The 57,671-nt window shown below is 69.7% G+C and carries 44 protein-coding genes, 1 tRNA gene and 1 pseudogene (1 of these 46 running past the window's edge); 21 read left to right on the top strand and 25 right to left on the bottom strand.

All coding sequences use genetic code 11. The features are described 5' to 3' along the window. The 6 genes from ACIBK4_RS40735 to ACIBK4_RS40710 form a co-directional block, all read right to left on the bottom strand. A protein-coding gene (locus ACIBK4_RS40735; RefSeq protein ID WP_399003503.1) for an alginate lyase family protein crosses the window boundary here: on the bottom strand, positions 1-2,140 show its 5' portion. Its footprint begins 1,190 nt before the window's first position; 2,140 of the gene's 3,330 nt are visible here — the first part of the coding sequence; its start codon is at positions 2,138-2,140; the stop codon falls past the left edge of the window. Between the two features lie 116 nt (positions 2,141-2,256). Beyond that, complete coding sequence (locus ACIBK4_RS40730) at positions 2,257-3,792, bottom strand: glycosyl hydrolase family 28 protein (RefSeq protein ID WP_399003502.1); 1,536 nt, start codon at positions 3,790-3,792, stop codon at positions 2,257-2,259. Between the two features lie 59 nt (positions 3,793-3,851). Continuing rightward, the gene (locus tag ACIBK4_RS40725) at positions 3,852-4,709 is read right to left on the bottom strand and encodes a carbohydrate ABC transporter permease (protein WP_399003500.1); all 858 of its coding nucleotides are present in this window, start codon (positions 4,707-4,709) and stop codon (positions 3,852-3,854) included. Further along, positions 4,706-5,704 (bottom strand): carbohydrate ABC transporter permease, encoded by a 999-nt coding sequence (locus ACIBK4_RS40720; RefSeq protein WP_399003498.1) that lies wholly within the window; start codon positions 5,702-5,704, stop codon positions 4,706-4,708. The genes ACIBK4_RS40725 and ACIBK4_RS40720 overlap by 4 nt, the downstream gene beginning before the upstream one ends. Then, on the bottom strand, positions 5,701-7,050 hold the full coding sequence (locus tag ACIBK4_RS40715; protein WP_399003496.1) for an extracellular solute-binding protein: 1,350 nt from the start codon (positions 7,048-7,050) through the stop codon (positions 5,701-5,703). The genes ACIBK4_RS40720 and ACIBK4_RS40715 overlap by 4 nt, the downstream gene beginning before the upstream one ends. A 243-nt stretch (positions 7,051-7,293) precedes the next feature. Next, positions 7,294-9,111, bottom strand: a complete 1,818-nt coding sequence (locus ACIBK4_RS40710; protein WP_399003494.1) for an ABC transporter ATP-binding protein — start codon at positions 9,109-9,111, stop codon at positions 7,294-7,296. Positions 9,112-9,253: 142 nt separating this feature from the next. On the opposite strand from ACIBK4_RS40710, the gene ACIBK4_RS40705 reads away from it, so the two are divergent. Further along, on the top strand, positions 9,254-10,282 hold the full coding sequence (locus ACIBK4_RS40705) for a glycoside hydrolase family 43 protein (protein WP_399003492.1): 1,029 nt from the start codon (positions 9,254-9,256) through the stop codon (positions 10,280-10,282). Between the two features lie 42 nt (positions 10,283-10,324). Here ACIBK4_RS40705 and ACIBK4_RS40700 read toward each other — a convergent pair whose 3' ends face one another. Genes ACIBK4_RS40700 through ACIBK4_RS40690 form a run of 3 tightly spaced genes read right to left on the bottom strand, consistent with a single transcriptional unit; the run spans position 10,325 to position 13,734 of the window. Continuing rightward, positions 10,325-11,194: a carbohydrate ABC transporter permease gene (locus ACIBK4_RS40700; protein WP_399003490.1), complete on the bottom strand. Its 870-nt coding sequence runs from the start codon at positions 11,192-11,194 to the stop codon at positions 10,325-10,327. Between the two features lie 44 nt (positions 11,195-11,238). After that, on the bottom strand, positions 11,239-12,234 hold the full coding sequence (locus ACIBK4_RS40695) for a carbohydrate ABC transporter permease (protein WP_399003488.1): 996 nt from the start codon (positions 12,232-12,234) through the stop codon (positions 11,239-11,241). Positions 12,235-12,243: 9 nt separating this feature from the next. Beyond that, entirely contained in the window at positions 12,244-13,734 is a 1,491-nt protein-coding gene (locus tag ACIBK4_RS40690; protein WP_399003486.1) for an ABC transporter substrate-binding protein, read from the bottom strand. Positions 13,735-14,058: 324 nt separating this feature from the next. Between ACIBK4_RS40690 and ACIBK4_RS40685 the strand changes: the two genes are divergently transcribed. Continuing rightward, complete coding sequence (locus ACIBK4_RS40685) at positions 14,059-15,096, top strand: LacI family DNA-binding transcriptional regulator (protein WP_399003484.1); 1,038 nt, start codon at positions 14,059-14,061, stop codon at positions 15,094-15,096. Beyond that, on the top strand, positions 15,093-17,057 hold the full coding sequence (locus ACIBK4_RS40680) for a DUF2264 domain-containing protein (protein ID WP_399003482.1): 1,965 nt from the start codon (positions 15,093-15,095) through the stop codon (positions 17,055-17,057). Before ACIBK4_RS40685 ends, ACIBK4_RS40680 begins: the two co-directional genes overlap by 4 nt. A gap of 54 nt (positions 17,058-17,111) precedes the next feature. Here the strand turns inward: ACIBK4_RS40680 and ACIBK4_RS40675 are convergent, their stop codons facing one another. Continuing rightward, on the bottom strand, positions 17,112-18,206 hold the full coding sequence (locus tag ACIBK4_RS40675) for a glycoside hydrolase family 6 protein (protein ID WP_399003480.1): 1,095 nt from the start codon (positions 18,204-18,206) through the stop codon (positions 17,112-17,114). 116 nt (positions 18,207-18,322) lie between these two features. Then, positions 18,323-20,599 (bottom strand): glycoside hydrolase family 9 protein, encoded by a 2,277-nt coding sequence (locus ACIBK4_RS40670; RefSeq protein ID WP_399003478.1) that lies wholly within the window; start codon positions 20,597-20,599, stop codon positions 18,323-18,325. Positions 20,600-20,864: 265 nt separating this feature from the next. Between ACIBK4_RS40670 and ACIBK4_RS40665 the strand changes: the two genes are divergently transcribed. The 3 genes from ACIBK4_RS40665 to ACIBK4_RS40655 all read left to right on the top strand — a co-directional run bounded on the left by ACIBK4_RS40665 (position 20,865) and on the right by ACIBK4_RS40655 (position 25,161). Next, positions 20,865-22,253, top strand: a complete 1,389-nt coding sequence (locus tag ACIBK4_RS40665; RefSeq protein WP_399003476.1) for a GH1 family beta-glucosidase — start codon at positions 20,865-20,867, stop codon at positions 22,251-22,253. A 109-nt stretch (positions 22,254-22,362) separates the two neighbouring features. Further along, on the top strand, positions 22,363-23,364 hold the full coding sequence (locus tag ACIBK4_RS40660) for a LacI family DNA-binding transcriptional regulator (RefSeq protein WP_399003474.1): 1,002 nt from the start codon (positions 22,363-22,365) through the stop codon (positions 23,362-23,364). 144 nt (positions 23,365-23,508) lie between these two features. After that, positions 23,509-25,161: a glycosyltransferase gene (locus ACIBK4_RS40655; RefSeq protein ID WP_399003472.1), complete on the top strand. Its 1,653-nt coding sequence runs from the start codon at positions 23,509-23,511 to the stop codon at positions 25,159-25,161. A 770-nt stretch (positions 25,162-25,931) separates the two neighbouring features. On the opposite strand, the gene ACIBK4_RS40650 is transcribed toward ACIBK4_RS40655, so the two are convergent. Then, positions 25,932-26,903, bottom strand: a complete 972-nt coding sequence (locus tag ACIBK4_RS40650) for an aldo/keto reductase (protein WP_399003470.1) — start codon at positions 26,901-26,903, stop codon at positions 25,932-25,934. A 277-nt stretch (positions 26,904-27,180) separates the two neighbouring features. On the opposite strand from ACIBK4_RS40650, the gene ACIBK4_RS40645 reads away from it, so the two are divergent. The 8 genes from ACIBK4_RS40645 to ACIBK4_RS40610 all read left to right on the top strand — a co-directional run bounded on the left by ACIBK4_RS40645 (position 27,181) and on the right by ACIBK4_RS40610 (position 38,514). Beyond that, the gene (locus ACIBK4_RS40645; protein WP_399003468.1) at positions 27,181-27,942 is read left to right on the top strand and encodes a FadR/GntR family transcriptional regulator; all 762 of its coding nucleotides are present in this window, start codon (positions 27,181-27,183) and stop codon (positions 27,940-27,942) included. Positions 27,943-28,196: 254 nt separating this feature from the next. Continuing rightward, complete coding sequence (locus ACIBK4_RS40640) at positions 28,197-31,409, top strand: discoidin domain-containing protein (RefSeq protein ID WP_399003815.1); 3,213 nt, start codon at positions 28,197-28,199, stop codon at positions 31,407-31,409. Between the two features lie 93 nt (positions 31,410-31,502). Further along, positions 31,503-32,600, top strand: coding sequence for an enolase C-terminal domain-like protein (locus tag ACIBK4_RS40635; protein ID WP_399003466.1), 1,098 nt, complete (start codon positions 31,503-31,505; stop codon positions 32,598-32,600). 53 nt (positions 32,601-32,653) lie between these two features. Beyond that, positions 32,654-34,039 (top strand): ABC transporter substrate-binding protein, encoded by a 1,386-nt coding sequence (locus ACIBK4_RS40630; RefSeq protein WP_399003464.1) that lies wholly within the window; start codon positions 32,654-32,656, stop codon positions 34,037-34,039. Beyond that, entirely contained in the window at positions 34,036-34,971 is a 936-nt protein-coding gene (locus ACIBK4_RS40625; protein ID WP_399003462.1) for a carbohydrate ABC transporter permease, read from the top strand. Before ACIBK4_RS40630 ends, ACIBK4_RS40625 begins: the two co-directional genes overlap by 4 nt. Then, the gene (locus ACIBK4_RS40620) at positions 34,968-35,882 is read left to right on the top strand and encodes a carbohydrate ABC transporter permease (protein ID WP_399003460.1); all 915 of its coding nucleotides are present in this window, start codon (positions 34,968-34,970) and stop codon (positions 35,880-35,882) included. Before ACIBK4_RS40625 ends, ACIBK4_RS40620 begins: the two co-directional genes overlap by 4 nt. Positions 35,883-35,911: 29 nt before the next feature. Then, positions 35,912-37,609 (top strand): class I mannose-6-phosphate isomerase, encoded by a 1,698-nt coding sequence (locus tag ACIBK4_RS40615; protein ID WP_399003813.1) that lies wholly within the window; start codon positions 35,912-35,914, stop codon positions 37,607-37,609. Further along, the gene (locus ACIBK4_RS40610) at positions 37,606-38,514 is read left to right on the top strand and encodes an ROK family protein (protein WP_399003458.1); all 909 of its coding nucleotides are present in this window, start codon (positions 37,606-37,608) and stop codon (positions 38,512-38,514) included. The genes ACIBK4_RS40615 and ACIBK4_RS40610 overlap by 4 nt, the downstream gene beginning before the upstream one ends. Before the next feature lie 56 nt (positions 38,515-38,570). Here ACIBK4_RS40610 and ACIBK4_RS40605 read toward each other — a convergent pair. The 4 genes from ACIBK4_RS40605 to ACIBK4_RS40590 form a co-directional block, all read right to left on the bottom strand. Next, positions 38,571-38,644 (bottom strand) — tRNA-Pro (locus tag ACIBK4_RS40605). Between the two features lie 60 nt (positions 38,645-38,704). Next, positions 38,705-39,619 (bottom strand): YceI family protein, encoded by a 915-nt coding sequence (locus tag ACIBK4_RS40600; protein WP_399003456.1) that lies wholly within the window; start codon positions 39,617-39,619, stop codon positions 38,705-38,707. A gap of 87 nt (positions 39,620-39,706) precedes the next feature. Beyond that, entirely contained in the window at positions 39,707-40,453 is a 747-nt protein-coding gene (locus tag ACIBK4_RS40595) for an NUDIX domain-containing protein (protein ID WP_399003454.1), read from the bottom strand. Positions 40,454-40,479: 26 nt separating this feature from the next. Continuing rightward, a complete protein-coding gene (locus tag ACIBK4_RS40590; RefSeq protein ID WP_399003452.1) occupies positions 40,480-41,940 on the bottom strand; it encodes an MFS transporter in 1,461 nt (486 codons plus the stop codon). 148 nt (positions 41,941-42,088) lie between these two features. Between ACIBK4_RS40590 and ACIBK4_RS40585 the strand changes: the two genes are divergently transcribed. Further along, complete coding sequence (locus ACIBK4_RS40585) at positions 42,089-42,667, top strand: TetR/AcrR family transcriptional regulator (protein WP_399003450.1); 579 nt, start codon at positions 42,089-42,091, stop codon at positions 42,665-42,667. Between the two features lie 40 nt (positions 42,668-42,707). Here ACIBK4_RS40585 and ACIBK4_RS40580 read toward each other — a convergent pair whose 3' ends face one another. Genes ACIBK4_RS40580 through ACIBK4_RS40570 form a run of 3 tightly spaced genes read right to left on the bottom strand, consistent with a single transcriptional unit; the run spans position 42,708 to position 46,419 of the window. Continuing rightward, positions 42,708-43,778: a maleylacetate reductase gene (locus ACIBK4_RS40580; protein WP_399003448.1), complete on the bottom strand. Its 1,071-nt coding sequence runs from the start codon at positions 43,776-43,778 to the stop codon at positions 42,708-42,710. Next, on the bottom strand, positions 43,775-44,632 hold the full coding sequence (locus ACIBK4_RS40575) for an intradiol ring-cleavage dioxygenase (RefSeq protein WP_399003446.1): 858 nt from the start codon (positions 44,630-44,632) through the stop codon (positions 43,775-43,777). Before ACIBK4_RS40575 ends, ACIBK4_RS40580 begins: the two co-directional genes overlap by 4 nt. 41 nt (positions 44,633-44,673) lie before the next feature. Continuing rightward, on the bottom strand, positions 44,674-46,419 hold the full coding sequence (locus tag ACIBK4_RS40570; RefSeq protein ID WP_399003444.1) for an FAD-dependent oxidoreductase: 1,746 nt from the start codon (positions 46,417-46,419) through the stop codon (positions 44,674-44,676). Between the two features lie 180 nt (positions 46,420-46,599). Here ACIBK4_RS40570 and ACIBK4_RS40565 point away from each other — a divergent pair, with 180 nt between their 5' ends. Then, positions 46,600-48,336 (top strand): sigma-54-dependent Fis family transcriptional regulator, encoded by a 1,737-nt coding sequence (locus ACIBK4_RS40565; RefSeq protein WP_399003442.1) that lies wholly within the window; start codon positions 46,600-46,602, stop codon positions 48,334-48,336. Between the two features lie 45 nt (positions 48,337-48,381). On the opposite strand, the gene ACIBK4_RS40560 is transcribed toward ACIBK4_RS40565, so the two are convergent. Beyond that, complete coding sequence (locus tag ACIBK4_RS40560) at positions 48,382-48,894, bottom strand: hypothetical protein (RefSeq protein WP_399003811.1); 513 nt, start codon at positions 48,892-48,894, stop codon at positions 48,382-48,384. A gap of 122 nt (positions 48,895-49,016) precedes the next feature. Here ACIBK4_RS40560 and ACIBK4_RS40555 point away from each other — a divergent pair, with 122 nt between their 5' ends. Further along, a complete protein-coding gene (locus tag ACIBK4_RS40555) occupies positions 49,017-49,361 on the top strand; it encodes a cupin domain-containing protein (protein WP_399003440.1) in 345 nt (114 codons plus the stop codon). Positions 49,362-49,367: 6 nt separating this feature from the next. Here the strand turns inward: ACIBK4_RS40555 and ACIBK4_RS40550 are convergent, their stop codons facing one another. Beyond that, on the bottom strand, positions 49,368-50,399 hold the full coding sequence (locus ACIBK4_RS40550) for a LacI family DNA-binding transcriptional regulator (RefSeq protein WP_399003438.1): 1,032 nt from the start codon (positions 50,397-50,399) through the stop codon (positions 49,368-49,370). Positions 50,400-50,506: 107 nt separating this feature from the next. Here ACIBK4_RS40550 and ACIBK4_RS40545 point away from each other — a divergent pair, with 107 nt between their 5' ends. From ACIBK4_RS40545 to ACIBK4_RS40530, 4 genes are all read left to right on the top strand, one after another. Further along, positions 50,507-51,682, top strand: coding sequence for a phytanoyl-CoA dioxygenase family protein (locus ACIBK4_RS40545; protein ID WP_399003436.1), 1,176 nt, complete (start codon positions 50,507-50,509; stop codon positions 51,680-51,682). A gap of 8 nt (positions 51,683-51,690) precedes the next feature. After that, entirely contained in the window at positions 51,691-52,488 is a 798-nt protein-coding gene (locus ACIBK4_RS40540; protein ID WP_399003434.1) for an SDR family oxidoreductase, read from the top strand. A gap of 79 nt (positions 52,489-52,567) precedes the next feature. Further along, complete coding sequence (locus tag ACIBK4_RS40535) at positions 52,568-53,572, top strand: Gfo/Idh/MocA family oxidoreductase (protein WP_399003432.1); 1,005 nt, start codon at positions 52,568-52,570, stop codon at positions 53,570-53,572. Then, complete coding sequence (locus ACIBK4_RS40530; protein WP_399003430.1) at positions 53,569-54,591, top strand: Gfo/Idh/MocA family protein; 1,023 nt, start codon at positions 53,569-53,571, stop codon at positions 54,589-54,591. The genes ACIBK4_RS40535 and ACIBK4_RS40530 overlap by 4 nt, the downstream gene beginning before the upstream one ends. Before the next feature lie 125 nt (positions 54,592-54,716). Here the strand turns inward: ACIBK4_RS40530 and ACIBK4_RS40525 are convergent, their stop codons facing one another. The 4 genes and pseudogenes from ACIBK4_RS40525 to ACIBK4_RS40510 all read right to left on the bottom strand — a co-directional run. Beyond that, positions 54,717-55,742, bottom strand: coding sequence for a Gfo/Idh/MocA family oxidoreductase (locus ACIBK4_RS40525; RefSeq protein WP_366437308.1), 1,026 nt, complete (start codon positions 55,740-55,742; stop codon positions 54,717-54,719). Between the two features lie 19 nt (positions 55,743-55,761). After that, the gene (locus ACIBK4_RS40520) at positions 55,762-56,670 is read right to left on the bottom strand and encodes a sugar phosphate isomerase/epimerase family protein (RefSeq protein WP_399003428.1); all 909 of its coding nucleotides are present in this window, start codon (positions 56,668-56,670) and stop codon (positions 55,762-55,764) included. Between the two features lies 1 nt (position 56,671). Continuing rightward, positions 56,672-57,586 carry an ATP-binding cassette domain-containing protein gene (locus ACIBK4_RS40515; RefSeq protein ID WP_399003426.1) on the bottom strand — a complete coding sequence of 305 codons (915 nt, stop codon included), beginning with the start codon at positions 57,584-57,586 and terminating at the stop codon, positions 56,672-56,674. Positions 57,587-57,594: 8 nt separating this feature from the next. Continuing rightward, positions 57,595-57,671, bottom strand: a pseudogene (locus tag ACIBK4_RS40510) (sugar ABC transporter permease); the annotation flags it as partial.

Raw genomic sequence — 57,671 nt, 5'->3', positions numbered from 1 at the left:
CGGTGACGTTGTCGAAGGCGCCGGTGCCGGTCTCGGCGTAGTCCTCGTCGACACCGAGGCAGGAGGTGAGGGCGAGGCCCGCGTGGGCGGTGCGGCCCAACTCGACCTCGGTGGAGCCGACTTCGGTCCAGTGGATGCCGTCGGGTGAGATGGCGCCGGTGCAGCGCGCGCCCTTCCTGGTCACCCGTACCCAGTAGGGCGCCCGGAGCCGGTATCCGTCGCCCGCACCCTCAACACAAGGCGCCTCCAACGGTGTTGCCGACTCGGGCAGCGCGCCGAGGTTGGAGATCGGGAAGGCGGCGTTCACCGTGATCGCCTGCTGCTGGGAGGGCGGTACGGGGGTGCTGCCGGTCGCGGAGATCGCCGCGCCTGCCGACGGACGTACCGTCCACACCCCGCTCCAGGTGTGCAGCGGCAGCCCCTGGATCAGCATCGAGGCGTGCGCCGCGTCCGCGTCGAGCGAGGACCGGACGGTGACGCCGATCTTGGTGTACTGCGAGCTGAGCGGCCAGACGATCCGCGCGGTGACCGTGCCGTCGCCGCGCAGCGGGAGGTGGACGAGACGGTAGGTGTCGGAGGTGCCGCTCGCCTCCAGGACGAAGCGCTCACCGTCGTAGGCGGTGGCACCGGGGATCTTCACCTCTCCGACATCGCGGGTCGACCAGGGTCCGGGAAGACCGGCGGAGGCGGCGGCCCACGCTGAACTGCCGCTCCTCCCAGGGGTGTTGGAGGCGGCGACCGTGTAGTAGTACGTCCGGCCGGCGTGCACGTTCTTGTCGGTGTACGTCGGCCGGTCGACGCCGGAGGCGATCTGCTCGTAGTGGCCGTCCACGTCGGTGGCCCGCAGGACCGTGTAGGTGTCTGCCCAGGTAGACGGGAGCCAACTCACCGTCACGGAACGGTCGTTGCCGATCGCGGTGACACCGGCCGGTGGTGTCGGGACGGTCGGCGAGGGGGTCGTAGCACCGGCGTAGGCGAAGGTGCCCCAGCTCGGGAGGTCGTCGTTGCTGCCCTCGATGACGCGGGTACCGCCGGCGCCGCGGAAGACGGCGTTCTTCGTGTACGGGGTGTCCAGGCCGCGCACACCGGCGTAATGGGCGTACGCCATCTCGTAGATGGGCGGCAGGGTGCCGCGCGAGGTCGCCGAGACCGCCGTCTTGATGTACTTGCCGGTGCGGTCGAGATCAGGGACGAAGGGAACGTCGCCGCCGAGGTTGTAACGGGCGGCGTATTCGACGTTGGCGAGGATGCGGTTGTCGTCGAACCCCCAGAGGTCGACGCCCTGGTTCCAGGCGACCTGCGCGGCGTCCGCGAGGAGGCCTACGGCGAGCTGTTCGTGGCCCTGGTCCCGGCCGCTCTCCTGACCCTGGCCGGCGTCGGTGACGATGCGGTGGAGGACGCTGCCGTTGCCGGAGCCGGCCGCGGCGAAGCGGAGCGCGTCGTGGAAGAGGGTGGGTTCCTCGCAGAACACGCCTATGGCCAACAGGGATTGAAGGGACGTCAGGTCCCAGTTGCCGTTGGCGTAGAGCATGTAGCAGGACAGCGCCGGGTACCAGACGCGGAGGAAGGACTCCTCGCAGCGGGCGATGTCGGCTGCGGTCCAGCCGTCGTAGCCGGTGTGGCGGAGGAGTTCGGCGGCGTTGACGAACTTGAAGGCCTGGAGGCCGGCGCCGAGGGGGCCGTCGGCTCCGGTGATGGCGGTGAGGGAAGCGGACCAGGCGTTGAGGATGTCGCGGGCCTTGTCGGCGTGTGCCGTGTCTCCGGTGACCGACCAGATGAGGGCGTTCTGGTAGGCGGCGGCCGAGTCGGCGACGGCCTGGTTCTGGTAGTTGGCGGGGCCTCGGCCCCAGGTGGTGATCTGGCCGGTGTTCTGTACGGCATACGACGTCGAGGAGCGGGCGTTGGCGGCGAGCGCCAAGTAGCCGTCGTAGACCGGGGATTGCTTGGCGGCGACCGCTGCCTTCATGCGGGCGAGGTCGTCGGCGGTGTGCAGAAGACCAGGGTGAGTGAAAGCCGTGGTGTGGTTCTCGGCGGCCCGGGCGGTCCCGGGCACGAGCAGCCCGCACGCGCCCGAGGCCAACAGCAGGGCCGCGGTACCGCCGAGGAATCCCCGGCGGCTAAGCGAACCCGATGGAGTCACCCGCGGTTCGGCAACACCCCCCAGGGGCGCGGGGAACTGCGCGCCCAGCCACGACGGCGCAGCAGCCGACCGACAGCCCTTCCCCGCACTTCCAGCGGAGCTGGCTACAGGGATCGTCATGACGCACCGGCCGCCTCGGCCTCGGCGGTCGTGAGGAACTTCAGGTTCGTCACGTGCTCGTTGTAGAACCACTGAATCGCATCCGTGGTGTAGTACCAGCTCGGCTTCTTCATCGAGTCGGCGACGACGACCCCGTTGATGATCAGGTTCTCGAACGTGACGTTGTTGATGGCGTGTTCGGCGTCGTAGCCGAGGAAGAGCGACGGGTTGGCGTGGGTGCCCGTGTAGCTGAGGTTCTTGACGTACACGTCCTCGATGCCGCGCCCGACCGACGTGTTGTACTTCGTGTTGAACATGACCTTCATGTAAATGACCTGGCCCCAGCGGAAGTCCTCGATCCGTACGTCCTCGATGCGGACGTTCTTGATGAGGTTGGAGTCGCCGGGGTTGAGGGCGATGCAGCCCTGGTAGTTCATCTGGGGTTCGCGGTGGTCGAGGACGTCGATGTTCTTGATGACGAGGTTCTCGATCGTCTCGGGGGCGTCGCTGTTGCCGTGCGTGCCGACGTTGATGGGGTGGGCGACGTCTGCCCAGAGCGTGCAGTTCTTGACGGTGATGTCGCGGGTGTCGCCGTAGTAGTCCCAGCGGTGGCAGTAAATGGCGATGCAGTCGTCGGAGTTGCGCATGAAGCAGCCGTCGAAGGTGATCCCGGTGGAGGAGAAGACGTCGAAGCCGTCGCCGTTGCCCTTCGAACTGAACGCGCGTGCCTTGGTGACGTGGACGTTCTCGCTCTCCCCGAACGTGCCCGCGTAACCGGCCGGGTTGAGGATGATGACGTTCTCGATCCGGATGTTCTTGCTGCCCTCGCTGAGGATCGCGCCGCCGGGGTTGTTGTAGAGCACCCCGTGCCCGATGAGGCGGGACTTCTCCACGTTCTTGAAGTAGACCTGCGCGGTCAGGACGGCGCCGCCCGCGAGGTAGACGGTCTTGCCGCTGGGGACGGTGAGGACGTTGCCGGTGACGGTGTGGACGCCGGGGCCGAAGTAGATGACGTTCGGGTCGTCGGGGGACGGTGTGTGGTGCTCGACGCGGTTGGTGATCAGGTGGAGGGCGTCGAAGATCTCGTCGTTGATCTGGACGACGACGTCCTTGGGCTCGTCGAGCGTGAACCGCAGGGTGTCGCCGAGGAGTTCGGGCGTGATGCCCAGCGCGTCGGGTCTCACCCGGGCCTTGGTGGTGCCGCCCTTGAGGTACGTCACCTCGATCTCCACCGAGCCGTCGAAGTCGAAGTACGCCATCGACGAGTTGTAGACCTTGCCCGACCCGGTGTTCGCGTTGATCTCCTCGAACTGCGGCCGGTAGATGTCGAGGGTCTGCCACGTGCCGTCGGGGGTGGTACTGCGGACCCGCACTTGGAAACTGGTGTTGGTCGGCATGGTCGTCGGGCGAGGGTAAGTGACCAGCTTGGGACGGGAGTTGTGGCCGCCTCCGGCGTGGGCCGCCGTGGCGGTCAGGCCGGTCAGACCGGCGGCGAGGGCTGTGGCACCGGCCGCCTGGAGGGCCGTACGACGAGACAGGGGTGAGTTGTTCATGGGGTGCGACTCCTTGCAACAGGTGGAGAAGAGGGCTTACTTGAGGCCGCTTGCCGGGCTTACTTGAGGCCGGTCGTGGACATCCCGGCGACGAACCCCCGCTGGGCGACGAGGAAGACCAGCATGATCGGGACGACGTACATCACGGAGGCGGCGGCCTGGAGGTCGGCCACCGGGGTGCCGGCCGACGTGACGTAGGTGGACATGACGGCGACCGCGAGGGTGGTGCGGTCGGTGGACAGCAGGAGCTGTGGGGCGATGTAGTCGCCCCAGGTCCAGGTGAACGCGATCACGAAGCTCGCGCTGAGGACCGGCCAGGACTGCGGCAGGAAGATCCGCCAGAAGATGGTGGCGTAGCCGCAGCCGTCGACGATCGCGGCCTCCTCCAACTCCCTTGGCAGGCCCGCGAAGAACTGCCGGAAGAGAAAGACGAGATACGGCGCGGCGGCCAGCCCCCACAGCACCCAGGGCCAGTAGGTGTCGACCATGCCGAGCTTCGCGAAGATCAGGTAGGTCGGCAGCAGGGTGATCATCTGGGGCAGCATCATCGAGCCGAGCAGGATGCCGAACAGGGTCTTCTTGCCGGGGGCGGAGAGGCGCGCGAAGCCGAAGCCCACCCAGGCGGAGCTGAGGGTGACAAGGGTGGCGTAAATGGTCGCGATGGTCAGGGAGTTGCGGGCGTAGCCGAGGAAGTCGATGAGTTTGTAGGCGTCGGTGAAGTTGTGCCACTGGATGTGCTGGGGCAGCCAGTGCACCGGTGAAGCGGCGAGTTCGGCCGGGGTCTTCAGACCGGCGAGGACGAGCCAGCCGAAGGGGCCGAGGAACAGGCCCGTGATGGCGACGAGGACGGTGTAGAGGGCCAGTCGGCCCGCCCGCACCCGGACCGGGGACTTCACCAACGGGCTGACGGCGCTCACTTGTTGGCCTCCGGGTCGACGTTGTAGAAGACCACGCCGGACGTGAACCTGAAGATGAGTCCGGTCACGACGAGGATCAGGACGAAGAGCACCCACAGCAGTGCGGAGGCGTAGCCGTAGCGGCCGAGCGCGAAGTACTCCGCGAACACGTGCATCATGTAGAGGTAGTTGGACTGCGGGATCGCCGTGACGCCGCCCGTGGTGCCGTCGGGTGCCAGCAGCAGCGGCATGATGGTCTGCACGGAGGCGATCACGCCGGTCACGGTCTGGAAGAGCAGCACCGGCGAGAGCAGCGGCACGGTGATGCTGCGGAAGGTCCGCCAAGCGCTCGCGCCGTCGATGCGGGCCGCCTCGTGGAGTTCGCGGGGTACGTCCTGGAGCCCGGCCAGCGAGATGATCATGACGTTTCCGGCGCCCCACAGCACGCTCATCAGCAGCACGTAGCGCGCGTAGGGATCGGCAAGCCAGCCAAGGGCGTTGATGCCGAAGATGTTCAACACCCCGTTGGCGGCACCGGAGTTCTGGTCGAAGAGCTGCTTGAAGGCGATGCCCGCGCCGACCGGCGGCACCACGGCGGGCAGATAGAGCAGCGTGCGGAACAACCCGCGTGCTTTCAGCGGCCGGTTGACCAGCACGGCCAGCCCGAGCCCGGCCGCGATCGACAACGGCACGGAGGTCACCGCGAACAGGCCCGTGCGGCCCAGCGCGTGCCAGGTCACCGAGTCGGAGAACAGCTCGCGGTAGTTGCCGAGGCCGACGTAGCGCCAGTGCGGGGAGATGCCGTCGTACGTGGTGAAGCTCAGCCACAGCGCGTACGCCATGGGGACGATGGTCAGCAGCAGGAAGCCGATGATCCAGGGCGAGGTGAACATGTAGAACGCGCGGTGCCTGCGCCCGGTCGCGGTGGTCCGCGACTGCCGTACCGGCCGCGCCCGTTCACCGCTGGCGGCCGCGCCGGGACGGCCCGTGACCGAGGGGATCTGATCGACCGTCATCCCACTTGCTCCCTACCGCGCTTGAGCTGCTCGTTCATGGACGAGTTCAGGCGGCCCGCGAGGGTGTCGACGGAGATCCCGCCCGACATGGCGGCGGGGGCGGCCTGGTTGAAGAGGGCGGCGAGCGCGTCGGCCGAGGCGTAGGGCGTGAACGCGGTCACCGAGAAGTGCTTCAGCTCGGCCTCCTGTACCCGCAACGCCCGCTTCTGGTAAGACTCTTGACTGGGCATCAGGGGACGCAGGGACTTCAGGCTCGGGATGCCCCAGCCGCTCGACGCGCGTGCCTTGGCCGGTGCCTCGCCGAAGAACCACTCGAAGACCCGCCACGCGGCGTCCTTGTTGGGGGCTTTCTTCGGCATCCACAGGCCGGTACCGCCCTGGCAGGGGCTCAGGCGCGGGCCGCCTTCGAAGACCGGGGCGGGGGCGAGCCGGGACACCCGGGCCAGTTTCTTGTCGGTGTCGATCATGCCGCCGAGCCAGTAGCCGTCGCCCGCCATGGCCATCCGGCCGGCCTGATAGGTGGGCCCGTCCCAGGTGTTGGGGTCGGGCTGGATCAGGCTCGGGCCGACCTTGGCCCGGCAGTAGTCGATGTACCAGGCCAGCGCCTTGCGGGCCTCGGGGGTGGTGAAGTCGACGCGGGAGAAGTCCTCGCTGAACAGGCTGCCGCCGGCTGCGGCCGTCAACCCGGCCAGCAGACCAGGGGCGTTGAGGCCGTTGTAGCTGCCGCCGAAGACGGTCGTCTGCCCGTTCTTGCGCTGGGTGAGGCGCTTGGCGTCCTCCAACCACTGTTCATAGGTGACCGGTTGGGTCTCCGGCGGGTAGGCGACGCCCGCCGTGTCGAAGTGCGCGGTGTTGTACCAGTACATGGAGTCCTGGGAGAAGTCCTTCGCCATGCCGTAGCGCGGGCCCTTGCCCTGGCTGTGGCCGTCGTAGCGCCACAGGTCGTTGACCGGATCGAGGTCGTCGGTCTTGAGGACGCCGCTCGCGGCGAAGTACGGGTCGAGGTTCTCGACGACGTCCCGGGCCACGAAGTACGGGGCGTCCACGGCGCCGACGCCGCGCACGAGGTCCGGCGGGGCGCCGGTGGTCATCATCGCGATCAGTTTGGTGAGGTCGTAGCGCACCAGGTGGATCTTGATGCCCAAGTCCTTGTAGGCCTGGGTGACTTGGTCGGTGGTGACGTCGCCGTCCTTGACCATCAGCGTGACGGTCTCGCCCGCTCCGCTCACCCCGGTCGACACCTGGAGCGCGCAGCCACCGAGTGATGTCACGCCAACTGCCGCGCCGGTCGCCGAGAGGGCGAGAAATCGTCGGCGGCTCAGGGGCGCACCAGCACGTGGGTGCATGACCGCACCACCTCCCATAGAAACCGGTCCTCCAATAGAAACCGGTTGTCACGCGTTGGGGCAGAGCTTCTTCCGGCTCGGAAACGGCGTCAAGACCCTGGGCGAACTTTCGAAAAGACTGGGTAACCTCGGCGAGACGACGTTGGAACGTGGTCGGCTAGAAACCGGTTGTCCGACAGGCATGGCCGAAGCCCCGGGAATCCGATGGCCGAACTCCCGGAGCGCCGGCCCCTGTTCTGGCCGTCAGTGCAGGTCGGCGGCCTGCTCGGCGCTGTCGTCGAGGAAGCCGCCCGACTGGTGCTGCCACAGCTTCGCGTAGGCACCCTCGGCTGCCAACAGCTCCTGATGCGTGCCCTGTTCGACGATCCGGCCGCGGTCGAGGACGACGAGCCGGTCCATGCCGGCGACGGTGCTCAGCCGGTGCGCGACGACGAGTGCGGTCCGGCCCTCCATGAGCCGCCACAGCGCTTCCTGTACGAGGATCTCGCTCTCGGAGTCGAGCGCGCTGGTCGCCTCGTCGAGCAACAGGATCGGCGCGTCGCGCAGGATCGCCCGGGCGAGCGCGACGCGTTGGCGCTGGCCGCCGGAGAGCTTGATCCCGCGCTCCCCCACCATCGTCTCGAAGCCGTCCGGCAGCGCGTCGGCGAACTCCGTGACGTGCGCGGCCTCGGCGGCCCGACGGACCTCGGCGTCGGTGGCGTCGGGCCGGGCGAAGGTGAGGTTCTCGCGCAGGGTGCGGTGGAACATCGCCGGGTCCTGCGGGACGTAGGCGATGAGGCTGCGCAGGTCGGCCTGGCGGAGCTTGCTGATGTCCTGGCCGCCGATCAGGATGCGGCCGGCGTCGATGTCCGTCATCCGCAGCAGCAGCCGGCTGAGGGTGGTCTTGCCGCCGCCGGACCGGCCGACGAGGCCGATCTTCGTGCCGCTGGGCACGGTCAGGTCGAGTCCGTCGAAGAGGGTGTCGGCGCCGGCGTGGGCAAAGGTGACGTTCTCGAAGCGGACATCGGCGGCCCGGGACCGCAGCGGCTCGGGCGAGGCCGGGTCGACCACGGTCGGCGGGGCCATCAACAGCTCGGTGAACTGGGCGGCTTCGGTCATCGAGCTTTCCAGACGCCGGTAGATCTGGTTGAACTCGAACATGATCCGGGTCGCGTTCGTGTAGTACGTGAACGCTACGACGACGGCCTCGACGCCGTGTTCGCCGCCGCCGAGGGCCACCGCGAGGAGTAGACCCAGCGCGTTCGTGAGCACGGAGAGCGGTGCGACCAGGGTGTCGATGCGCAGGTTGCCGTAGTCCCAGGAGCGGAGGGTGAGGCGCCTCGACTGGGCGACGCGGGACCGGTGTTCGGCGGCCTCGCGCTCCTCGGCGGCGAACGCGCGGACCGTGTCCATGTTCATCAGGCTGTCGGCGACATGGCCGGACACCCGGGCGATGGCCTCCTCGCGCAGATCGACGAGGGCCTGACGGCGCCGGATGAGGGGCGCGACGACCAGGGCGGTGAGCGCGATCATCGCCAACAGGCCTACGACGAGCAGCGGTTCGTAGCGCCACAGCACGACCGAGCCGAACAGCAGCGGGACCAGGCTGCCCACGACCTGGAACGTCATCGTGTCGACGAACTCCTCGAACCGAGAGGCGAAGCTCAACACCCGCTTGGTGAGCGACCCGGCGAAGTTGTCGTGGAAGAACGCCGCGTCCTTGGCGAAGAGTTCGTCCATGCCGATGACATACAGGTGCTCGATGCCGAGCGCGTCCAGCCGGTTCAGACAGTGCAGTCCGAGGCGCCAGAACACCTCGGCGAGCAGCAGGACTCCGGCGAACCCGAGGACGTACGGCAGTGTCGTGCGGACGCTGATGTCCGCGTCTCCGGCGATTCGGCCGACGAGCTTGGCGACGATCAGCGGGGCGACGTAGTTGATGCCGATGTTGCCCACCGCGGGGAGCAGTGTGGCGGGGGCGGTCCAGCGGCGGAGGCGGGCCAACTCCCGTCCGTAGTAACGCAGTGCGAGTAACACCGAGCCTTTGCGCGGCCCGACGGCGCGCGATTCAGGCGATTCCATCCCCACCCCCTGGTGTCGTCCGGCGCCCGGCAAACGGACTGGCCAGGAAGGGAAGTGTCCCGCGACGGCATGCGCGCAGTCCAAGCGATTTTCCCTCAACAGCCCTGATGCGCACGGGGTTTGCGGGATCTACGGTGACACCATGGCGACTGATCCAGTGAGCGGGCCGATGCGGCTTCCCGACATGCCGTTGCACGATCCGTTCGTCGTGGCCGACGAGGCGACCCGCATGTATTACCTCTATACGTCCAACGACCCTTCCGTGTCAGGCGTGGAAGGCGTCGGCACGATGGTCTACCGGAGCCACGACCTGCGTGACTGGACGCGTCCGGTGGTGGTGTTCCTGGCGGCGGAACAGCCCAACAGCTGGGCGAGCGACGGTGGTTGGGCGCCGGAGGTGCACGCGTGGCAGGGCAGGTACTACCTGTTCACCACGCTGCACGACGAGGACAGTCCGCTTCCCGTGCCCCCAACCGGCCGCTGGGGCACGCCGTTTCAGCTCGCGAACCACCGGCGGGGCACGATCACGGCCGTGTCCGAATCCCTGCTGGGCCCCTTCACGTCGGTCGATCCCGCGCGCCCCACCCCGCCCGAGCACCTCATGACCCTGGACGGCACGCTGTACGTCGCCCCGTCCGGGCAGCCGTGGATGGTGTACGCGCACGAGTGGCTGCAGACCGTCGACGGCACGGTGGAGGCGATCCGGCTCGCCCCGGACCTGACCGGGACGGTCGGCGACCCGGTCTTCCTCTTCAAGGCCTCGGACGCACCCTGGATCGGCGAGGAGATCCCGGCCGGTGTGCCGCACCAACTCCCGCCGTACGTGACGGACGGCCCGCAGTTGTACCGCACCCCCGACGGGGCGCTGCTCATGCTCTGGTCGACGTACGAGAAGAACGTGCTCGGCGCGGACGGCAGCCTCACCGGGGGCTACGTCCAGACCTACGCCGTCTCCAAGTCCGGTGAGATACAAGGGCCTTGGGTGCAGCGGCGGCCATTGGTGCGGGAGGACAGCGGGCACGGGATGCTGTTCCGCACGTTCGAGGGGCAGTTGATGATGATCCTGCACCGGCCGTTCGAGAACGCGCGGGGGAAGGTGTACGAGATGGAACTCGCCGGTGACGAGTTGCGGGTGCTGCGGCAGCGCGTCGACCTCGACGGCGGCGGCTGATCCGGCGGCCGCTGCTCCCAACTCCGCGACAACCGCGCCTCGTTACTGCTTGACCGCGCCCGCCAGCCCATTGATGAAGAAGCGCTGCAACACGATGAAGATCAGGACGATGGGCAGCAGCGTGATGACAGACCCCGCGCACACCAGGGTCCAGGCGGTGGAGTTCTGGCCGATGAAGTTGAACATGCCCACGGACAGGGTGTGGAGTTCGGGGCGGGAGAGGGTGAAGACCAGCGGGATGAAGAAGCTGTTCCAGGCGTTGATGCAGGCGAACAGGCCGACGGTCGCCAGCATCGGGCCGGACAGCGGGAGCATGATCCGCCAGAAGATCTGGTGGAAGTTCGCGCCGTCCACGCGGGCCGCGTCCTCCAGCCCCCGGTCGATCGTCGTGAAGTAGCCCATGAAGAGGAAGGTGCCGAAGACCATCCCGCCCGCCGACTGGACGATGACCACGGACCAGAGGGTGTTGAGGAGATGGAGGCGCTGGATGAGGTCGAAGACCGGGATGATCGTGTAGCCGTGCGGCAGGAAGAGCGTCACGCCGACCAGGCCGAGCCAGATCTTCTTGCCGGGGAAGTCGGTGCGGGCGAGGACGTAGCCGGCCATGGAGGTGGCGAGCAGAGTGACGATGACCGTGCCGGTCGCGAACACGACCGTGTTGACGAAGAACTTGCTGAAGTCCGCCTGCGTCCAGGCCTCGCTGTAGTTGGACCAGTGGAACTCGGACGGGATGGGGTTCAGCCCGCCGGAGAAGAAGCCGTCGGTGCTCTTGAGTGAGCTGCCGAGCGCCCACAGGAACGGGTAGAGCCAGACGAGGCCGCCGCCGAGCAGCGCGAGATAGAGCAGACCGCGTCGGCCTCGGCGCAGGCTCAACCGCGTTCGCGGGCGCGGGCGTTGGGACAGTGTGGACATCGACGGGACCCTTTGCTGGTTGGCGGCCGTTGAGACTGGTCGGCTTATTGGTGGGCGGCCGTGCGCCGTCGGCTGATGCCGCGCAGGGCGAGGACCTGGAGCGCGGAGAACACGATGAGCAGCAGTCCGTAGAGGAACGAGGCGGCGGAGGCCAGGCCGATGTCGGGCTGGGCGGCGGCGCCGGCGGAGCCGCCGAAGGCCAGGTGGTAGATGTACGTGTTGACGACCTCGGTGGCGAAGTACGGGCCGCCGCCGGTGAGGACCTGCACCAGGTCGAAGACCTGGAAGCTGCCGATGAACGCCAACACCACGATGACGACGCCGACTTGGCGCAGCATCGGGATGGTGATGCGGAAGAAGGACTGGACCGGGCCGCAGCCGTCGAGCTTCGCCGCCTCGTACAACTCGGCCGGGATGGTCTGGAGTCCGGCGAGGAAGTAGACGAGGTTGTAGCCGAGGGTGTGCCAGATGCCGATCGCGATGATCACGGCGAGCGCGGTGTGCGGGTCGCCGAGCCAGTCGATGTGTCCGTCCGTCATGCCGGTCTTGGCGAGCAGACTCCCCGCCGAATCACCGAAGTTGGCGAGCATGAGCTGGATGACGACACCGACGACCGCGGCCGAGGTGACGACCGGGATGAAGTAGACGGTCCGGAAGAACAGCGCGAACTTGAGCTTCGGGTTGTTCAGCACCAGCGCGAGCGCCAACGCCAGCAGGAGCTGCACCGGGACGAGGACGAAGGCGTAGACGAAGGTGTGCTCGACCGCGCCCCAGAAGATGCTGTCGCTCAGGATCTGCCGGAAGTTGGCGAGGCCCACGTAGTTGCCGGGTTCGCCGATGCCGTTCCAGCGGTAGAAGGTGTAGCCGAAGGACGCGAAGATCGGGTAGACCACAAAGGCCAGGAGGAGTACGGCCATGGGGGCCAGGTAGAGGTACGACCACTTGGCTGCGCGGATGCGGCGGCCGAGGCCGGGGCGGGCGGCGACCGGGGGTGGAGTCGGGGGCGTTCGGCGACGCTCGCGGGTGTCGAGGAGTGACATGGTGACGGCTCACGCCTTCTTCTTCGTGGTGTACGGCTTGGTGGGGTCCCAGTCCGCGAAGACATAGTCGGACGTGCTGACCTTCTTGCCCTGCTTGGCCACGGCGGCGACCGCGTCGGACAGGAGCTGGAACTTCTTGTCGGCCAGGCTGGTCAACGCGCCCTGGACGTCCTTGATTTGGCCGGTGTAGACGCCGGTGACCACATCGCTGATGTCCGGCTTGGGCACGCCGGGCGCGACGCCGGCCAGCTCCGGGTTGCGCACGAGGGGGACCGGGCCGCGCAGTACCTGCTCGGTCATGCCGATGAAGGCGGCGAAGGGCTTGGAGTCGATGCCGTCCGGATTGTTGTCGGCGGGGTGCGTGGAGACGCCGTTGAGGTCCTGCACCCAGCGGCGCCCGGCGGCGGGGGACGTCAGCGCGTCGAGCCACTGGAACCCCTCGTGCGCCTTCTTGCTCTTGGCGGAGACGGCGGCGAAGGTGCCGTTGCCGACCGGGTCGGCGTAGTAGAAGCCCCTCGGTGTCGTGGTCGGCGAGGGCAGGGTGACCAGGCTGTAGTCGGTGAACTTGTGCTGGGTCCACTCGGGTTGGTTCCACACACCGCCGACGGTCATGCCGAACTTGCCGCGCTCGAAGAAGGCACGGGCCGCTTCGTCGGACAGGCTCACGGAGTTGGGGTGGAAGAAGCCGCGCTTCTTCCATTCGACGAACAGCTCCAGGAAGTCGGCGTACGCGCGGTCGGTGCCGAACGTCCATTTGCCGACGCGGTAGTCCATGCCGGTGCCGGGCACGGTGGGGGCGCCGCCCGGTGCGCCAGCGCCGCGCACGAACAGGTCCAGCCACCAGGCGAGGACGCCGATGCCGTCGGCGTTGCCGAAGCCGAAGCCGTACGACTTGCCGCCGCTCTTCTTGGTGATCGTCTGGGCGGCGCTGGTCACGTCGTCCCAGGTGCGGGGGATCTTGACGCTGCCGTCGGGGTTCGTGAGGCCGACGGACTTGAAGACGCCGTGGTGGATGTAGAGCTGGAGCTGCGGGCCGGAGCCCTTGAGCGGGGCCGAATAGACCTTGCCGTCAAAGACGTTGGCGCCTTCCAGGAAGGTGCCCTCCGGGAAGCGCGACTGCCACTCGGGTGTCGCCCACTCGTCGAGCGGGTGCAGCCAGCCCTTGGCGACCTGCTCGGCGACGCTGGGGACCTGCGGGATCATGAAGACGTCCGGCGGGTTGCCGCTGCGGTTGGCGAGCGCTACCAAGTCCGGGTATTTGGCGTTCTGTTGGGTGGTCTTCTTGACGCTGACGCCGCTGTGACCCTTCTCGAAGAGCTCGATCTCCTTGTCCACCCAGGGGGCTTGGGTGACGTACCAGTCCCAGTAGGTGAGCGCGTCCGCCGACGAGGAGGGGGAGCCGGAGCCGCACGCGCTCAGGCCGCCGCCCAGGGCGAGGGTGCCGGCGCCGAGTGCGGCGGTGCGCAGGAGGCCGCGTCTGGAGACGTTCGACGAAGTCATCTGGTGTTCCTCCGAGGCGGAGAAGAGGGATGCGGTGGGATGCCGAGGGAGATGCCGCGGTACGCCGAGCGATGCCGAGCGGCATGTAACGTTCACTGAACCGTTTACAGTAACCGGGACGTTAAGGGCAGGTCTCGCAGCCGTCAAGAGGTTCGGCGATCCTGGACAACTTCCAACAGGCAGCTGCATCTTGGGCGTAGAGAAACCCTCGCCAGTTGTGTAACTTTTTCATCGGTGTTACTTACACCGGCAGTTCACCGTGGCGAGGAGAAGCAGAGCATGGCTCAAGGTCGGGGTTCCGCAGGTCGGGCGACGATCCGTGACGTGGCATCGCGTGCGGGCGTCTCCGTCGCCACCGTCTCGCGGATTCTCAGCGGGGCGTACACCGCTCCCCCGGCGACGCACGAGCGGGTCATGCAGGCCGTGCAGGACCTCGACTACGTCGTCAACGCCAACGCCCGCTCCCTGAACACGAGTTCGGGGCTGGTCGCGATGGTGGTCAACGACATCACCTCGCCGTTCTTCATGAACGTCGCCTCCGGGGTGGAGGAACAGGCCGTCGCCGACGGCCGCGTGTGTCTCGTCTGTTCCACCCAGGGCGTCCCCGAGCGGGAGTTGTCGGTGATCGAGCTGATGCGCCAGCGCGGCGCGGAGGCGATCATCCTGGTCGGCGGCATGGCCGAGACCGAGGAGCATCTCACCCAACTCACCGCCGCCGCCGAAGGGTTGGAGCGGGCAGGGTCCCGGCTGGTGCTCTGCGCCCGGCCGTGGAAGGGCGGCGCGAAGGCGCCGGTGGACGTGGTGGAGTGCGACATGGAGAGCGGCGCCTTCGCCGCCACCAGTCATCTGCTGTCCGCCGGTCACACCCGGGTGGCCCACCTGGCGGGCCCGCACGAGTTCAGCGTGGCGGGCCAGCGTCTGGAAGGGTACGAACGGGCGTTGCGCGCACACGGCGTGAAGCCCGACCCGGCGCTCGTCGCCGAGAGCGACATGACGCGGGAGTCCGGATACGAAGCGGCCTGCCGCCTGTTGACCGACACCGACGCCACCGCGATCTTCTGCGCGAGCGACATGAGCGCGGCCGGTGCCATCGCCGCCGCCCGCGACCTGGGCCGCTCGGTCCCCGACGACCTCTCCGTGGTCGGCTTCGACGACATCCCGCTCGCCGAGGACCTCTACCCACGGCTGACCACGGTGCACGTCCCCCAGCAGGAACTCGGCCGCTCCGCGACCCGGTTGGCTCTGCACCGCCGCCCCATGGACCCGCCGAGCCGCCGCGTGGTGCTCGGGTCGCACGTCGTCGTACGCCAGTCGGTGGCGCCCCCGGCCCGCCTCAACCCCGTTGGAAAGGTGGACAGTTGATACCTGAGGACCGGCTCCTCTCCCCCCACACCGGCTGGACGCGCACCCACTGGGAGGCGCTGGCCGACGCCCAACTGACCGCCGTCCGCCCGTACTCCACCGACCACCACGCCCTGCTCCACCTCCCCGGCCCCGCCAGTCGCAACGGCCGGCACAGCGACGGCCTCGAAGGCTTCGCCCGCACCTTCCTCCTCGCCGGCTTCCGCCTGGCCCAGTCCGGCGACAACGACCCGCTCGATCACGCCAGTTGGTACGCCGAGGGCCTGACCGCCGGCACGGACCCGCACGCGCCGGACCACTGGCCGGGCATGCGCGAGTGCGGGCAGGCCAAGGTGGAGTGCGCGTCGGTGGCGATCGCGCTGCACGAGACCCGGCCCTGGATCTGGGATCGGCTGGACGACGGTGTACGGCAGCGGATCGTCGTTTGGATGACGGAGCTGCTCGGAAGCGAGGTCCCCGACAACAACTGGGTCTGGTTCAGGGCGATCACGTCGGCGTTCCTGCGCTCGGTCGGCGCCCCGTGGAGCGCGCCCGACATCGACCACGCGATCGCGCGGACGGAGGCCTGGTACGCGGGCGAGGGCTGGTACTCCGACGGCGGCGGCACCGGCGGCCCGTTGCGCCACTTCGACTACTACTCGGGCTGGGCGATGCACTATTACCCGCTCTGGTACTGCCGCATCTCCGGCGCCGACGCGGACCCCGCCCTGCTCCCCCGCTACCGGGCCCGGCTGCGCCGCTACTTGGACGACGCCCAGCACCTGGTGGCGGCCGACGGCGCCCCGGTGTACCAGGGCCGCTCCCTGACGTACCGCTACGCGATGCTCTGCCCGCTGTGGGCCGGCGCCGTCTTCGACGCCACTCCCCTGCCGGCGGGCCGTACCCGCCGCCTCGCGAGCGGAGTCCTGAGGCACTTCACCGAGGCGGGTTGTTTCGACGAGCGCGGGCTCCAACCGCTGGGCTGGCACGGGGAGTTCACGGCCATCCGACAGCCGTACTCGGGGCCCGGTTCGCCGTACTGGTCGAGCAAGGGTTTCGCCGGACTGGTGCTGCCGTCCGAACACCCGGTGTGGACGGAGAAGGAGGAGGCCCTGCCGATCGAGACCCGGGACGTGCGGCGGACGTTGACCGCCCCGGGGTGGCTCGTCTCCGGCACCGCGACGGACGGGGTCGTCCGCGTCGTCAACCACGGCAGCGACCACGCCTTCGGTGACGGTGCCGCCCTGGAGGCGGACGACCCGGTCTACAGCCGTCTCGCCTACGCCTCCCACGCCGCCCCCGACAGCACGGAGTCGAGCCTCGACGACCCGCTCGACTCGCACATCGCGCTGCTCGACGCCGACGAACGGCCTTCCCACCGGCGCCCGTTGACCCGCCTGCACCTGGGTGTGCGCACAGCTGTCTCCCGTCATCGCGCGCACTGGCCGAACGGTCCGGTGCCCGCCCCCTACGCCCACGAACCCGCGCCCAACTTCCGTACAGGACCGTGGATTACGACAGCCTCCGTACTGAACGGCCCGCTGGAAGTACGGCTCGTTCGGGTCGACGGGGCGGCGGCCCAGGAGCCGTTGCGACTGCGGCTCGGTGGCTACTGCCTGGCCGCGACCGAGCAGCCGGAGGTGCACCTGGGTCCCCAGCCCGCCGCATGGGCAAGCGGCTCAACCGGCCTGTCCAGCACGGTGGTTGGGCTGCGCGGCTTCGACGAGGCGGGCATCGGCACCGCGCGCGACGCCAACGCCTTCGGGCCGCACTCGGCGACACCCTGGCTCGCCACGACGACCGAGGTCCAACTCGGCACGGTCTACGCCGCGTTGGTCTGCCTCTCCGGGGTGGTCGCGGGGCCGGGTGCCGCCGAAGCCGTACGGCTGGAGATCTGTTACGACGGTGACGGCAGCGCTCTTGCCTCCGTCACGTGGCCGGACGGGACGGAGGACAACGTCCGCCTGGAACCGCCGAGTTGATGAACCGGACGGGGTGGGACGCGGGCTGTCAGGGGCCCGCGCCCCACACCGCGATCACGTGCCGTCGATGAGCCGGACGGCGAGATCGGGACTGAACTGCCCGGCGGGCACGGTCGGTGCGACGCCGCACTGTCCGTCGGAGTTGCCCGGTGCCTTGACCCACAGCAGGAGGTCCTCGGCGCTGCCCACACGCGGGGTGACACCGAGTTTGCGTCCGGCGGGGTTGCACCATTCGCCGTTGGAGCCGTTGCCGTTACGGCTGGTGTCGACGGCGAAGTGGGAGGTGCCACCCAGCTCCGAGTTGATCGAGTTGCCGTAGGTCTCCGAGGACGGGGTCGTGTAGAAGTTCGAGACGTTCAGGGAGAAGCCGCGGATGTTGGCCACGCCGGCCGACCGCAGGCGGCTCGCCATGGTCGCCGGGTCGACCCAGTTGGTGTGTCCGGCGTCCAGGTAGGCCCAGGTGTTGGGGGCCTTCTGCTGGAACATCTGGCTGGCGTAGGAGAGCATCGCGAGGCGGTCGGTGATCTGTGCGCTGGTCAGACAGCTGAAGTCGGAGAGGGCGTCCGGCTCGATGACGACGACGGCGGGGTGGGTGCCGACCGCTGCCGCGAAGGTGGAGATCCAGGTGCGGTAGGCGGCCACGCTGCCCGCGCCGCCGGAGGACTCGCCGCCGCACGCGTCCCGGCCCGGGATGTTGTACGCGACCAGGACCGGCAGTTTGTCGTGGCTGTCGGCGGCGCCGACGTACCCGGACACGGCCGGTCCGATGCCCGCACTCTCGTTGGCGAACCAGCGGGCGATCGGCTGGGAGGCGATGGCCGACTGGATGCGTGCGGCGCGGGAGTCGGAGGGGTTGTTGCGGACCCAGACGGCCGGGCCGGAGTCGGGGTTGGAGTAGAAGCCGCTCGTCAGGGAGACCGGGCTGGCGGCGGCTGCCGAACCGGCTCCGAGGAGCGGGAGCGGGGCAACGAGCAGGCAGATCAGGGCAGTTCGGAGCGAGGCGGTCTTGAGCGTTGCGGTCTTGAGGGTGGCGGTCTTGAGCGTGGCGGTTCGCCGCGCGGCGGATTTCCGCAGGCCGGACTTCTGCGGGCCGGTGTTCAGCGAGGCGGTTCGCGGGAGGTTGGTTTTGAGCAGGGCTTTCCAGCGCATGGTGCGTCCCTATCTCTCGGGGCGGGGCTGCCGCAGGCCCCTCGGCTCGGCTCCCGCCCGCGCTCGTCCAAGCGCGGGCGGGGCCACGGCGATCCATACCGTTCGATCAGCGGTGCTCAGCGCGCGGAGTCGGCGGCGAAGGTCGCCACCCAGGCGAGCGCGGAGTTCCAGTTGATGGCGATCTCGTTGGTCGAGTACGAGTAGATGTCGTCGATGTAGCAGGTGGCCGGGGGGCAACCGACCAGGTTCTGCTGCGCGACCGGGTCCTGGAGGGCCGAGTCGGGACCGCCGGCGAGTGAACCGGCGGGCGGGCTCGGCAAGTTGGCGTCGATCTGGTGGGCCCAGATGCGGTTGTGCTGGTTGTGGCTGGACTGGGTGCCGTAGCCGGTGACGAAGGACTGGTTCAGGGCGTTGCGGCCGAGGAGGTAGTCCATCGACTCCAGGACGGCGCTGCGGTAGGTGTCGCGGTGGGTGATGTCGTAGGCGGTCGCGATGACCATGGCGTTGTTCGCGGTGACGCTGTTGGAGCCCCACACGTAGGCGCCGTCGGTGGGCAGGTTCGGGTTCGGGTAACCCTGTGACCGCTCGTCGCGTACGAAACCGTCGGCGACGGCGAGGACCCGCTTGCGGGCGGCGGCGACCATGCGGGCGGGGAAGCGGTTCGGCAGCCGGACGACGGTGAGGTCGGCCAGGGCGCCGGTGTCGCGCCAGGAGAAGCCGGCCGGGGTGATCTCGGTGTCGATGCGGGACAGGTAGGCGCGGTCGTGCGTGGTCGCGTACAACTCCGTTGCGGCCCAGGAGAATTCGTCGGTCACGTCCGTGTCGGCGTACGCTCCGCCGCCGACGCTGTCGCTGCTCGGGGCATAGACGTCGGGGTGGGCGAGCGCGGCCTTCCAGGCGGTCTCGGCGGCGGTCAGGCAGGTGCGGGCGAAGGCCGCGTCGTAGCGGGCCCAGACCCGGGCGCACTGGGCGCCCGCGGCGGCAAGGTTGAGGGTCGCGGCCGTGGACGGGGCGTGCAGGTAACGGGGTTGGGAGTCCTGGTCGGGGCGGGTGGGCAGAGCGGTCCAGGCCAGGTCGTGGACCTTGTGGTGGACCATCCCGGCCAGCGGTTCGCCCGCCGGGACCTGCATGCTCAGCAGGAACTCCGTCTCCCAGCGGGACTCGTCGAGGACGTCCGGGACGCCGTTGTGGTTCTCGGGAATGCTCAGCAGTCCGTCGCGCAGTCCGGCGGTGTCGCGTTCGGCGCGGGAGCGTTCGTAGGAATCCATCAACTGCCAGTCCGCGAGTGCCCCGTTGACGACGTACTTGCCCTGGTCGCCCGCGTCGTACCAACCACCCTGGACGTCAAGGGAATAGTCACAAGTGCCTGGCAGGCAGGGCACGTTGGTATCGCCCTTGTTGGGTGCCACTCCGACATGTCCGGCGGGCCGAGCGTAGGCGCCACCTGCGTACTGCGCCTCGATGGGCGTGCCACTGCGGACGTCGTAGAAATAGCCCAACGCGTCTTTGCTCAGTGCCTTGTAGGGGTTCTCCGCGATGGCGAACGGATAGCTGGTCGCGTCACCGACGACGAGCGTGTATCCCGTACCGGCCTTGCGCACCGAGCTGAAGTCGGCGATGTGCACATGGTCGCCGGAGGCGGCGTCCGTGCCCTGCACGACGGTGCGCCCCGACTTCACGACCGCGCCCGAGTCGTCGAGCAGGCTCCAACGTACGGGCTCCGTCGAGGAGTTGACGATCGACGCCTTCTTCGGGCCGTGCACCGCGTAGCCGTACTGGTTCGTCCGCACCGGTGAGCCGAAGTCGCGTCCGCCGCCCGGGGGTATCGCGCCGCCGGTGAGGGAGACGTCGTCGAGGCAGAGGGTGAACGGCTGGGCGGCGCCGCCCTGTTGGAAGGAGAGCTGGGCGTGCAGATTGGCGACGGTGGAGTTGCCGGTGAACTGGAAGGTCTTCGGTGTCGTGGTGATCGCGACGGTCTTGTTGAGGGTCGTCGTGAACGGGGCTGCGGGCAGCTGCAGTACGGCGTGGATCGACACGTCCTTGGTGGCGGAGGCCGTGAAGCGCAGGGTGTACGGCTGGCCGGCCTCCAGCGGGATGTCGTTCTGGCCGATCATCGAGTCCCACACGTTGACGGTCCCGCCGGGGACATCGGCGCACAGGCGGCCCGAGTTGACGGTGGACGGCGTGTTGCCGCTGCTCCACCACGAGGTCTTGCCGTTGTCGAACGTGCCGTTGAGCACCCGTTCGTAGGGCGCATCGGCGGCCTGCGCGGAGGTCACGGGAAGCACGGGGGTCGCGGCCAGGGTGGCGACGGTCAGGGCGGGCGCGAGAAGGACCGCGGCCCATCTGGTCCTGCGGAATCTGGTCGTACGGAAGCTGGTCCTGCGGAACATACCGAGCCCTTCTCGGTGACAGGGTCGGCTCGGTGCGGCGTCAGTGCCAGATGGTGAGCGGGGCCGACGAGGCTGTCAAGTCTTGGCGCACAGAAGCCTTTTCCTCGTCGGAACCCTTCACAGAGTGAACGTCCCCCTCCTACTCTGCGACTGTTAGCGCTTCCAGTTTCTTTCGGAGGCATCGCACAGGAACCGGCCGAGCTGTGGCGTCACCCCAGTTCCATCACAGGCCAGGAAGAATTCCCGCAGACGGAGGTTCGACCCAGTGAGCACGTTCGATCCCGGCTTCCTGTGGGGCGCCGCCACGTCGAGCTATCAGATCGAGGGCGCGGTCGCGGAGGACGGCCGGGGGCCCTCCATCTGGGACACCTTCGCGGCGACTCCGGGCGCCGTCCGGGGCGGTGACACCGGAGCCGTCGCGGCCGACCACTACCACCGCTTCCCCGAGGACATCGCGCTGATGTCCCAACTCGGCCTGCGCGCCTACCGGTTCTCCCTCGCGTGGCCCCGGATCCAGCCCACCGGCTCCGGCCCGGTGAACCAGCGCGGCCTCGACTTCTACCGCCGCCTCACCGACACCCTCCTCGACCACGGCATCCAACCCTGGCCCACGCTCTACCACTGGGACCTGCCCCAGCCGCTGGAGGACGCCGGCGGCTGGCCGGTGCGGGACACGGCCGAGCGGTTCGCCGAGTACGCGGCCCTCACACACGACGCGTTGGGCGACCGCATCACCCACTGGACCACCCTCAACGAACCCTGGTGCTCGGCGTTCCTCGGCTACGCCACAGGCCGCCACGCCCCCGGCCGACGCGAACCGGCCGCCGCCGTACGCGCCGCCCATCACCTGCTGCTCGCCCACGGGTTGGCGGCCGAGGCGATCCGGGACGACGACTCGCACGTCGGCATCACGCTCAACCTGACCCATGTCACCCCGCTCACCACCGAGCCCGCCGACCTGGACGCGGCCCGCCGTGTCGACGGCATGCAGAACCGCCTCTTCCTCGACCCACTGTTGCGCGGCGCGTACCCCGACGACGTGCTCGACGACCTCCGCGAGGTCACCGGCACCGGCCACATCCAGGACGGCGACCTGAAGCGGATCGGCGCTCCGCTGGACCACCTGGGCATCAACTACTATGCGCCGACGCTGGTCGCGGGCAGCACTGCACCGGTCCAATCCGCCTATGTGGGCTCGCCGTTGGTGCGTGTCGCCGACGGCGGGCGACCGAAGACGGCGATGGGTTGGGAGATCGACGACAAAGGGCTCCTCGCTCTCCTGCTGCGCCTCAAAGCCGACTACCCGGCCGTGCCCCTGTACATCACGGAGAACGGGGCCGCCTTCGACGACGTGGTCGAGCGGGACGGGGTGGCTGGGGTGGCCGGGGCGGTGCACGGGGCGGTGCGCGAGGTGGTGCACGACGCGGACCGGATCGCCTACCTGGACGGCCATCTCCGTTCCTGTGCACGGGCGATCGGCCAAGGGGTGCCGCTCAAGGGCTACTTCGTCTGGTCGCTCCTCGACAACTTCGAGTGGTCCTTCGGCTACGGGCCGCGCTTCGGCATCGTGCACGTCGACTACGCGACGCAGCGCCGTACAGCGAAGGACAGCGCTCACTGGTACGCCGAGGTCATCCGACGCGGCGGCCTGTGAAGCCGTCAGCGCTTACAGTGCTGCTACCGCCCGTCCCTCCGCCCACCCCTCCACACCTCGCTCTCCGCCCTCCACACTCCGCACTCCGCACGAACGGGAGCCGCCCCACATGAGTACACGTCCGCCGACGCTCGACGAGGTGGCGCTGCGCGCCGGGGTGTCCGTCGGGACCGTCTCGCGGGTGATCAACAACCGCCGGCACGTCAGCCAGAAGGCTCGGCAGGCGGTGGAGAGTGCCGTGGCGGAGCTGGGCTATGTGCCGAACGTGGCGGCCCGTTCGCTGGCCTCGCAGCGGCGCGGCGCGGTGGTGCTGGCGGTCTCCAGCGACGATCCGGCACTGTTCGCGAACCTCTTCTTCGCCGAGGTCATCACCGGTGTGAACGCGGTCGTCGAGGAGACCGACCTCGAACTCCTGCTGATCCTGGCCGCGGGCGAGCGGGGCCGGGCCCGGCTCACCCGCGTCCTTCAGTCCCGGGGCGCGGACGGCGTCATGTTGCTGGCCCTGCGCGAGAACGATCCGCTGGCGAAAGTCGCCGAGGCGGGGAACGTGCCCGTCGTGCACGGAGGCCGCTCCCTCGAAAAGGCTCCGCGCTATTACGTGGACGCCGACAACCGCGGCGGCGCCCGCGAGGCCGTGGAGTACCTGATCTCGACCGGCCGCCGTGCCATCGGCACCGTCACCGGCCCACTCGACATGCACGCCGGTGTCTCCCGCTACCTGGGCTTCCGCGAGGCGGTCGCGCTGGCCGGTCTGGAGGACCACCGCGTGGCGCACGCCGACTTCAGCGAGTTGGGCGGGGCCACGGCGACGGCCCGTCTCCTCGACGAACACCCGGACCTGGACGCGGTGTTCGTCGCCTCGGACGCCATGGCGGCGGGCGCCCTGCACGTCCTGCGCGAGCGCGGCCGGTCCGTCCCCGAGGACGTCGCGGTGGTCGGCTTCAACGACATCCTCACCGCCCGGCACACCCAGCCCGCCCTGACGACGATCCGCCAGCCCATCGTCGCCCTCGGCAGCGAGATGACCCGGATGCTGGTGCGCGTCCTGGCCGGCGAGGAGCCGACACCCCTCATCCTGCCGACGGAACTGGTGATCCGGGAATCCGCGTGACGCGGCGGCCGTGCCCCTCGGGGCCCGCGCACACTCCGTAAGGTTCACCCCAAGAGCCGTACAACTTATCCCCAACAACAAGTGTCTCGTAGGGCAACAACACTTGTCCCGGGGGGGGATATTTTGATCAAGGTAAGCGTTGTCGTGCCCATCTACAACGCCGGTTCGTACATTGACCGTTGTGCGCCGTCGCTGGTCAACCAGAGCCTGGGGGCGGACGCGTACGAGGTCGTGTACGTCGACGACGGGTCGACGGACGACTCCGCCGAGCGGCTCGACCGGCTGGCCGAGGCGCATCCACATGTGCGGGTGTACCGGCAGGAGAACTCCGGCTGGCCGGGCAAGCCGCGGAACGTCGGGGTGGACCGGTCCAAGGGGAAGTACGTCCAATTCGTGGACCAGGACGACGAGTTGTCGTACGAGGCGCTGGAGCGGCTGTACGCGCTGGCGGAGCGCAACGGGTCGGACATCGTGCTGGGCAAGGTGCACGGGACGATGCAGGGGCCCAGTAATGTGTTCAAGCGGACGGTCGAGCGGTGCACCGTCGCCGACGCACCGCTCATCGAAAGCCTGACGCCGCACAAGATGTTCCGCCGGGACTTCCTGCGCGAACACGGGATCCGCTTCCCGGAGGGGCGGGTCAGGCTGGAGGACCAGCTGTTCATGGCGCGCACCTACGTACGGGCCAAGACCGTGTCGATCCTCGGCAACTACCCCTGCTACCAATGGAATCGGCGTGAGGACGGCGGCAACAACAGCAGTCGCCGCATCACCGCCGACGACTACTACGGCCACCTGGACAAGGTCGTGGAGGCGATCAAGGAGGGCACCCCGCCGGGGGATTTGCAGGACCGGCTGCTGCGCCGTTCGTACCGCGTGGAGCTGCTACGGCCGGTGAGTGAACCGCGCATACTGCGGCGCAAGGGCAAGGACCTGGAGGAGTACTTCACCACCGTCCGCCGGATGGCGATGACGAGTTATCCGCCGGGGGTGAGCGAAGGACTCCCGGCGATCAGCCGCCTACGGGCGGAACTGCTCGTGCAGGACCGGCTGGACTCGCTTGTCGAACTCGCCCGCCGCACCGAGCAGATCAGGGCGCACGTCGAGGTGGACGACCTGCGCTGGCGCAACGACAAGCTGGTGATCCGGACCCGGGTCGGCATGGTCCGGGGCGACGGCGAACCGCTGACCCTCGTGGAGCGCGACGGCCGGATGTTCCTCGACCCCCAACTCCTCGACGGCATAAGGGGAGCGGAGAACTGGGAGGTCCCCGATCCCTTCTCGCACGCGTATGGGGAACTCATCGTGCACGACACCGCGGACAACCACTGGTGGTATCCCGAAGGGGAGTTGACGCCGACGTTGGAACCGCTCGGCGGAAACGTCCACCGGGTCGTCGTCTCCGGCGAGACGGTCATCGACCCGCTGACCCTTGCCGGTGACGCGCCGATGAACCCCGGTGCCTATCAAGTCTGGGCCAGCGCACAGCTGTTGGGCGTCGGGCGCCGCCCCCGGCTGGCCGCCGCGCCGGGCGGCACCCGCATCCTCCTCGGCACCGTCGCCGTCGGCACACCCTCGCGTCTCGTCTCCCCCACCTGGGCCGGCCCCGGCGGCCAACTCCGGCTCACCGTCGGCACACCCGGCCGAATCGGCACCACCCGCCGCGTCCTGCTGCGCACCACCGCCGACCACCGCCTACGGCACGGCGTCCGCGAGGTGCTGCGACGCCTTCCACCGGGCGCCCGCAAGAACATCCGCGCCACGGCGCGACGGGCGGAGGGGTGGATGCTGGGGTAGCAGGAACCGGGGCCGGGCCCTCACCTCCGGTCCGGGAAGCTGGGTCGGGGGCCGGGCCTGATCCCGGTCCGGGAAGCGAGGTCGGGGCCGGTCCCACCTCCGATCCGGGAACCTGAGCAGGGGGCCGGGGCCCACCTCCCGTCCGGCAACCAGGATCGGGGGCCGGGGTAGCGGAAGCCGGCCTGATCCCGGTACGGGAAGCAGGGTCGGGGGCCGGGGCCCACCTCCGGTACGGCAACCAAGGTCGGAGGTGGGCCCACCTCCGGTACGGGAACCGGCATCCGGGGTCGGAGCTCGCCTCCGGTCCGGAAAGCGGTGTCCCGGACCGGGCCCAACTCCCGGTCCGGGAAGCAGGGCCAGAGGCCAGTGCCCACATCCAGTCCGCCAACCAGGGTCGGAGGTCGGAGCCCATCTCCAGTCCGGGAACCGGCATCGGAGGTCAGAGCTCGCCTCCAGTCCGGGAACCGGCATCGGAGGTCAGAGCTCGCCCCCGGTCCGGGAACCCGTGTCCCGGACCGGACCCAACTCCCGGTCCGACAACCGGCACCGGAGGCCGGGGCCCATCTCTGGCCCACCCGGTCCCACCCGGGCAACTCCCCGACCGGTCTCACCTGGGCAACGGAACGTCCAGTTGCCGGCCGTCGCGAATCTGCAGCCCGGTCGGCTCCCCGACCCGCTCGGCGGTAGCCGTTCCGTATCCGCGAGGTCTCGTCGGCGCCTTCGGTCGCTCATACTCCACGCACCCTCAACTGCGGCTAAGACGGCGGGACTTAAGCCGCCCGAGCTGCCACCATGTCGAGGTCCACCCACGCCTCCTCGGTCAGATCCGTGGCAACCCAGCAGGCGGCGGACACGACCTCCTCCGGGGTACGGAACCCCGCCACCACGCAGGCCACCCCGGGATCGCGCAGCGGAAAGCGCAGGGCAGCGTGCGGGAGGGCGGTGCCGTGTCGCGCGGACACCTCGGCGAGGTGCCGGGCGCGACGCAGTGCCGATTCCGACGCCGGGCCGTAGTCGAAGGTGGCGTCACTCGCAGGATAAGTGCGGCTCAGCAGACCGGAGTTGAACGGTGCGGCGGCCACCACCGCGACCCCGCGTTCGGCGCACGCGTCCAGCAAGGGACGGGCTGTACGGTCGAGGAGGGTCCACCGCCCGGCCACCATCACGGCGTCGACGTCCGCCTCCGCGACGACACGCAGCAGCGGGGCGACCGTGTTCGCGCCGACACCGACGGCACCGATGACGCCTTGGTCGCGCAGGGCGGTCAACGCGGGCAGGGTGTGGCCGAGGGCGGCGTCCAAGTGGTCGTCGGGATCATGGACGTAGACGATGTCCACATGGTCGAGGCGCAGGCGTTTCAGGCTGTCCTCCAGGCTTCGCAGGACACCGTCCCGTGAGTAGTCGGGGCGGCGGACCAGCGTGTCGGGTACGGCGAAGCCGCCTGCCGTCAGGTCGGATCCGGTGGGTGCCGGGTGGGGTTCCAGCAGTCGGCCGACCTTGGTGGAGAGGGTGAACTCCCCCCGCGGACGGTGCGCGAGGGCGTCGCCGAGCCGCCGTTCGGACAGGCCGAGGCCGTAGTGCGGGGCGGTGTCGTAGTAACGCACCCCCACGTCCCAGGCGGCCTCAAGGGTCAACTGCGCCTGGCGGTCGTCGATCGCGCTGTGGAGGTTGCCGATGGGGGCGGCACCGAATCCCAGCGTGCCGACCCGGACGCTTGTCCGACCAAGTGGGCGTGCCCTCATGAGATTCCCGCTTCCACGGCCCTCGCCGCATAGAGAAGGATCTGCTTCATCCGGCAGCCAGGACCCTAAGGATGGGATCCATTTCGCGCAACACCCTGAGAGAAGTGCCTAGTTGGTGGCGTTTTATCAGTGTCTGCACAGACCTCCGGGTCGAGATCTGTCCGATCTCTTCCCAACTCACAACAGCGGTGCCATATTGACCCCGGAAAATGAACCTGATTCATTCGTGGCGCGAGACTCATGGCGCAAGATTTGTGACGCAAGAGGGGGGTTCGCCTTGGGCGACTCAACACCGGCCTACCGACCGGGATATGAACTGGTCGCGGAGCAACTGCTGGAGTACATCGCCCAGCAGAACCTGCGGCCCGGCGACCGCCTCCCCACCGAACAGGGCCTGGCCCAGATCCTGGGCGCGTCCCGCAACGTCACCCGCGAGGCCGTGAAGGTGTTGGCCGCCATCGGCCGGCTCACCGTGCGGCGAGGCGCCGGCATCTTCGTCGCCGCCTCGGTCGGCGGGCTGCTGGACGACGAGCTGTCGCACTTCCGGCCGACCGGCATGGAAGACGTCCGCATGCTTCTGGACTACCGCAAGGTGATCGAGTCGGAGACGGCCCGCCGTGCCGCCTCCCACGCCACCCCGATCGAAGTCCGGGCCATCCGGGAGAGCGCGGAGAGCTCCCTGACGGCGGCCACGATGCACGACGTCGACACCTTCGCCAAGGCGGACGCGGCCTTCCACGACGCGGTGGGCGCCGCCTCGCACAACGTGTTTCTCAGGGCGAGCGTCGCCGGTGTACGGCGCCTGGCAGCCCAGTCCGACGTACTGCTCTTCCACGGTGACGTGCCCGGATCGCTGGAAGTCGCCGCGCATCAGCATGTGGCCATAGCGGAGGCGGTCGCCGCGGGGGCGGCCGATCTCGCCGAGCAACTGATGGTGGAACACATCGCCACCACCCAGAGCCAGTTCGAGAACAAGATCCGCGACCGGCTGTTCAGTCCCGAGGCTCAGCCGCCCTCTCCGGAGGCGCCGGCCTCGTAGAACCGGCCGCCCCCGCCTGTGCCGCACCGGCACAGCGCTCGGGCCGCCCGACGCCCTCAAGTCCCGGTGGACGACCGGGACTTGCAGGTACTCGACGTGCAGGCATTCGACGTGCAGGTACTCGACTTCCAGGTACTCAACCTCCCTCAGGCGATTGGATACGTGTGTCTCATCCGTCTGCGCGCAGGGGCGCCTTCGTGCCGCTGCGAAGAAGTTTCCCCTCCGCCTTCACGGCCGCCTTCTCGGTGGCCGCGATGGCAGCCGCCCTGCTGAACGCCGTGCCGGCCCAGGCGGCTCCCCCGTCGCCGGACCTCGATGTCTACGTCTCCCCGACCGGCCGCGACGTGGGTTCGGGAACCGCCGCCCACCCCTTCAAGTCCCTTGACCACGCGCGGGATTACGTACGCGACGTCAAGCAGAAGGCCAAGGGCGACATCCACGTCCGGCTCATGTCCGGCACCTATCAACTCAGCCGTACGTTCGCCCTGACCGCCCGGGACTCGGGCCGCGACGGACACCGGATCTTCTACGAGGCCGCCCCCGGCGCACACCCGGTGATCAGCGGGGGCAGGCAGGTCACCGGCTGGACCCCGGCCGACTCGGCGGGGAAGGTCTACAAGGCCAAGGTCGGTGCCATCGACGCCCGACAGCTGTATGTGGACGGCGAGTTGGAGACCCGGGCGCGCAGCGGCAAGAACCCCGCCGGCTTCAGCCAGACGTCCACCGGATACACCTTCACCGACCCCGCCCTCAATGCCTACAAGCGTCCTTCGGACCTGGAGGTCGTCAACTCCTGGGGCTGGAAGCTGATGCGCTGCCCCGTGCAGTCGATCGCCGACTTCAAGATGACGATGCAGCAGCCCTGTTGGCACAACGCGCATCTCCAGCAGGGCCAGGAGATCCAGAACCCGACCTGGCTGGAGAACGCCCGCGAGCTGCTGGACACGCCCGGTGAGTGGTACCTGGACAAGGGCGCGGGCGAGATCTACTACATGCCCAAGTCCGGTCAGAATCTCTCCACTTCGACCGTCACCGTGCCGCTGGTACAGGACCTGGTGGACCTCAATGGCACCCGGACCGCCCCGGTCAGCAACGTGTCGTTCCGGGGCATCACCTTCTCCAACTCCACCTGGCTCGCGCCCAGTTCGTCCGAGGGCCTCATCGAGGGCCAGGCCGGTTTCCGGATGGTCGGCAACGACCCCACCTTCGACGCGACCCGTCTGAAGTGGCAGAAGACGCCGGGTGCCGTGAACGTCGACTACGGCCACGGGATCGACTTCGAGGGCAACACCTTCACCCATCTCGGCGCGGTCGGGCTGAACTTGAACACCGGTACCCAGGGCACCGACATCACGGGCAACGTCTTCCGCGAGATCGCCGCCACCGGCATCCAGATAGGCGGGGTCGCGGTGATCGACGCCCACCCGGACGACCCCCGGGACATCACCAAGGACACCAGGGTCGACAACAACGTGGTCACCCAGGTCGCCGACCAGTACAACGGCTCCATCGGCATCCTGGCCGGCTACACCGACCACACCACGATCACCCACAACAAGGTCTACGACCTGCCCTACACCGGCATCTCCGTCGGCTGGGGCTGGGGCCTCACCGACCAGGGCGGCAACAGCAATTACTCCCCCGGGAATCTGGGCGTACCGATCTGGGACACCCCCACGACCAGCCGGGACACCCAGGTCACGGACAACGAGATCTACGACATCATGAAGTCGCAGGCCGACGGTGGCGCCATCTACACGCTGAGCTCCAACCCCGGCGGCCTGGTGTCCGGTAACTACATCCACGGCACCCCACCGCCCGCCTACGGCGCGATCTACCACGACGAGGGCAGCCGGTACTGGACGAACACCGGCAACGCCCTGTGCGACATCGCCTACCAGTGGCTGTTCCTCAACCACGGCATGGACATCGACGCCACCGGCAACTTCACCACCCAGCCCGCCTACTCCGCCCAGGCCAACAGCACGGGCAGCACCATCACCGGCAACACCACCGTGGACTCCTGCGCCCAACTGCCCGCCTCCATCGTCAACAACGCGGGCCTGCAACCGAGTTACCGCCACCTCGACCCCGGCCCCGCCGTCCCCGACCACCAGGCGCCCAGCAGCCCCGGCACCCCGAGCGCGGTCACGGACTTCCCGACGATCGCGGACCTCGCCTGGCCCGCCTCCACCGACGACACCGCCGTCACCGGATACTCGGTCTACCGCGACGGCAAGTTGGTCAGCGCCACCGGCACCACCTCGGTACGCCTCCCGGGCCTGACCGCCGGAAAGACGTATGCCTTCCGCATCACCGCCCGTGACGCCGCCGGCAACGAGTCCGATCCCAGTCCGACCCTGCACGTCACGATGCCCTCGGGCACGGACCTCGCCCTCAAGAAGCCGATCACCGCGTCGTCGTACTCGGAGACCAACACCCCCGAGAAGGCGGTCGACGGAGACCTCTCCACCCGCTGGGCCCAGGGCCTCGGCCTGCCCGACCCGTCCTGGATCCAGGTCGATCTCGGTGCGTCGTACGACGTGAACGGCGCCATCACGACCTTCGAGAAGGCCAGCGGATACAAGTACCGCATCGAGGTCTCCCCCGACGAGGTCCACTGGAAGACCCTCGCGGACCGCACCGCCACGAACACCACGGCGGCGACCGACTACGTCCACACGGACACCCCGGTCACGGGCCGTTTCGTCCGCCTGACCGTCACCGGCTCCAGCTGGAACGGCGGCAGCATCTACGACTTCCAGGTCTACGGCACTCCGAGGACCGTCACGGACCACACGGCCCCGACCACCCCCGGACAGCCCACGGTGAAGCCACTGCTCCCCGGACTGGTGGACGTCAGCTGGCCCGCGGCCACCGACGACACCGGCGTGACCAGCTACGTCGTCTACCAGGACGGCAAGCGGATCGGTGTCACCGACGCCACGACCTTGCGGGTCTCCGGTCTCACCGCCGACACGCAGTACTCCTTCACCGTCGTAGCGCGCGACGAGGCGCTGAACGCCTCCCCCGCCAGCAAGGCCACCGTCGTCACCACACCGGCAGACAACGACCTGGCCCTGAACCGGACGGCGACCGCGTCCTCCGAGTCGGTGGGCTACGCCCCGGCGAAGGCGGTCGACGGCGATCCGTCGACCCGCTGGGCGCAGGGCCTGGGACTGCCCGATCCCTCCTGGCTCCAGGTCGACCTCGGCAAGGACACCGCCGTCTCCGCCGTGGTCACCACCTTCGAGTTGCCGAGCGGCTACAAGTTCCGCCTGGAGTACTCCACCGACGGCCAGAACTGGTCGACGTTCGAGGACCACACCGCCGAGAACACCACCGCGCGGACCGACTACGCCTTCGCCGACACCCCCGTCACCACGCGCTACCTGCGCCTGACCGTCACCGGTTCCAGCGGCAACGGCGGCAGCATCTACGCGCTCCAGGCGTACGGCGGCTTCTGAGCACTCCGCGGACGAGTACTCCGCGACTGAGTGCTCCGCATCCGAGCCGAAACCTTTCTCCCCGCAGATCTCCTACAGAAGACGAAAGCCAGGATGAAGATCACCCATGTCGAAGTACACCGGATCGATGTTCCGCCGGCCAGTCCGCCCTTCCGCTGGCGTGACGGGCTGAGCGGAAGCGCTCCGGCGGGCGACGGCGCGGTCCTGCGCATCGGGACGGACGAGGGTGCCGAGGGCGTGGCCGTGTTCGCCCGTCCCGGCGCCCACGCCACCCTGCGGGACCTGGTGGACCGGGTCTTCCGTGCGGAGCTGCTCGGAGCCGACCCGTTCCAGCGGGAGTGGCTGTGGCACCGGGTGTGGGAGCTGGACCGTATCCACGAACTCCCGCTCCCCACCCTGGGGTTGATCGACATCGCCCTGTGGGACCTGGCCGGCCGCTACCACGGCGAGCCGGTCTGGCGTCTGCTCGGCGGTTTCCGGGACGCCATCCCGGCGTACGCCTCCACCTCGACGTTCTCCAGTACGGCGGAGTTCCTCGACGTGGCGGACCAGTGCCTGGGGCTGGGGTATCGCGGGATCAAACTGCACGCCTGGGGCGACGCCCGCCGGGACGCGGACCTGTGCCTGGCCCTGCGCGCGCACGTCGGTCCCGATGTCCCGCTGATGTACGACGGTTCGGCGGGCTTCGACCTGCCCGACGCGATCCGGCTGGGGCGGGCGCTCTCGGAGGCCGACTACCTCTGGTACGAGGAGCCGATCCGCGAGTTCAGCATCTCGGCCTATCAGCGGCTCGCCGAGACCGTCGACGTACCGCTGCTGGTGGCGGAGACCTCCGACGGAGCGCACATGAACGCGGCGGACTTCATCCGGTCCGGTGCCGCCACCTTCGGCGTCCGGACCGGCACCACCCTCCGGGGCGGTATCACCGGCGCCATGCGCACCGCGCATCTGGCCGACGCCTACCGGCTGCGGGCCGAGGTGCACGGTTCGGACATTCCCAACCATCACCTGTGCATGGCCATCTCCAACACCACCTACTACGAGTCCCTGGTGACCTCGGTGGACGTCGTCCGTGAGCGCCACGTGGACGCCCACGGCCTGGTGCACGCGCCCGCGGGGCCCGGCATAGCCCTCCCCCTCGACTTCGGCTACGGCGACGAGCTCCTGCCGTTCGTCGAGCAGCCGCGCTGACCGGCACCAGAACAGAGCCGACCCGCGCAAGAACAGAAAGGCAAGGCAAGACGATGGAGTCTTCCCGATCTCCGAGATCCGGCCGGCGGCACGCGCTGCTCCGCACGGCGGCACTCACGCTGTCCCTGGCCACCGCGGCCGCCCTGGCCGGCTGCGCCAGCGCCGACACCACCACCCAGTCCTCCTCCGCCTCACCGACGTTCAAGTCGGCCGCGCAGAAGGCCGGTTCACAGATCACGGTGTGGGCCGACTCGACCCGGCTGCCGTCGGTGCAGGCGTACCAGAAGGCGCACCCGGACGTGAAGATGAAGATCGTCACGTACGACGGCGGGGCCGACGGATCGACGTATCTCCAGTCGAAGGTGCAGCTGTTCGACCGGACCGGCAGCGGCTGGCCCGACGTGGTGTTCGGCAATCCGACCGACGTGACCTGGGCGTCGAAGGCCACCAAGCCCGGCGCGCAGCCGTTCGCCGCGCCCCTGGACGACAAGCTCGTCCCGCAGAGCACGCTGGACGGCTTCGCCAAGGGCTCTCTGACGCCCTGTCAGTTCAACGGCCACACCTACTGCATGCGCAACGACATCGCGCAGGTCGTCCTCTGGTACAACAAGTCCCTCATGGACAAGTGGGGTTACCAGGTCCCCACCACATGGCAGCAGTACGAGGCCCTCGGCACGAAGGTCGCCAAGGAGCACCCCGGCTACCTCGTCGGCTCGGTCGGCGACACCAACTCCCATGAGTCGTACTTCTGGTCGGGCCAGTGCCCCGCGTTCAGCCTGACGAAGCCGGACACCCTGCGCACCGACCTGGCCGACCCGAAATGCACGCGGATGGCGACGCTGCTGGACCACCTGATCAGCGCCAAGGCCATCGCCACCCAGGGCTTCTTCAGCCAGGGCTTCGCCAAGGACAGCGGCTCCAAAGTCCTTATGGCGTACGGCCCTTCGTGGTACGGCCAGTACCTCTTCAAGGCCGGCTTCAAGACTCCGGCCAAGCAGATCGCCGCCGCGCCCCCGCTGACCTGGCAGGGCGAGAGCACGGCCGCCACGGGCAACGTGGGCGGCGGTGTGTGGATGGTGTCCTCGCACAGCGCCAACCTCAAGTCGTCCACGGATCTGGTCACTTGGCTGACCACCTCCGACGCGAACCAGGCGACCGCGCCCACGTATCCGGCCTACGCGCAGGCCGCGAAGGCGTGGCTGGCCAACCCGGCCAACAAGGACTACTTCGCCAATGACGTGAGCGGGCCGTTCGAGCAGGCCGCGAACGAGGTGTGGACCGGCTGGTCGAACACCCGGTTCTCGGACTCCACGGCCTGGTCCAGCGTCGTCCTCCCGGCTCTGACCGCCGGAAAGAGCCTGACCGAGACGCTGCCGGCCTGGCAGCGGGAGATCGCCAACGAGGCCAGGACCCAGGGCTACAAGGTGGTCGATCAGTGACCCTGCTGGAGACCGAGCGCGTCGCCGTCTCCCCCTTGCGCCGCCGCACCGCACAGCGGCGGCGCAAGGGCCGCGGTCGCGCGGGCTACTACTTCGTCGCCGGCTACGCGCTGCTGCTGCTCGCGTTCGGCGTCTTCCCCACCGGGTACGCGTTCTACCTGTCGCTCACCAACGACCGGGGCCAGTTCACCGGCCTCAACCAGTTCGTGAAGGTCGTCCAGGACTACCGCTTCGCCCCGGCCTTCAGCCACATGCTGATCTACCTGGTCCTGTGGCTGGTGACGCTCGTCGTCCTGGTCGTACTGACCGCTGTGATCCTGCGCAGCCGCGTACGTCCGGGCACCTCGGCGCTCTTCCGCTTCCTCTACTACATCCCCGGCGCCCTCGCCGGAGTGGCGAGCGTGTTGGTCTGGCTGTTCATGCTGGACCCCGATGTCAGCCCGGTGTCACGGCTGTTGACCGCTCTGGGGTTCAAGACGTTCGCCGCCGTCCTGGCCCCCGGCAACCTGCCGCTGATCCTCATGCTGATCGCCTTCTGGACCGGCGCGGGAGGCTGGATGGTCGTGATGTACGGAGCGTTGAACAACATCCCCGACGAGGTCCTGGAAGCGGCCCGCATGGACGGCGCCGGCCCGTGGCGCACCGCCTGGCACATCCAGATCCCGATGATCAGGCAGTGGATCGTCTACATGACGATCATGGCCTTCGCGACGGGCACCCAGCTGTTCGTCGAGCCCCAACTCCTCCAGACCGCCAGCCTCGGCAGGGTGAGCCCCACCTGGTCGCCGAACCAACTGGCCTACGTCTACGCCTTCCAGCAGGGCGACTTCAACGGCGCCGCCGCCATCTCCGTCGTCCTCCTCGCCGTGGGTCTCGTGGCCGCCGGTCTCCTGGTCGCCCGCTCGAACCTGTTCACGTTGGACGAGAAATGACACAGACGACTCTCTTCCTGACGGCCGTGAGGCGACGCGTCCACCCGTCAAGGAGCCTTCCCTTCCTGATCGTTGGCCTGCTCCTGGCCCTTCTCCTGGTGTTCTTCGCGCTGCCGGTGATCTGGCTGCTGCTGGCCCCGTCGAAGACCGCAGGCGAAGTCGTGCGGGACAACCCGCTCTCCTTCGGCTCATTCCATCAAATAGGCACGGCCTGGCGGCACTTGTTCGCCTTCCAGGACGGCGCCATGACGAGGTGGCTGCTCAACTCGGCCATCTACTCGGGCGGTTCACTCGTCCTGACGCTGGCCGTCAGCGTCCCGGCCGGCTACGCCCTCGCCCTGACGAAGTTCCGGGGCCGCAAGACGCTCCTCGTGATCACCCTGGTCACCATGATCATGCCGCAGGCCACCCTGGTGCTGCCGATCTTCCTGGAGCTCAACCGCTTCCATCTCATCGGCACCGTCTGGTCGGTGATACTCCCCTTCTCCTTCTATCCGTTCGGCGTGTACCTGGTCTACATCTACTTCGGCAGCAGCCTCCCCAGGGACCTGCTGTCCGCCGCGCGCATCGACGGCTGCACCGAGTGGCAGCTCTTCGCCCGCATCGCGCTCCCGCTCGCCAAACCGGTGGTCGGACTGGTCGCGTTCTTCAGCTTCGTGGGCAACTGGAACAACTTCTTCCTGCCCTACCTCGTCCTGCCGAACAGCGAGCAGTTCCCCGTCCAGGTGGGCCTGAACCAACTCCTCACCTCCACACCGTCGTTCAACCCCGTCGCCGGCGCCGGCCTGAACGTCACCATCCCCGAACTCGCCCTGGCCATCCTCATCGCCATCCTGCCCGTGCTGGTGCTCTTCGTCTTCTCGCAGCGCACCTTGGTGTCCGGGATGCTCGCCGGATCGAGCAAGGAATGAGCAGCGCCCTGCCCGCCGAAGGAGACCGCGTGTACCGGCTCGACCCGCGCTACGCCCCCGCCCCGCAGGCCGCGTTCCACATGGGCTGGCAGGCGGTGGCCTCCCAACTCCCCACCGGCCCAGCGGTGTTGGCCGTCGACGGCCCCCCGTCCGTCGACTGGTCCCTCCTGGCCGATCGCCTCGCGCACGAGCTGACCGGCCGCGGCATCCCCGTCACCCTGCTCGACATCCGGAGCCACTACGCACCCCCGGCACACATCAGAAGCCGTACCGAACGACTCGCGGACGCCGACGACCCCTACTTCCGCAAGCTCGCCGACAACTCCCTGGACGACCTCTTCGAGACCCTCCCGGCACCCACACCACCGCAGGCGGGACTACTCCTCATCCACGGCCCCGGCGCAGCCCTCGTGGAGCACGACCTGCTCTGGTACGCCGATGTCCCCAAGCGCTACGCCGAGGCCGCCGTCGGCGCGGGCGAGGTGGGCGCCAACCTCGGACTGCCGGGCGAGAAGCCAGACTTCAGGCGGCTCTTCTACATCGACTGGCCGATGCTCGACCGCCACCGCGACGCACTGGCACCCCACCTCGACGCCTGGCTCGACATGCAGCACCCCGACCACCCGGCGTGGATCGACGGAGCAGGCCTGCGCGCCACGTACACGGCCCTGTCCCGCAAGCCGGTCCGCACCCGCCCGTACTTCAACTCCACACCCTGGGGCGGCCATTGGGCCCAGCGCGAGCTCGGCTTCAACCCCACCTCGCGCAACACAGCGCTCGGTTACGAACTGATCGCCCCCGAGGCCGGCATCCTCATCGGCACCGGACCGGAGGCTCAGGCCGAGGTGCCGTTCCAACTCCTGTGCACGCTCGAACCGTTGAGCGTGCTGGGGGTGGAGGCGCACGCCCGCTTCGGCACGTCCTTCCCGATCCGCTTCGACTACCTGGACACCGTCGGCGGCGGCAGCCTCTCCGTGCACTGCCATCCCAAGGAGTCGTACATGCGCGAGCGTTTCGGCTGGTCGTACACCCAGCACGAGACGTACTACCTCACCCTCGGCAGCACCGACACCAAGGTCTTCCTCGGCCTGCGCGAGGACGCCGACGTGGACGTCTTCCGCAAGGAGGTGGAGCGGGCCATCACCGACGGAGTCCCCATGGACCCCGAGGACCACGTCCTGCCCTTCCCCGCCGAACAGGGCCAGTTGTTCATGATCCCGGCAGGCACCCCACACGCGAGCGGCGCGGGCAACCTCGTACTGGAGATCAGCGCCACCCCTTACCTATACAGCCTGAGGTTCTACGACTGGCTGCGCCCCGGCGCCGACGGCAACCCGCGCCCCCTCCCCTACGAACACGGCTTCGCCAACCTGGAGACCGGACGGCGCGGGGAGGCAGTGGCCCGTGACCTGATTCAGGAACCCCGCACCCTGCGCGAAGGCACCGGCTGGCGGGAGGAGGTCATCGGCGTGCTGCCCGAGATGTTCTACGAGGTCAGGAGGTTCGTGCTGGACGCCGGAGCCGAGGCGGCCGACGACACACAGGGCCGGTTCCACATCCTGAACGTGGTGGAGGGCGAAGGCGTCACCGTGCACACGGCGGCAGGGGACCGCCACGAACTGGCCTATGCGGAAACACTGACCGTGCCGGCCGCGGTAGGCGCGTACACCCTGCGAGCGGCAGCCGGTGGCGGTCCGGTGCGGGTCGTGAAGGCGTTGGTCCGTTGATCCCAGTCCTGGAGATCGGCGGCACCCACGTCACCGCGGCGCTCGTCGACCCGCTCGGCGGCCGGGTCACCAGCCGTACGCGCAAACCGCTCGACGCGGACGGCGATGCCGCTGACATCCTCGCCACCGTCCGGTACTGCGCCGACGAACTGCCGGTGCCTCCTGGTGCGCGGTGGGGCGTGGCGGTACCCGGACCGTTCGACTACGCGAAGGGGGTCGCCCTTTTCCGGGGCGTGGGCAAGTTCGACGCCCTGTACGGGACGGACGTCCGAGCAGCACTCCTCCACGGACTCCGGCAGCGCCCCGGCGACATCGTGTTCCTCAACGACGCCCACGCCTTCCTCGCCGGCGAGTGGTCCGCGGGCACCGTCAGCGGACATCGCCGCGCGGTGGGCATCACACTCGGCACCGGCGTCGGCTCGGCGTTCCTGGCCGACGGCCGCATCCGCGACCACGGTCCCGGCATACCCCCCGAGGGCCGCATGGACCTCACCGAGATCGCCGGCCGCCCCCTGGAGGACACGGTCTCCCGCCGCGCGATCCTCACCCGCTACGGCGACCCCACCGCCGACGTCCACGACATCGCCGGACGAGCCAGAGCGGGGGAAGAGCGGGCCCGCCGGGTGCTGACCGACGTCTTCACCGCCCTGGGCGTCGAACTGGGCCCACGCCTCGCCGACTTCGGCGCGACAGCCCTGGTCGTCGGAGGCTCCATGGCCCGCTCCTGGGACCTCGTCGCCCCCGCCCTGTCCGCCGGTCTCGCGACCGGGGGCTGGCCGCCGGACGACCCGCGTGTCCGCGCGCTGAAAGTCGCCGGCTCCGCGGGGGACGCGGCGCTGGTGGGCGCGGCCCGCGCGACGGTGACGCCGATCCCCGACGGGTCCCCGGCCGGTCCCCGAGAATGACCGAGGGCCGGTCTCGGACTTCTCCGAAACCGGCCCTGGACTACGACTGTCTCCAGTCGGGACGACAGGATTTGAACCTGCGACCCCTTGACCCCCAGTCAAGTGCGCTACCAAGCTGCGCCACGTCCCGCTCGCGCCGCACCCGGTCAGCCGGATGAACGCGCAGGTAAACCCTACCGCATACGGCGGGTCACTTCGGCGGCGTCGGGGTGTCGTGGGTGCGGTACATCGCCTGGACGTCCAACTCCAGCTGGACAGTTGGGCCTACGACGGCGATGCCCCGGGCCAGCATGCTTCGCCAGTTGAGGGTGTAGTCCTCGCGGTGCAGTTCGGCCGTCGCCAGGGCCGCGCAGCGGAGTTCCTCGGCGTAGCCGCCGTTGACCGTGCCCAGATACGTGGTGTCGAGGTTCACCGAGCGGCTCACGCCGTGCATCGTCAGCGAACCCTGCAGCGTCCACTTGCTGCCGCCCCGGTAGGCGAACCGCGTGCTGGCGAAGTCGATGTACGGGAACCGCTCCACGTCGAGGAAGTCGCCGGAGCGCAGGTGGTTGTCCCGTGTGGTGTTGCCGGTGGTGATGCTGGACGCGTCGATGCGGACGTGGACCCGGGAGTCGGCGACTTCCTGGGCGATCTGGATACCGCCCTGGAACCGCTCGAACCGCCCGTGCACATGGGCCATGCCGACGTGCTTGGCGATGAAGCGGATCGCGGTGTGCGGCGGGTCGAAGAGCCAGGTGCCGGGCGGCGGGAGTTCCTGGGCGCGGCCGGGCTGGAGCCAGACGCGTTCCGTGGGCTCGGCGATCCCGGCGACGATCTCGACCGTCTCCTGGTGCGGCTGGAGTCCCTGGGCCGAGACGAGGAGGCTGTAGCGGCCGGGCGGCAGGGCCGCGAGGAAGAAGCCGTACGGGTCGGTCGTACCGGAGGCGGCCACGCGGTGCGAGTCCAGGGCCGTCACGGTCACGTCGGCGGCCGGCATGGGAGAGCCCATCGGGTCGACGATCTCTCGGCCGAGGCCGCCCGCGCCGGGCGGCAGGGGGAGCGAGAGGCCCGCCGCCGTGGCGGAGGCGCCTTGGGGCCGCCAGCGCCGGAGCAGTGCGAGGGCCATGGTGATCACCTTTCTTCACAGCAGTCGTACTCTGCCGATCCTGAAGGCATCGCCGCCGCCGCGGGTGTCTCATATCGAGACACCCGTTCATCCGGTCTCCGCGTAGCGACGGACGATCGGCGCCAGGTAGTCCGCGTGCGGGCCCACCATGAGCCGGAGTTGGGGCGGCGAGTGGATGAGGAAGATGTTGTCCAGCTCCGGCTCACGGCCCTGGGCCCGCTCCGCCGCCGCCATCGCCCTGAACCGCTCGCGCAGCGTGGACTCCGGGAGGGACGGAGCGCGGAAGAGGACACCGATGCTTCCGTTGCCCGCGCGGGTGACGTTCCAGAAGGTGAGGTCGTCGGGACGGGTGTCGATGCCGGTCTCCTCGACCAACTCCCGTGCGGCGTGCCGGCGCAGGGCCCTCATGTCGAGCGGCTCGTCGCCTTCGGGAGGTTCGAGCGAGCCGCCCGGCAACTGCCAACGCCCGGGCGCCGCGGTCGAGTTCGACATGCGACCGACCAACAGGCGCCCGTCGTCCGCCGGTTGGAGGACGGCGACGAAGAAGGACGGGAGCCACGAGGTGCAGCCGGGGACGCGGCGGAGGGCGAAGTGCCGGAACGTCGTCCTGGCCCAGGAGACGGTCAGGCCGTCCGGTCCCTCCCGTTCCGCGCCCGCGCACACCAGGACCGGCCCGTCGAAGAAACTCGGGTTGACCCGCACCAAGTCGTCCCACACCCGGTCCATGGCCTGCCGCTCCTCGGGCGTGAGCCGAGGAGCGGCGGTCTCGACGAGCCGGAGCCGACGCACATCCAGGAGTTCCCCGCCAAAACCCCGCCCACTCTGTTCGATCATCACGTCATGCTGGCATACGGGACAGGTCAGTTGAGGGCGCCGGGAGCCATCACCGACGCCTCCTCCTCCGCCTTCAGGAGCGCCGACTCGGAGCCCCCGACCGTCTTTCCTCCGCTACGGCCGGACCGTCGCGGCACCAGGAGCGCGGCCAGCGCGGCACCGAGGAGCAGCACCGCCAGCAGCGTGAACCCGTGGGTGTACCCGGAGTCGTAGGGCAGGCCCGAGGGCTGGAGGTGGCCGGTGACCAGGACGCTGGTCACCGCGGCGCCGATGGAGCCGCCGATGGTGCGGATGTTGGCGTTCATGCCGGTCGCGGCGCCGGTCTGCTCGGGCGGGACGCTGCCGACGATGAGGTTGGCCATGGAGGCGAAGGCGAGTCCGATGCCGAGGCCGAAGATGCCTGCCACCAGGGCGATCTGCCACTGCTGGTCGTGCCAGAGGGCGAGGATCGTGCAGGCGACCGCACCGAGGGCGGCACCGGTGGTGAGCAGGGCCTTGGCGCCGACGATCGGTTCCAGGCGGCCGCTGAGCACGCCGGAGACGAACATCGCGATCAGCATCGGGAGCATCAGCAGGCCGGACGCGGTCACGCTGGCGCCGAAGCCGTAGCCGGCGGACGACGGGGTCTGGACGAAGCCGGGCAGGAAGGACCAGATCGCGTACATGCCCGCACCGAACAGCAGCGCGGCGGTGTTGGTGGTCCAGACGGACGGCAGGCGCATCACCTTCAGGTCGATGAGCGGGCTGCGGGAGCGGGCCTCCGAGAACAGCCAGGCCGCGAAGAGGACGACGGCCGCGGCGAACAGGCCGACGACCCGCACGGAGCCCCAGCCCCAGATGCTTGCCTGGCTCAGCGGCAGCAGCAGGGCGACCAGCCAGCCCGAAAGGAGTACGGCGCCGAGCCAATTGACGTGCCCCTGGGCGCGGTTGGGCGACTCGGGGACGTAGCGCACGGCGATGAGGGTGGTCACGGCGACGATGGCGACGGGGAACCAGAACAGCCAACGGTAGTCGAGCGCGGTCACGATGGGCCCTGCGGCGACCATGCCGACGCCACCGCCCGCGGCGATCACGGCGGACAGGTTGCTGATGCTGCCCGGGACCTGGGACGCGTCGAACTCGTCGCGGATGATGCCGAAGGACAGCGGGAACAGCGCGCCGCCGACGCCCTGGACGACCCGGGCGATGATCAGGACGCCGATGTTGGGCGCGAGCGCGGCGATCAGACAGCCGGCGAGGACGGCCAGGAGGACGGCGACGAGGGTGCGCTTCTTGCCGACCAGGTCGCCGACGCGGCCGAGTATCGGGGTGAAGACCGAGGCGGACAGCAGGTAGGCCGTCATCACCCAGGTCGCGGTGGACTGGGAGGTGTGGAGCGCGTGCTGGACGGTCGGCAGGGCCGGCGCGATCAGCGACTGCAGCATGGAGAACACGCCCGCACCGGTCGCGAGGACCGCGAAGGTGAGGCGGGAGGACTTGCGGGGCATCGAGAGCCTCTCCGGAACAAGCGAACGGGGGTGCGCCCGCGCATTGCTCTACGGCGGAACGCGCCCACACTGCTAAAGTGGAGGTACCCCTCCACCATAACGGAGGCACACCTCCGGTTCAACCGGGCCCCACCCCAGGGAGGCACCCGTGACGGCCCAGCCGTTCCCCGTCAGCGAGATCGTCGCGGCCCAGAGACCCCATCGCAAAGACGCGGCCCGCAACTACGACGCCCTGCTGACCGCCGCCCGCGAGGCCTTCGCGGAGCACGGCTCGGAGGCCTCGCTGGAGGACATCGCGCGCCGCGCGGGCGTCGGCATCGGCACCCTGTACCGCAATTTCCCGACCCGCCGGGCCCTCTTCGAGAGCGTCTACGCGGACGAGGTGAACGCGCTGTGCCAGGTCGCCCTGTCCGTCGCCGACCAGGAGCCGTGGGAGGCGCTGACCTCGTGGCTGAACCGGTTCGCGGGCTACATGGTGACCAAGCAGGCGGTGCGCGAGGCGCTGGACAACGACTCGGAGATCTTCGGGACCTGCCGCGAGTCGATGTTCTCGGCGGGCGGTCCGCTGTTCGAGCGCGCGCAGAAGGCGGGCACGGCCCGCACGGACATGGATTTCGGTGATCTGCTGCGCCTGGTGGCCGGGGTCACCGGGACGAAGTTCGTGGACGACGCCCAGCGCGACCGCGTCCTGGCGATCGCACTGGACGGTGTCCGCACGAACCACTGACCGCGCGAACGACGGAACGCGCGGACCACTGAACGGCCGTTTATGCGGGGGGTGTTCCCTCGTACGCCGCGCGCAGGAGCGCGAGCACCCCGTCCTCGGTGACGGGCCGGGGGTTGGCGTACGCCTGGCTCACCGCCTGCGCGGCCGCCGTCGCCAAGTCGCCCTCCTTCAGCCCGAGTTCGGCGAGCGAGCGCGGTGCGTCGAGGCGCCTCGCCAGGTCCCACAGGGCGCGTGGGGCATCCTCGGCGTCCAGCGCGCGGGCCACGGCGGCAGCGGCCTGCGGTGCGGCGGGCGCGTTGTAGGCCAGCGCGTACGGCAGCACCACCGTGTGCGTCTCCGCGTGCGGCAGACCGAAGGTGCCGCCTAGGACGTGGCACAGCTTGTGGTGCAGGCCCATGGTCGTGGCGCCGAGGCAGGAGCCGCACAGCCACGCCCCGTACAAGGCGCCGCCCCGGGCCGCCAACAGTCGTGGTTCGGCGGCCAGTTGGGGCAGTGCGCTCGACAGCGCCGCTACGCCCTCCTCCGCCATGAGGCCGATCAGGGGCGAGGTGTCCGGGGCGTACAGGGCCTCCACGGCGTGCGCGATCGCGTTGATGCCGCTGGTCACCGTGAGCGGTACGGGGAGTTCCAGGGTGAGTTCGGGGTCGTAGACGACGCTGCGGGGCAGGACGGCGGGGTCGCGGCCGGTGCGTTTGGCGCCGTTCTCGGTGAGGCCCCAGACCGGGGTCATCTCGGAACCGGCGTAGGTGGAGGGCACGGCGATCAGCGGGAGGCCGGTGCGCAGGGCGATCGCCTTGCCGAGGCCGACCGCCGAACCGCCGCCGACCGCGACGCAGCCGTCGACGCCCAGAGTGCGCGCCAACTCGACCGCGCGGTCGGCGACTTCGACCGGGACGTGCATCTTCGCCTCCGCGTGCACGCCGACGCACACCTCCCCCAGCGAGTCGGCGACCGCCCGCGCGGTCTCGGCACCCCGGGCACCCGAGAGCACCAACACCCGCCGCAGACCGAGCCGTTCGGCCTCACCGGCGGTCGCGGTGAGCGCGGCGCCGGGGCGGAAGACGACGCGCATGGGCTGGGCGTCGTAGGCGAAGTCCAGGAAGTTCTTCATGCTCGGTCCAGGACGAGGTCGAAGCGGGCGTGGCGGAAGGGGTTCTCGATGCCGAACTCCCGTGCCAGGGACGGGTCGTCGGTCGGGGTGAAGTCCTCGACGAGGCTCTGCTTGACGGCGAAGACCGCGTCGGAGTCCAAGTAGTCGCTGCCCGCCACGAAGATGTGGGTGGTGACCGGGGCGTGGCCCTCGGCCGAGGCGATGAAGTGGATGTGGGCGGGGCGGTAGGGGTGACGGCCCGTCGCTTTGAGGAGTTCGCCTACCGGGCCGTCCGTGGGGATGGGGTACGGGCTCGGTACGCAGGTGCGGAACCAGAAGCGGCCGTCGGCGTCCGCGGTGAACAACCCCCTCCCGTTGCCCGGGGGTTGGACGTCCGGCTGCTGCACGTCGTAGAAGCCGTTGCCGTCGGCCTGCCACACGTCGAGGAGCGCGCCGGGGAGCGGAGTGCCGTCGCCGGAGACGATCCGGCCGCTGACGACGCAGGGCTCGCCGCCGCCCAACAGGTCGATGTTCGCGCCGAGTTCGCGGACCGGGGACTCGGTCATGTGGAAGGGGCCCAGCACCGTCGACTCGGTGGAACCGGCCGCATGGTCGCCGTTGATGGTCTCCACCAGCATCGACAGGCCGAGCACGTCCGACAGGAGGATGAACTCCTGCCGGGTGTCCGTGCACATCTTGCCGGTCTCCGTCAGGAAGCCGAGCGCCCGCTCCCACTCCGCCTGGGTGAGGCGGGTCTCCCGCGCGAACGCGTGGAGGTGCCGGATCAGGCCGGTCAGCAGTTCACGCAGGCGGGGATCGGCGGTCCCCTCCAGACTGGCGACGGCCTCGTCCGTGACGGTGACGTCAGTGGTCATTGCGGCTCCCTACCCTCTGCGAACTGCCCCTGTGCGACATGTCAGCCGTGCCCGAGGATGCGTCGCAACGCGTCCGTGAGCAACTGTTCGGCGTTCTCGGCCGCGTCGGCGTGGCGGAAGGCGACATAGCCGTCGGGGCGTACGAGGAGCGCGCCCCCGTCGGACACCTCGCTGAGGCGGGCCCAGTCGCCGTACGGGTCGTCGTACTCCTGGCCGGGGCCGATCACGACGGTGGCGATGTCCAGGGGGTGCGCCTGCGCCGCGCGCACCCACGCCTCGCCGCCGATGCCGGTGAGGAGGGTGAAGCGGCCCTTGCCGACCGTGTCGAGGGTCGAGACGGTGCGGGTGCCGGCGGTGATCCAGGCGTGCGGGAGTTTCGCGCCGGGGCGGGAGCTGGGCTGGTGGAACAGCTCGCGGTCGCGTTCGAAGCCGGGGTCGGGCGTGCCGTCGGACACGACCGCGGTCGAACTCTCCGCGGAATAGCGCTGGTTGAGGTCGACGCCGTGCGCGTTGAACTCGTACACCTTGAAGGCGATCGCCTCGCGCAGCGCGGCCCGCTGCTTGGCGGCGGCCGCGGTGGCGTCCTTGCGGGCCTCGATGTTGGCCCACAACTGCTCGGGCGTCTGCGGGGAAAGGCCGTCCAGCGCCTCGAAGATGGGGGCGGTCTCGCCGATGGACTTGTTGGCGCGGGTGACGATCTGCTTGCCGACCGGGGCGCGTTCGGCGTCGTAGGTGTCGAGGAGTTTCGGCGTGGCAGTGCCGTCGAGGACCAGCTTCAGCTTCCAGGCCAGGTTGTAGGCGTCCTGCATCGACGTGTTGGAGCCGAGCCCGTTCGACGGCGGGTGGCGGTGCACGGCGTCACCGGCGCACAGGACACGGCCGTTGGCGTAGGTCTCGGCGTACATCTCGTTGACCGTCCACGCCGAGGACGACTTGATGGTCACCGGGATCTCGTCGTCGCCGACCAACTGCCGTACGACGGACAGCGCGTACTCCTCGGTGAGGTCGGGGGCGCCGGCACTCACGTCGTAGCCCCACACGATCAGCCACTCGTTCCAAGGCTTGACGCAGCGCACCAGGCCCGCGCCGATGCCGCCGACTGTGGCGCCGGGGGCGAGCACCCAGTAGAGGGTGGAGGGGCGGTGCGCGGTGTACTTGCTGAGGTCCGCGTCGAAGACGATGTTGATGCTGCCCGCGACGCCCATCTGGCCGCCCATCGGCAGCCCGGCGTCCTCGGCGACCTGCGAGCGGCCGCCGTCGGCGCCGATGAGGTACTTGGCGCGGATCCGGTACTCGTCGCCGCGCAGCCGGTCCTCGACGGTGACCGTGACGCCGTCGTCGTCCTGCTCGAAGGACTTGTAGACCGTGCTGAAGCGGACGTTGGAGCCGCGCGCGAGCGCCGCGTCGATGAGCACCGGTTCCATCAGGTGCTGCGGCATGTCGCACATGCGGGTCGGGCTGGCCAGGTCGTGAGCGGCCTGCACGAGCGGCTCGTTGCCCCAGGAGCGGATCCGGCCGAGTTCCTGGCCTGCGAGGCTGGTGCAGAACGTGGTGTTGCCCATCAGGTTCTGCGGGGTCGCCTTGGCCAGCACCTCGTCCTCGACGCCGAGATCGCGCAGGATCTCCATGGTGCGCTGGTTGGTGATGTGCGCGCGGGGCGTCCTGGTGAGGCGCGAGTAGCGCGTGACGACGATGTGGGGCACGCCGTAGGTGCTCAGCGCCAGCGCGGCACAGGCGCCGGCCGGGCCGCTGCCCACGATCAGTACGTCGGTCTCGACAACGTGCACGGCGGGACGCTCCAGGGGTGAGACAGGTTCAGGCAGGCTCAGGCAGGTTGAGACAGAGGTGAGAAAGGCACCGACTCTTCACGATCATGATGCGGGCCGGACACGTGCGGGTGTCTCATTACGAGACAGTTACAGCCCCTCGGCGGCCGCCGCCACGGGCCCGATACGGTGAGAGGCGTCATGACCACCCTGGATCACTCCCCCGCCCTCGCCCCGCTCCGCCAGGCGCGCGAGCGATTCCTGACCGGCCGCCCGCTGCCCGACGACATCCCGGACGAGGTCCTCGCCGCCTGGCGCCGCGCCCGCTTCTTCGGCGTACGGCACGACCTCGACGGACCGGTCCACGAACCCGAACCGCCCGCCGAATCCGCCCTGTTGGAGGCCGCTCGGCCCGTGCTGGACCGCATCGCGCCGGCCCTCGGCCGCTCGGCGCTGCTCCTCACCGACGAGCGTCTGCGGGTGCTGTGGACCACGGGCGACCTCCCCGGCGACGACCGCTGCCGCGACCTCTCCGAGCGGGAGGTGGGCCACAACAGCGCGGCCCTCGCCCTGCGCACCCGCCGCCGCGCCGAGGTGCACGGCCCCGAGCACTTCCTCGACGTCTGGCAGGACGTGTCCGCCGTCAGCGTGCCGCTGCTCGCCCCGGATTCCGGGCAGGTACTGGGCACGGTGACCATCGCGTCCGCCCTGTGCGCGGGCTGCGGCCCGCACCCGGGCGCCGCCCTCGCCGAGGCGACGGCCACGGCGGTCGAAGCGGAACTGCTCGCCCGCTCCCGCACCGCCGAACGGGTGCTCCTCGACGCCTACACCCGGGCAGCCGCCCACGGCCCGGCCCGCGCCATCGTCGCCCTCGACGGCCGCAACCGCCTCATCAGCCAGGCCGCGGTCCGCCTCGCGACACCTCAGGTACTGGCCGCGCTGGAACGCACGACCACGAGCGAGCGCCCCTACGACGCCGAGTGCGGTCCGGTGCAGGAGCAGTCCCACGCCGTGACGCTCCCCGCCGACGCCGGGTGCACCGCCGAGATCACTCCCGTACGGCATGAGGGCCGCGTCCTCGGGATCATCGCCGTACTGGAAGAGCGCGCCGCCGAGGCGCCGGTGCCGCGTCTCGTCCCGCGCCCCGCGCTGGCGCTCGCGGGTGGCTCGGTGCCCTGGCGGCATGCGGTCGCTCGGGCGGTCGAACTGGCCCGGGTTCCAGAGCCGTTGCTGCTGACCGGCGAGCGCGGCAGCGGCAAGACCGCCCTCGCCCGTGAACTGCTCGGCGGGACCGTGCCGTTGGTCGCCGATGCCGCCGAGTCGCCCGAACTCGGCGTGAAGTACGGCGAGTTGGCCGACGGCCGCCCGCTCCTCCTGCGGCACGCGGAACGGCTCGCCCAGCCGGACGTCGCCGCGCTCAACTCCCTGCTCGACGAACACCCCGACGTGTATCTGCTGGTCACCTATACACCCGGGACTCCCCCGGGCCCGTGTTTCCAGCGCCTGCTGGACACTCTCGCCGCCCGGTCGGTGACCCTGCCCGCGTTGCGTGAACGCCCGGAGGACGTACGGGAGTTGCTGCCGGTCCTCGCACCCCGCCCGGCACCGGGACAGCCGCCGCTCACCTGGACGCTGGACGCGTTGCGGGCCCTGGAGGAACATCCCTGGCCCGGCAACGTCACCGAACTCGCGCACGTCGTCAGGGCGTTGGCGGAGCACCGACGCGTCACCGGGCCCGTACGGCGGGCCGAGCTGCCCGATCCCGTGCGGGAGGGACCAGCGGCCCGGCGGCTCAGCCCGATGGAGCATGCCGAACGCACCGCGATCCTGGCCGCGTTGCGTCGGCACGGCGGCAACAAGGCGCGGGCGGCTGCCGCGTTGGGGATCGGGCGGGCGACGCTGTACCGCAAGCTGCGCGGTTACCGGGACCTGCCGTAGGGCGTTTCGCGGGCGGGTGCCGTCGCGCGAGCAAGCCCAACGCACTTACTTGATCAGGGCGTTGGCCACCACGACCACCACTCCCAGCAGCGCGTCCACCGTCCCGATGGCCACGGCGGCCACCCAACTCCGTGCCGACCAGCGGGCCGTGACCAGGCCCAGGCAGAAGAGCAGGGCGATGTTGAGGACGAAGGCCGCGTACTCGACGCCGTTCGCGGGCCACCAGCCCCAGCCGGCCCCGGCGAGCAGCAGCACGGTGGGCAGCGCGGCGGCGACCAGGGGCCACTCGTCGCGCAGGGTGCGCAGGGCGTCCCAGCGGCGGTGCGGGGCACGCTCGGCGATGTAGTGGGCGTACCCGTGGGCGAGTGCCGAGGCGGCGGCGGTCACCAGAAGCCACAGGGCGTCGTAGCGGCGGCTGGCTCTGTCGGTGTGGCCGTACTGGGTGAGCGCGGCGACCATCGAGCAGGCGAGGACGGAGCCGTAGACGCCGCCGAAGAGGATGTTCTCCCGGGTTGCGTGCGGGTGCGGCTCGGGGACGGCTGCCGTGGTCTGCGCCATGCCCTCCACGATCACCCGGGCCCGGCCGGGCCGCCACTCCGCGACGAAGTGTCCCCCCACCTGGGCCGATACCCCACACAGTGTCCACGCCCGGACCGGTCCGCCCCGGCTAGGGTCGCGGCATGACGCACAGTTTCGTAGTCCGTATCCCCGACGCCGAGCTCGAACCCGAGCCGCTCGACCCGGCGCAGATCGTCTCCGGTACGCCCGAGGTCACCGGGAAGGTCGTGTGGGAGTCCGAGGACGGCAAGCAGATCCGCGGGATCTGGCAGATCACGCCGGGTGTGGTCACCGACACGGAGGCGGACGAGCTGTTCGTCGTGATCAGCGGGTCGGCCACGATCGAGGTCGAGGGCGGGGAGACGCTGACGGTCGGCCCGGGCGACCTGGCCGTGCTGCGCGAGGGCGACCGTACGACGTGGACCGTGCACGAGACGCTGCGCAAGGCGTACGCGATCAATCTCTGAACGGGCTCAACTCAGCTTGAGGACAGGCAAGTTGTAGGGCGTGACGACCTGGATCGCGGACGGCAGGGTCGGGCCTGCGGGCGGCAGGGCGTCGTGGGCGCGCATGATGATGCGGCAGGCCTCGCGGACGTCCTGGCGCAGGTCGTGATGGAGGACGGCGGACAGTTGCTGCTCGTGCAGCAGCCGGGTGTTGTCGTGGTCGAGGTCGTGCGCGACGAACACGGCGCACTCGCGGCCGAGGTCGGCGAAGGCGCGCAGGGTCGCGATGTTGCCGCCGCCGATGGAGTAGACGGCGCGGATGTCCGGGTCGCGCTTGAGGGCGGCCCGGACGAGTTCGTACTGGGTGGCGTCCAGGCCGTGGCCCTCGGTGATCTCGACGAGCGCCCGTTCCGGGTAGCGGGCGCGCATGGTGCTGCGGAAGCCCATCTCGCGTTCTTCCTCGTTGCGGAAGAAACCGCTGCTCAGGCTGGTGAGGACGTTGCCGGGGCGGTCGCCGAGCCACTGGCCCATGAGGTAGGCGGCCGTCGCGCCCGCCGCGCGGTTGTCTATGCCGACGTAGGCCAGGCGGGCGCTCGCGGGTAGGTCGGTGACCAGGGTGACGACCGGGATACCGGCGGCGACGAGCCGGCCGACGGCGGCGGTGATCTCGGGGACGTCCGGCGCCTTGAGGATGACGCCCTGCGAACCGCGCCGCACGATCCGGTCCAGGGTCCCGACCAGCTCCTTCACCGGCGCGGTCTCGCGGAAGTGGAAGCGTGAGCGCACGACGGCCGGGTGCAGGTCGGGCAGCTCGGCCTCCAGCGCGTTCCGTACAGCGGTGGAGAAGCGCTCCGGCGTCTGCATCACGATGTCGATCATGAACGTACGACCAACGAGCCTGACCTGGGTGCGCTGCCGGTCGAGATCGGCGATGGCCTGGCGCACCTCACGCTCGGTGCTCTCCCGCACACCGCCCCTGCCGTTCAGGACCCGGTCCACGGTGGCCTCGCTGAGACCCGCCTGACGTGCGATTTCGCGGATCGGGAAGGGGTGGCCCACCGGTCGTCTCCTTGAGGGGTTTTTGATGGCTGGCTGCTGGTTGTTCGAAGGGTTTGTACTGACAAGAATGACAGGACAGCACCGCTCCGTGACCCGAGGGGACGACGATGTCCTTCACATCAGCAGAACGCCGCGCCTGGCTCACCGAGCAGGACTGCGACCTCGACGCCTTCCGCGCGCTCGTCGAGCAGCCGACCGACCTGGCCGACTTCCCGTACGCGTCCTCCGTCGAGCGGAACGTCCTCGTCTACGACAGTGACCGGCTCCGCAAGTCCGTCACGGCCGGCGAGCGCCGCGAGGTGCAGGCCGAGCTGTTCCGGGCGTTCGCCGAGGGGCCGGGCATCGTGGTCCTTCAGGGCGCCTTCCCGGACCTGTCGGTGGTGGACCGTGCGACCGAGGTGTTCGAGGCCCTGATCTCCGAGCAGCGCGCCTCGGGCGCGGGCGCCGGAGACCACTTCGCGAAGCCGGGTGCCAACGACCGGGTGTGGAACGCGCTGGAGAAGGCCGCGCTCTACGACCCGGAGGCGTTCGCCGACTACTACGCCAACGACATCCTGGCCCTGGTCTCCGCCGCGTGGCTCGGCCCGGGCTACCAGGTCACCTCGCAGATCAACGTGGTCCACCCGGGCGGCGCCGCGCAGACCGCGCACCGCGACTACCACCTCGGGTTCCTCACGAACGAGGTCGCCGCCGGGTATCCGGCGCACGTGCACCGTCTCTCCCCCGCGCTCACGCTCCAAGGGGCGGTCGCGCACTGCGACATGCCGGTGGAGTCGGGGCCGACGATGTATCTGCCGCACTCCCAGAAGTTCGAGCCGGGCTATCTGGCATGGCGACTCCCGGAATTCCAGGCCTACTTCGAGGCGAACCACATCCAACTCCCGCTCGCCAAGGGCGATGCCGCGTTCTTCAACCCGGCGCTCTTCCACGCGGCCGGCACCAACCGCACGGCGGACGTGCGGCGGATGGCGAACCTGCTGCAGGTGTCGTCCGCGTTCGGGCGGGCGATGGAGACGGTGGACCGCGAGGCCGTCACCAACGCGGTCTTCCCGGTGCTGCTCAAGCGCAAGGCCGAGGGCGTCGGCGAGGAGTGGCTGGACGCGGTCGTCGCGGCGAGCGCCGAGGGCTATCCGTTCCCCACCAACCTCGACAACGACCCGCCGGTCGAGGGTCTGGCCCCGCCCTCGCAGGCCGACCTCGTGCGCCGCGCGGTACGTGAGGGCTGGGCCCCGCAGGCGCTCCGCGGCGAACTGCGGGCCGGTGCCGAGCGGCGCGAGAGCTGAGGAGCACCATGGGATCCACGGAACGTACGGAACTCGCGGGCCTTACGGGGCTCCTCGACGGCAAGGTCGTCCTCGTCAACGGCGGCAGCCAGGGCGTGGGCGCCGCGATCGTCCGGGCGGCGGTGCGCGAGGGCGCGGTGGTGTCGTTCACCGGCCGCCGCGCCGACGTGGGCGAGAAGCTCGCCGCGGACACGGGTACGTGCTTCCTGCGGGCGGACCTCTCCGATCCGGCACAGGCGCGCGACAGCGTCGTACAGACCGTCGGGGCCCACGGGCGTATCGACTGCCTCGTCAACGCGGCGGGGCTCACCTCACGCGGCTCGCTGCTGGACACCACGCCGGAACTGTTCGACCAGCACATGGCGATCAACCTGAAGGCGCCGTTCTTCGCGATGCAGGCGGCCGTGGCCGACATGACCGCACGCGAAGCACCGGGGACCATCGTCAACATCGGCTCCAACTGCGCCCACGGCGGGCCCCCGTACCTCGCGCCGTACTCCACCGCCAAGGCCGGTCTCGCGGGCCTGACCCGCAACGCTGCCCACGCCCACCGCTTCGACCGGATCCGGATCAACACCGTCAACATCGGCTGGACCGACACCGAGGGCGAGGACGCCACCCAACGCGCCTTCCACGGTGCGGGCGACGACTGGCGCGAGCAGGCCGCCGCCCGTCAGCCGATGGGCAAGCTCGGCCAGCCGGACGAGATCGCCGACTTCGTGGTGTTCCTGCTGTCCGACCGGTCCGGGGTGGTCACCGGTTCGGTGATCGACTGGGACCAGAACGTCCTGGGCGCCCTCGACTGACCCGCACCGTCCGGCAATCGGACCGTTCCACGACAACCACCGCACCACACCCGCACCCCTCAAGAAAGCAAGAGCCCTCATGCGCATCGGAATCCTCGGCCTCGGCCGCATCGGCGCCTTCCACGCCGAGACACTGTCCGGACTCGACGTCGTCGAGTCCCTCGTCGTCGCCGACCCGTTCGCGGAGGCCGCCAAGAAGGCCGGCGAGCGGTTCGGCGCCGAGGTCGCGGACTCCCCCGAGGCCGTGCTGGCCGCCGGGATCGACGGTGTCGTGGTCGCCGCGGCGACCGACGCCCACCCGGGGCTGATCCTGGCCGCCGTCGAGGCGGGCATCCCGGTCTTCTGCGAGAAGCCCGTCGCCAAGACGATGGCCGAGGGCGTCCAGGTCCTCAAGGCCGTCGAGGGCAGCAGCGTGCCGATCCAGATCGGCTACAACCGCCGCTTCGACACCGGCTTCGTCAACGCGCGCGCCGCCGTGCAGTCCGGCGAGCTGGGCAAGCTGCACACCGTGCGCTCCACCACGCTGGACCCGGCGCCGCCGCCGGCCGCGTACATCGCCGCGTCCGGGGGCATCTTCCGCGACTGTTCGGTGCACGACTTCGACATCATCCGCTGGGTCACCGGCCGTGAGGTCACCGAGGTGTACGCGGTCGGCGGCAATCGGGGCGCCGAGTACATCAAGGAGGCGGGCGACGCCGACACCACCGGCGCGATCCTCACCCTGGACGACGGCACCATCGCGGTGGTCTCCAACTCCCGCCACAACGCCCGGGGGTACGACGTCCGCATGGAGATCCACGGCTTCACGGACTCCATCGCGGTCGGCCTGGAGGACAAGCTGCCGCTGCGCTCCGTGGAGCCCGGCGTGACGTTCCCGGCGGGCACCCCGCACGACTTCTTCATGGACCGCTTCACGGCCGCCTACCGCGCCGAACTCACCGCGTTCACCGAGGTCGTCGCCGGCACCCGCCCCTCCCCCTGCACGGTCGCCGACGCCCTGGAGGCCGGCTGGATCGCCGACGCCTGCACCCTGTCGCTGCACGAGCACCGCCCGGTCACCATCCAGGAGGTACGGGAGGCATGAGCGGTCCGGGCCGGGAACCACTGCGCATCGGAGTACTGGGAGCGGCTCGGATCACCGAGCAGTCCCTCATCGGCCCGGCCCGGACGACCGGCCACCGCATCGTCGCGGTGGCCGCACGGGACCGGTCCAGGGCGGAGGCGTACGCCTCCGCGCACCGCGTCGAGCGGGTGGTGGACTCGTACGCCGACCTGATCGCCGACCCGGAGGTGGAGGTCGTCTACAACCCGCTCGCCAACGGCCTGCACGGACCGTGGAACCTCGCCGCGCTCGCGGCGGGCAAGCACGTCCTGTCGGAGAAGCCGTCGGCGAGCAACGCGGAGGAGGCGGCCGAGGTGCGGGAGGCCGCTGCGAAGGCCGGAACGGTCTTCATGGAGGCGTTCCACTACCTCTTCCACCCGGTCACCCGGCGCCTGCACGAGCTGCTGGCCTCCGGTGAACTCGGCGAGCTGCGGCACGTCGAGACGCTCGTGGCGATCCCGGCCCCGCCGGACACCGACCCGCGCTGGTCCCTGGACCTGGCCGGCGGCGCCGTGATGGACCTGGGCTGCTACAGCCTGCACGCCGTACGCACGCTGGCCCCCTGGGCGGGCGGCGCACCCCGGCTCGTCTCGGCCCGGGGCGGCGAACGCGCGGGCGCTGCGGGCGTCGACGAGTGGCTGGACGCCAACCTCGTCTACCCCAGCGGCGCCACGGGCACCGCGCGCTGCCACATGGCGTACGACGAGCTGGTCATGAGCTGCCGCATCACCGGCAGCCGGGGCGAGGCCTTCGCCCCGAACTTCGTCCTCCCCCAGCTGGACGACCGCATCGTCGTCCGCACCACGGACGGCGAACGCACGGAACGCCTCGGCCGCCGGTCGTCGTACACCTACCAACTGGAGGCGTTCGCCGCCCGGTTGAGGGAGGGCGCGCCCCTCCCGATCGGTCCGGACGACGCGGTCGCGACGATGGCTCTCATCGACGAGGCCTACCGCGCGGCGGGGTTCGAGCCGAGGCCGCGGGTGTCGGTTCTGCGCTAGACGAACGGAGAGGGGGGGGGGGGGGGGGGGGGGGGGGGGGGGGCGCCGCCCCCCCCCCGCCGCGGGCCCCCCCCCCCCCCCCCCCCCCCCCCCCCCCCCCTCTCCGTCGTTACCGGTGGGCCTGGTCAGCGGTAGAACTCGGGCCGCTCCACGAGCTCGACCTCCACCCGCACGCCCTCCTCCAACGCCCGTACTCCCGCCTCGCACACGGCCGCCGCCGCGTACCCGTCCCACACGCTCGGGCCGGTGACCTCGCCGCGGCGGGTGGCGTCGACCCAGGTCTGCACCTCGCGGTCGTAGGCGTCGGCGAAGCGTTCGACGAAGTCCTGGGCGATGGTGCCGCCCCAGCGGCCGGCCATGTTGGTGACCATGGCGTGGCCGTCGCCGATGCGGGCAGTGCCGCGTTCGCAGACGATCTCGGCCTGGACCTGGTAGCCGAAGCCGCAGTTGACGAACATCTCGACGTCGACGATCGCGCCGCCGTCCGTCTCGAAGACGACGAACTGCGGGTCCTGGAGGTCCTCCGGTGCGCTCGCCGAGGGCCGCGGGCGCAGCACCTGTACGGCCGTGATCTCCTGGCCGAGCAGCCAACGGGTCGCGTCGGTCTCGTGGGCCACGGAGTCGCTGATCAGCATCGAGCTGGTGAAGAAGGGCGGGCTGGCCGCGTTGCGATGCCGGTTGTGCAGCATCAGCGGGCGGCCCAACTGGCCTGTCTCCAGCAGGGACTTGAGCTTGATGTACTCGGCGTCGTAGCGCCGCATGAAGCCGACCTGGACCCGGCGGTGGCCGAGTCTCACCTCGGCCTCCAGGACGCGCAGCGCCGAGGCCGCGTCGGGGGTGAGCGGCTTCTCGCACAGGACCGGGAGGTCGTGCTCGAAGGCGGTGAGGAGCGCGGCCTCGTGGGCGGGACCCGGTGAGGCGATGAGGACCGCGTCGACGTCGGCCGCCGCCATCGCGGCGGCCGGGTCGGTGTACGCGGTGCAGCCGTCGACACCGGACGCGATCCGTTTGGCGCGCTCGGCGTCGACGTCCACGACGGCACTCACCCGGGCTCCGTTGACCACGTCCTCGATCCGGCGGACGTGGTCGGCGCCCATCTTTCCGGTTCCGACGACTGCCACTCCGAGCGTGTCGCGCGGGCTGATGGCCATCGGCCGTCCTTTCGACTGGTCAGGCACCGCAGGAGCGGAGGAACTTGCGGGTGCGTTCCGCGATGGGCAGGGGCTTGTCCGGCTCGCACGGGTACATGTCCTGCTCGACGATCGCGAACAGTTCCACGCCCAGCCGCTGTGCCGCGATCAGCACCGGCTCCAACTCCGGTACACCGGACGGCGGTTCACACATCACCCCGCGCTGCACGGCCGGCCCGAACGGGATCTCGTTCTTGACGACGTCCGCGAGGATCTCCGGGTCGACCTGCTTGAGGTGCAGATAGCCGATGCGTTCGCCGTACGTCTCGATCAGCTTGACGCTGTCGCCGCCGCAGTAGGCGTAATGCCCGGTGTCCAGGCAGAGGTTGACCAGTTCGGAGTCGGTCGAGTCGAGGAAGTGCTCGACGTGGTCCTCGGTGTCGAGGTGGGTGTCGGCGTGCGGGTGGACGACGATGTCGAGACCGTACGCCTCCTTCACCTCGTGCCCGAGGCGCTCCATCCCCTTGGTCAGGTGCGCCCACTGTTCGCCGGTCAGCTCCGGCGGCTCCAGGATCTCGGCGGTCTTGTCGTCCCGCCAGAAGGAGGGGATCACGACCAGGTGCTTCGCGCCCATCGCCTGGGTCAACTCGGCCACCTGGCTGACGTGTTCCCACGTGGCGTCCCAGACGGAGGGGCCCCGGTGCAGGCCGGTGAAGACCGTACCGGCGGAGACCTTCAGGTCACGCCGGGCGATCTCGTCCGTGAGCCGGGCCGGGTCGGTCGGCAGATAGCCGTACGGACCCAGTTCGATCCACGAGTAGCCGGCCTGCGCGACCTCGTCCAAGAACCGTTCCCACGGCACCTGTTGGGGGTCGTCGGGGAACCACACGCCCCACGAGTCGGGGGCGGAGCCGACCCGGATGCGGTCCAGGAAGGGACGGTCCGACATGTCAGGCGGTCCCTTCGGGAGACGCGGCCACCGGCGCCTTGAGGGCCTTCTCGTCGGGGAGTTCTTCGACGTCGACGCCGCGGACCTGGGACAACTCGTGCTTGAGCGCGGCGAGTTCGGTGCCGCCGGCCATGTGGTTGGTCAGCTCTTCCAGCGTGATCTCGCTGCGTTCGGCGGAGAGTTCCATGGTGCCCAGGCGCAGCACGCTGAAGTGGTCGCCGACCATGTAGGCGTGGTGCGGGTTGTGGGTGATGAAGATGACCCCCAGCCCGCGCTCCCGCGCCGCTGCCACGTACTTCAGCACCACACCCGACTGCTTGACGCCCAGAGCTGCGGTCGGCTCGTCCAGGATCAGGACCCGCGCCCCGAAGTAGACGGCGCGGGCGATCGCCACACACTGGCGCTGACCACCCGAGAGGGTGCCGATGGGCTGGTCCAGGTTGTCCAGGACGATGCCCATGTTGCGCAGTTCCTCGTCCGCGGTCTTCTTCATCCGCTCGATGTCCAGACGACGCAACGGCCAGGGGCCCCTGGTCATCTCGGAGCCGAGGAAGAAGTTGCGCCACACCGGCATCAGCGGCACCACCGCAAGATCCTGGTACACGGTCGCGATACCGCGGTCCAGGGCCTGGCGGGGGGTGGTGAAGTGCACCGGCCCGCCGTCGACGAGGAACTCGCCCTCCGTGTGCTGATGCAACCCGGAGATGATCTTGATGAGGGTGGACTTGCCCGCGCCGTTGTCACCCAGCACACAGGTCACCTGACCCGGCCGGACCGCGAGGTCCACACCGTGCAGGGCCCGCACATTGCCGTACGCCTTGCCCGCGTTGCGCAACTGCACGATCGGCGCATCGCCGTCCCGCGGGGCGCTGTCTTCCAGGACGGCACCGTGGGTGCCGGATTCATTGCCTGCCATGTCGTCGCTCACCTCCGGGTCGCCGTGCGCTGGACCCACAGATTGATCAGAACGGCGCCCAGCAGCATCACGCCGAGGAACGCCT

The sequence above is a fragment of the Streptomyces sp. NPDC050528 genome, assembly GCF_044457795.1.
Classification (GTDB): Bacteria; Actinomycetota; Actinomycetes; order Streptomycetales; family Streptomycetaceae; genus Streptomyces.
The sequence above is the reverse complement of the archived record's forward strand: the minus strand, read 5'-3'. Positions and strand labels throughout refer to the sequence as shown.

Coding starts and splice junctions, on each gene's coding strand:
- ACIBK4_RS40690 (WP_399003486.1), bottom strand. CDS start 13,734: ATGACTTCGTCGAACGTCTCCAGACGCGGCCTCCTGCGCACCGCCGCA.
- ACIBK4_RS40650 (WP_399003470.1), bottom strand. CDS start 26,903: ATGAGGGCACGCCCACTTGGTCGGACAAGCGTCCGGGTCGGCACGCTG.
- ACIBK4_RS40710 (WP_399003494.1), bottom strand. CDS start 9,111: ATGGAATCGCCTGAATCGCGCGCCGTCGGGCCGCGCAAAGGCTCGGTG.
- ACIBK4_RS40730 (WP_399003502.1), bottom strand. CDS start 3,792: ATGAACAACTCACCCCTGTCTCGTCGTACGGCCCTCCAGGCGGCCGGT.
- ACIBK4_RS40630 (WP_399003464.1), top strand. CDS start 32,654: ATGGAGTCTTCCCGATCTCCGAGATCCGGCCGGCGGCACGCGCTGCTC.
- ACIBK4_RS40590 (WP_399003452.1), bottom strand. CDS start 41,940: ATGCCCCGCAAGTCCTCCCGCCTCACCTTCGCGGTCCTCGCGACCGGT.
- ACIBK4_RS40535 (WP_399003432.1), top strand. CDS start 52,568: ATGCGCATCGGAATCCTCGGCCTCGGCCGCATCGGCGCCTTCCACGCC.
- ACIBK4_RS40560 (WP_399003811.1), bottom strand. CDS start 48,894: ATGGCGCAGACCACGGCAGCCGTCCCCGAGCCGCACCCGCACGCAACC.
- ACIBK4_RS40620 (WP_399003460.1), top strand. CDS start 34,968: ATGACACAGACGACTCTCTTCCTGACGGCCGTGAGGCGACGCGTCCAC.
- ACIBK4_RS40525 (WP_366437308.1), bottom strand. CDS start 55,742: ATGGCCATCAGCCCGCGCGACACGCTCGGAGTGGCAGTCGTCGGAACC.
- ACIBK4_RS40715 (WP_399003496.1), bottom strand. CDS start 7,050: ATGCACCCACGTGCTGGTGCGCCCCTGAGCCGCCGACGATTTCTCGCC.
- ACIBK4_RS40670 (WP_399003478.1), bottom strand. CDS start 20,599: ATGTTCCGCAGGACCAGCTTCCGTACGACCAGATTCCGCAGGACCAGA.
- ACIBK4_RS40555 (WP_399003440.1), top strand. CDS start 49,017: ATGACGCACAGTTTCGTAGTCCGTATCCCCGACGCCGAGCTCGAACCC.
- ACIBK4_RS40660 (WP_399003474.1), top strand. CDS start 22,363: ATGAGTACACGTCCGCCGACGCTCGACGAGGTGGCGCTGCGCGCCGGG.
- ACIBK4_RS40575 (WP_399003446.1), bottom strand. CDS start 44,632: ATGACCACTGACGTCACCGTCACGGACGAGGCCGTCGCCAGTCTGGAG.
- ACIBK4_RS40700 (WP_399003490.1), bottom strand. CDS start 11,194: ATGTCCACACTGTCCCAACGCCCGCGCCCGCGAACGCGGTTGAGCCTG.
- ACIBK4_RS40595 (WP_399003454.1), bottom strand. CDS start 40,453: ATGATCGAACAGAGTGGGCGGGGTTTTGGCGGGGAACTCCTGGATGTG.
- ACIBK4_RS40675 (WP_399003480.1), bottom strand. CDS start 18,206: ATGCGCTGGAAAGCCCTGCTCAAAACCAACCTCCCGCGAACCGCCTCG.
- ACIBK4_RS40640 (WP_399003815.1), top strand. CDS start 28,197: ATGGCAGCCGCCCTGCTGAACGCCGTGCCGGCCCAGGCGGCTCCCCCG.
- ACIBK4_RS40565 (WP_399003442.1), top strand. CDS start 46,600: ATGACCACCCTGGATCACTCCCCCGCCCTCGCCCCGCTCCGCCAGGCG.
- ACIBK4_RS40540 (WP_399003434.1), top strand. CDS start 51,691: ATGGGATCCACGGAACGTACGGAACTCGCGGGCCTTACGGGGCTCCTC.
- ACIBK4_RS40600 (WP_399003456.1), bottom strand. CDS start 39,619: ATGGCCCTCGCACTGCTCCGGCGCTGGCGGCCCCAAGGCGCCTCCGCC.
- ACIBK4_RS40530 (WP_399003430.1), top strand. CDS start 53,569: ATGAGCGGTCCGGGCCGGGAACCACTGCGCATCGGAGTACTGGGAGCG.
- ACIBK4_RS40580 (WP_399003448.1), bottom strand. CDS start 43,778: ATGAAGAACTTCCTGGACTTCGCCTACGACGCCCAGCCCATGCGCGTC.
- ACIBK4_RS40695 (WP_399003488.1), bottom strand. CDS start 12,234: ATGTCACTCCTCGACACCCGCGAGCGTCGCCGAACGCCCCCGACTCCA.
- ACIBK4_RS40720 (WP_399003498.1), bottom strand. CDS start 5,704: ATGACGGTCGATCAGATCCCCTCGGTCACGGGCCGTCCCGGCGCGGCC.
- ACIBK4_RS40635 (WP_399003466.1), top strand. CDS start 31,503: ATGAAGATCACCCATGTCGAAGTACACCGGATCGATGTTCCGCCGGCC.
- ACIBK4_RS40545 (WP_399003436.1), top strand. CDS start 50,507: ATGTCCTTCACATCAGCAGAACGCCGCGCCTGGCTCACCGAGCAGGAC.
- ACIBK4_RS40515 (WP_399003426.1), bottom strand. CDS start 57,586: ATGGCAGGCAATGAATCCGGCACCCACGGTGCCGTCCTGGAAGACAGC.
- ACIBK4_RS40520 (WP_399003428.1), bottom strand. CDS start 56,670: ATGTCGGACCGTCCCTTCCTGGACCGCATCCGGGTCGGCTCCGCCCCC.
- ACIBK4_RS40705 (WP_399003492.1), top strand. CDS start 9,254: ATGGCGACTGATCCAGTGAGCGGGCCGATGCGGCTTCCCGACATGCCG.